The following is a 55,202-nucleotide window of genomic DNA, read 5'->3' as shown; positions in this document are numbered from 1 at the left end:
ACGCGCAGCGCCTGCACGGCGCCCTGGCGGGCCACATGCTCGGCAAGGCGTGCAGCGCGGCGCTCGCCGGCTTCTGTGATGGGAAAGCGCGACTTGCCCTTGGGCGCGGCAGGGGCCTCCTGCTTGACCACCGGCAGCCAGGGCGTGCGCCGCGCCGGGACGGCGATGCTGCGCGTGCCCGCCAGGTACTGGCCGGTGAGCGAATCGGGGTTGGCGCGCACCTCGTCGTAGGTGCCCTGGGCCATCACGCGGCCACCGTGCACGCCGGCGCCGGGGCCCATGTCCACCACCTGGTCGGCGGCGCGCATCATGTCTTCGTCGTGCTCGACGACGATCACGCTGTTGCCGATGTCGCGCAAGTGTTTGAGCGTGGCGATCAGCCGGTCGTTGTCGCGCTGGTGCAGGCCGATGCTGGGCTCGTCGAGCACGTACATCACGCCCGTCAGGCCCGAGCCGATCTGGCTGGCCAGGCGGATGCGCTGCGCTTCGCCGCCCGAGAGCGTCTCGGCACTGCGGTCCAGGCTCAGGTAGTTCAGGCCCACGTCGTTCAGAAACTGCAGGCGGGTGGCGATTTCGCGCACCACTTTGTCGGCAATGTCGGCCTTGGAACCACTGAGCCGCAGAGCGGCAAACCAGGCGTGGGCAGTGGACAGCGTGGCGTGGCTCACCTCCCAGATGGCGCGGGCCTGCTCGCCTTCGCCGATTTTCACGAAGCGTGCCTCGCGGCGCAGGCGTGTGCCGTGGCAGTCGGGACAGGGCTGCGACTGGCGGTAGCGGGCCAGGTCCTCGCGCACCGCGCTGGAATCGGTCTCGCGGTAGCGCCGCGTCATATTGGGCAGGATGCCTTCGAAGGGGTGCTCGCGCAGCACCGGCTTGCCCTTGGATGCGCCACTGTCAACAAGGTAGCGAAACGCAATCTGCTCGTCACCCGAACCGTGCAGCACCACCTGCTGCACCTGGGGCGGCAAGGTCTCGAACGGCGTGTCCACGTCAAAGTGGTAGTGCTCGCCCAGGCTTTGCAGCATGGCGAAGTAGTAGGCGTTGCGCCGGTCCCAGCCCTTGATGGCGCCGCTTGCCAGGCTGAGCGTGGGAAAGGCCACTACGCGCGCCGGGTCGAACACCTCGCTGTGGCCCAGGCCGTCGCAGGTGGGGCAGGCCCCCATGGGCGAGTTGAAGGAAAACAGGCGCGGTTCCAGCTCGGGCAGCGAATAGCTGCACACCGGGCAGGAGAATTTCGCGCTGAACGCGTGCTCGCCTTCACCGTCCGTGTTGCTGTCCATCTCCAGCGCCAGCACGCGGCCGTTGGCCTCGCCTGCGCTGGCGCCCACGCGCAGCGCCGCTTCGATGCTCTCGGCCAGGCGCTGCTGGGCGTCCGGGCGCACCTTGAGGCGGTCGATGACGACGTCGATGTCGTGCTTCTCGGTCTTTTTCAGCTGTGGCAGGTTTTCGGCCTCCAGCACTTGGCCATCGACGCGAAAGCGCACATAGCCCAGCGCCTGCATCTGCGCGAACAGCTCGGTGAATTCCCCCTTCTTCTCGCGCGCCACGGGCGCGAGCAGCATCAAGCGCGTATCAAGCGGCAGCGCCAGCACGGCATCGACCATTTGGCTCACCGTCTGCGATTGCAGTGGCAGGCCATGCTCGGGGCAGTACGGCGTGCCGGCGCGGGCGTACAGCAGGCGCAGGTAATCGTGAATCTCGGTCACCGTGCCCACCGTGGAGCGCGGGTTGTGGCTGGTGGCCTTCTGCTCGATGGCAATGGCGGGGGAGAGGCCCTCGATCAAATCGACATCGGGCTTGTCCAGTCGCCCGAGAAACTGCCGCGCATAGGCCGAGAGGCTCTCCACATAGCGCCGCTGGCCCTCGGCGTACAGCGTGTCGAACGCCAGGCTCGACTTGCCGGAGCCCGACAGCCCGGTGATGACCACCAACTGGTTGCGCGGCAGGTCGAGGTCGATGTTCTTGAGGTTGTGCGTGCGCGCGCCGCGGATGCTGATGCGCTGCTGGGCCCGCAGCACGCTGGCGAGCGGCCGGCCTTCGTCGGCAGGGCCACCGGGCGCGGGCGCAGGGATAGAAAGGGGAAGGGAAAGGTTCACATTGGGCGCGCGGCGTGGGTGCGCGCGAAGGCTGAAAAACCTTTCATGATAAAGAAAGGACTGCGGCATGGGTACCTGGACGCCCGTTTGCGTCTACGGCCAGCCACTGCACCGCTGTCAGGGTTTGCCCCACGCTCGCTGGACGATTGGCGCACAATGCACGTTTTTTCAGCCTTCGCCGGCCCTTTCAGGCTGGCCTGCACCGCGTGTCCGAGTCCATCGCTTCTGCTCGCCCCATCCCCTCTTCGATTCCCGATCCCGCCCACCGCATGACCGCGCTGGAGCGACGCTCCAGCGTCAGCCTGGCGCTGATCTTCGCGCTGCGCATGCTGGGCCTCTTCCTGGTGCTGCCGGTGTTTGCGCTTGAAGCGCGCAAGTACCCCGGTGGCGACGACCCGGCGCTGGTCGGCCTGGCCATGGGTATTTATGGTCTGACGCAGGCCTTTTTGCAGCTCCCGCTGGGCCTGGCGTCTGACCGGCTGGGGCGCAAGCGTGTCATCGTGGCGGGCCTGCTGGTCTTTGCTGCTGGCAGCTTGGTGGCGGCGCTGGCCGGCTCCATCACGGGCCTTTTGGTAGGCCGTGCGCTGCAGGGCGCGGGCGCCGTGTCGGCGGCGGTGACCGCCCTGCTCGCCGACCAGACGCGCGACGGCGTGCGCACCAAGGCCATGGCGCTGGTGGGTGGCAGCATCGGCCTCATGTTTGCCGTGGCGCTGGTGGCGGCGCCGGCGTTGGCGGCCCACATTGGCTTGTCGGGGCTGTTTGGCCTGACCTGTGCGCTGGCACTGGGCGGCGTTGCCGTGGTGCTGTGGTGGGTACCGGCCGAGCCCGCCCAGCATGCCAATGCGCCGCGCGGGCGGCTGCTGGACGTCTGGAAGCATGCCGACTTGCTGCGCCTGAACCTGAGCGTGTTCGTGCTGCACAGCGTGCAATTGGCCATGTGGGTCGCCGTGCCGGCCATGCTGGTGCAGGCGGGCCTGCCCAAGGCGGCGCACTGGCACATTTATTTGCCGGCGGTGGTGCTCTCGTTTGTTGCCATGGGCGGATTGTTTGCACTCGAGCGGCGCGGTCACTTGCGCGCGGCCTTGCTGGCGGCGATTGCCATGGTGCTGGTGGTGCAGGTGGGCCTGGGCCTGCTTGCGGCCACCGAGACCGCGCCGACGCTGTGGGTGCTGGGGGCGGTGCTGTTTGTGTTTTTCTGTGGCTTTAATGCGCTGGAGGCCAGCCAGCCCAGCCTGGTCTCGCGCATGGCGCCGGCGTCGCTGCGCGGTGCGGCGCTGGGCACTTACAACACCCTGCAGTCGCTCGGCCTGTTTGCCGGCGGCGCCTTGGGCGGTGCACTGGTCAAGTGGGCCGGCGTGCCGACGCTGTTTGGTGTGACCAGCGTACTGTGTGTGCTGTGGCTGGCGCTGAGTTGGGGCTTGCGGCCGGTGGGGCGCAGCAGCGGCGGGCACTGAGACGCCCGCTGCGGGTGAAGGACTCAGTGCGGCGGCGCATCGGCAGCCGGCGCAGAGGGGTCTGGCGCTGCCGGTGCCTTCAGCACCGCCACCATGTGGGCCGCCAGCGTTTCGTACAGTGGCTTGGCGATCAGGCGCGAGATCAGGCTGGACAACATGGCGGCGGCCATGAGGCTCAGCACCAGAGCGTGGCCGTCGATCATCTCCATCACGATGATGAAGGCCGTCAGTGGTGCTTGCGTGACCGCCGCGAGGAATGCCGCCATGCCCATGGCAATGAGTGCTGGCGCAATGTCGGCGCCCATCAACAGCGAAACGTTGTGCCCTACGCCGGCACCAATCGACAGCGAAGGCGCAAAAATACCGCCCGGTACGCCGCACCAGGCGGTCAGCCAGGTGGCAATGAACTTGAGCGTGACATAGAACGCCGGAACGTCGGCGTGCCCGGCGAGCATGTGCTGCACTGCCTCGGAGCCGGCGCCAAATGTGGCGCCGCTGGTGGCCAGCCCCATCAACGCGATCATCAGGCCGCCCGCCGCTGCAAACCGCACCGGAAAGCGCGCGCGCAGCACGTTCAGGCGTTCCGGTGCTCCGGTCAGGGAGGTTGCCATCACCTTGGCAAACAGGCCGCCCAGTGCTCCGCAGACGAGCACCACCATCAGGCCGGGGGCCAGCGCGCTCCAATCCAGTGGTGGCACCACGATGACGCCGTAGTAGCTGTGGTTGCCATAGAAAGAGACGCCCATCAGACCGGCCAGCACGATGCCGGTGATGATCAGGCCGCTGCTGCGCGATTCGAGCTTGCGCGAGAGTTCCTCAATGGCGAATAGCACGCCAGCCAGCGGCGCATTGAAGGCTGCGGCGATCCCGGCAGCGCCCCCGGCTACCAGAAGAGCATGGTCGCTGATGCCCGAATGCGGCCCTAGCCAGCGCCTTGCATGGCGCATGACGCCGGCGGCGATTTGCACCGAAGGCCCTTCTTTGCCGACTGACATGCCGGCCAGGAATCCGGCACTTCCCAGCACCAGCTTGGCCAGCGTGAGGCGCAGCGACACGAAAATGGAACGCTCGGCTTCGGCAACTGCCGGGTCTAGTGCAGCGATCACCTGCGGTATGCCCGAACCCGCCGTGGTGGGCGCAAAACGGCGTGTCGCCCAGACAATCGCCGCCGACCAGGTGGGAATCCACACCAGCACGGCCCATCCACCCTGCCAGTGGTACACCCGCTGGAAATACGCGAAGGCCTGGTTGGTCAAAAAGGTAAATGCCACGACGCTCAGGCCAGCGATAACGGCGTAGGCGAGTACCACGGTGCGGTCCAGCCACAGCCGGCCGCTGGAGAACTCGCGGCGCAGGTTTTGCAGAATGTCGGGCTGATGGTGGTGCATGGTAGAGAGTGGCGGCGATCCTGCCAACGGGCTACACGCTGCCTTTGACTTTGATTGTGGCACGCATGCCCTCGCCGGACGGCTTGCGGCACAATGTCGGGCCCTACCAGCGCTGGCCGCAGCGCATGTTTCCACCTCCCCAATTCCTGCAGGTCCCACCATGGCATCCGTGAACAAAGTCATCATCGTCGGCAACCTGGGCCGCGATCCCGAAATGCGCACCTTTCCCAGTGGCGACCAGGTGGCCAATGTCACCGTGGCCACCACCGACAAGTGGAAAGACAAGCAGAGTGGTGAGATGCGCGAAGCCACCGAATGGCACCGCGTGGTGTTCAATGGTCGTCTGGCGGAGATTGCCGGCCAGTACCTGCGCAAAGGCTCGCAGGTCTATGTGGAAGGGAGTCTGCGCACGCGCAAATGGACCGACCAGGCTGGTGTGGAAAAGTACAGCACCGAAATCCGCGCTGACCAGATGCAGATGCTGGGAAGCCGCCAAGGCATGGGCGGACAAGGCGGCGGTGGCCAGCAAGGTGGTGGCTACGACGATGGCGGTTACGGCGGCGAGCCGGGCGGTGGCTTTGACCAGGCCCCCCGCCGCGCCGCGCCTCCGGCCCAGCGTCCTGCAGCGCCTGCACCTCGTCCTGCCCCCCCAGCACCAGCCCCAGCGCCGCGTGCGGCCTCGGGGTTTGACGATATGGATGACGATATTCCGTTTTGAGACCGGGCAAAGCCAATTCTTGTGGATTGAAGCCAGCCTCCCTACTGGGGAAAGCGGGGTTCAGCTAGACCCGATTGCCGATGGCGATGCCCCTGGCGTTTTCAGTTCCCGCAACCGGCGGTAGAGTGAACGCTCGCTGATCCCCAGTTGGGAAGCCAGTTCGGCTCGACTGCCGTGGTGGCGTGCCAGGGCTTGGCGCAGTGCGTTGTCGTGCAGGGGCTGCGTCGGCACCGGCATTCTTGCTGGCGCGCAATCGGCTGGCGCCAGCGCCTTGGGCGAGCGCAGGCCCGTGTCCAGCGCGAGCTGCACATGCTCGATCTCGATGCAGTTGCCATCACACAGCAGCGTGGTGCGCTCCAGGAGGTTGCGCAGTTCGCGCACATTGCCGGGAAAGGGCTGGCGCTCCAACAGCGCAAGGGCGGCCGGGCTGACGGAAAACTGCCGCGGTGCGGCCACCCGCGCGAGCAGTGCCGGAACCAGCAGCGCGATGTCGCCCGTGCGCTCGCGCAGCGGCGGCAGTGCAATGGGGAAGGTGCTGAGCCGGTAGTACAGGTCTTCGCGGAACCGCCGCTCGTCGACCATGGCGCCCAGATCGCGGTGCGTGGCCGAGACCACGCGGATGTCGGCATGCCGCAGCTCGGTACTGCCTACGCGGCGGTAGGTGCCGGTCTCCAGCAGGCGCAGGAGCTTGACCTGCATGGCCAGCGGGATGTCGCCCACTTCATCGATCAACAGCGTGCCGCCGTTGGCTGCTTCGACCAGCCCGTCGCGGGCATGGGTCGCGCCTGTGAAAGCACCACGTTCGTGGCCAAACAATTCGGATTCGAATAGCGTCTCGGGAAGACTTGCGCAGTCCACGGCGACCAGGGCATGTCCGGCGCGGTTGCTCGCCTCATGCACGGCACGCGCCACCAGCTCCTTGCCGGTACCCGATTCGCCCAGCAGCAGTACGTTGGCGCTGGAGGGCGCGACACGCGCCACCAGTGCCAGCATGCGTTGGAACGCCCCGGAGCGGCCTATCAACGCAGCCGCTTCTGGCTGCGCCCCGGCCATTCGCAGCGACTCCATCTTCTCGACGAAGAAGCCCGGCCCGCCTTGCGGCCCGGGCAGAGGCGATAGCTCGATGTTGACATACGCCTCGCCGCGTGGCGTATGGTGCAGGTGCAAGACGCGTTCGCGCTGGCCCGAGTGCAGGGACTGCGCGAGGGGGCACGATTCGCCTGCCTGGTCGCAAGGCACGGCGAAATGGTGGGACACCTCATGGCAGGTCCGGCCCACCACGCTGCCCTGTGCGCTGAACTGCCGACGGTAGGCGGCGTTGGCCGCAAGAATGCGGTACTGTGTGTCCAGCAGGATATGCGGCTCTGGAAGGCCTTCGAGGAACGCGGTGAGTTCGGGCAAGGGGTGCATGGCAGCGGTTCCGGTCGTACTGCCATATGGCAGCGTGTGCAGCTGCCATTTTCTGCCAGTTTGGCAGTTGCGCCTGCGAAGAGGCGGACGCAGATGCTTGCGCAAGGTTTTAGATCTTTGATTTTCAAAGGGTTTTTTGTGCCAGAAGATTGGCACGAATCTTGTTTCCATTGTGTCCTTGCACCCCTACCGCACCATGCAATTTCACGACCGATCCCTGATCCGCAAATTGGCCGTTGTGCTGGTGGTCAAGGTGCTTGTGCTGACCGGCCTGTGGTGGGGGTTCGTGCGCGAACAGCGTTTGCCGGTTGATGCGCAGGATGTCGCCGCGCAGTTGCTGGGGGCGCCGCCCAGCCCAATTTCAAAATCCGTTCAGGAGTAGCCCCGTGATCTCAGAACAACTGGTGGATCTGTCCCGGCTGCAATTTGCCGCCACGGCTCTGTACCACTTCCTTTTCGTGCCGCTGACGATTGGCATGGTGTGGCTGCTGGTCATCATGGAGAGCGTCTATGTCATGACCGGTAACGTGATCTGGAAGGACATGACGCGTTTCTGGGGCAAGTTGTTCGGCATCAACTTTGCGCTGGGGGTGACCACCGGCATCACGCTCGAATTCCAGTTTGGCACCAACTGGGCCTACTACTCGCACTATGTGGGCGACATCTTCGGCGCCCCCTTGGCCATTGAAGGGCTGATGGCCTTCTTCCTCGAATCGACCATGATCGGCCTGTTCTTCTTTGGCTGGGATCGGCTCTCGCGCACGCAGCACCTGATGGTGACCGTGCTGATGGCGGTGGGTACCAATCTGTCGGCGCTGTGGATCCTGATCGCCAATGGCTGGATGCAGAACCCGGTGGGCGCTGAGTTCAGCTACCAGACCATGCGCATGGAGATGACCGACTTCTGGGCCGTGCTGTTCAACCCCGTTGCGCAGGCCAAGTTCGTGCACACCGTCTCGGCGGGCTATGTGACGGGGGCGATGTTCGTGCTGTCCATCTCGTCCTGGTACCTGCTCAGGGGCCGCGACATCGAATTTGCCAAGCGCAGCTTTCGCGTGGCGGCGGCGTTTGGCCTGGCCAGCGTGTGCTCGGTGATTGTGCTGGGCGACGAGTCGGGCTACACGGTGGGCGAGGCCCAGCAGACCAAGATGGCGGCGCTTGAAGCCATGTGGGAAACCAAGCCCGCACCAGCAGGCCTGACGCTGGTGGCCGGTATCGACGAAGCGGCGCAGAAGAACGACTGGGAAATCGAAATCCCCTGGGTGATGGGCCTGATCGGCACGCGTTCGACGACCCAGCAGATTCCAGGTATCCACGACATCAAGGCGAAGAACCGCGAGCGTATCGAGCGTGGCATCCACGCCGTGGCAGCCCTGGAAGCGTTGCGCAAGAACTCGGGCGATGCGGCGGCCAAGGCCCGCTTCGAGCAAGACAAGGCGGATTTGGGCTTTGGTCTGCTGCTGAAAAAGTATGTCGCCGATGTGCGGGAGGCCACGCCCGAGATCATCCAGAAGGCGGTGGACAGCACGGTGCCGCGCGTGACCCCGATGTTCTGGAGCTTTCGCGTCATGGTGGGGCTGGGCTTTCTGATGCTGGCGCTGTTTGGCCTGGCGTTCTGGAGCACGCTCAGGACGGGCTTCGGCCCGCCGCGCTGGCTGCTGCGCGGGGCGCTGATCATGCTGCCCGCGCCCTGGATTTCCTGCGAGCTAGGCTGGTTCGTCGCCGAATATGGCCGCCAGCCCTGGACGATCTACGGCGTATTGCCGACCCATCTGAGTGTTTCGACCCTGAGTCTGAACAGTCTCTACGGCTCGCTGGCCGGCTTCATCGGCTTCTACACCGTGCTGCTGGTCGTCGAGATGTCTCTCATGGTGAAGTTCGCCCGCATGGGCCCGGGCAGCCTGGGTACCGGCCGCTACCAGCAAGAACCCATCCACGCCTGAGGAGGAAACCATGAACCCGCGCTCCCATCTTCGTTCGCAGCCCTCCGAGAGAGTGCAAGCCGCCCTCGGGATGGCTTGGCAGGAGTCTTGACCATGTTTGACTACGGAACCCTCAAAATCATCTGGTGGCTGCTGGTGGGCGTGCTGCTGGTGGGCTTTGCCATCATGGACGGCCACGACATGGGCGTCGGCACGCTGCTGCCTTTTGTGGGCCGCAGCGATATCGAGCGGCGCACCGTGATCAACACCGTCGGTGCCCACTGGGAGGGCAACCAGGTCTGGTTCGTCACAGCGGGCGGGGCCCTCTTTGCGGCTTGGCCGCTGGTCTATGCCACCGCCTTCAGTGGTTTTTATTGGGCCATGATGGCCGCGTTGTGGGCCCTGTTTTTCCGCCCTGTGGGCTTCACCTACCGCAGCAAGATCCAGAACACCACCTGGCGAAGCACCTGGGATTGGGGCTTGTTCGTTGGCGGCTTCGTTCCTCCGGTGATTTTTGGCGTGGCTTTTGGCAACCTGCTCCAGGGGGTGCCGTTCCAGTTCGATTCCCTGCTGGTCTCCACCTACACCGGGAATTTTTGGCAACTGCTCAACCCGTTTGCCCTGCTCGTGGGCGTGGTCAGCAGCGCCATGCTCACCCTGCAAGGCGGGGCCTATCTGGCGCATCGCACCGAAGGTGTAATCCAGGCACGTGCGGTCAAGGCTGCGGGCGGCGCAGCGCTGGTGATGGTGGCCGGCTTTGTGGCCGCCGGTGTCTGGCTGCAATGGATTCCGGGCTTTCGCATCAGCTCGGTGGTCGATCCGTCCGCCCTGCCCAACCCCCTGGGCAAGACGGTGGTGCTTGAGACGGGCGCCTGGATGGCCAACTACGCCATACAGCCGCTGCTGTGGCTGCTGCCGGCCCTGGGCATCGTGGGCGCCCTGGCTGCGGCCGGGCTGTTGCGGGCGCGCCGCACGCTGACCGCCTTTGTCGCATCGTCGCTGGCGATCGTGGGCGTGATCGGTACGGCGGGCGCCTCGATGTTTCCCTTTGTCATGCCCTCGAGCACCATGCCCGCCGCCAGCCTCACCGTGTGGGACAGCGTTTCCAGCCACCTCACGCTGGGCATCATGTTCTGGGCCACCCTGATCCTCATGCCGCTGATCGTGCTCTACACCTCATGGGCCTACAGCGTGATGCGCGGCAAGGTCACTGCGGCCTACATCCGCGAGAACGAACACGGCGCTTATTGATCCCGGTGCATCACCCTGACGCACAACAAGGAGCCTGAACCATGTGGTATTTCGCCTGGATGCTTGGCATCGGCTTTGCGGTCTTGCTGGCCATTCTCAATGCCCTGTGGGGCGAGAACGAAGAGGCGCGCAGGGCCTCGCTCGGGCGGGACGGGTGATATGGCAGCCCCGACCTCCGAGGAGCCGGCGCTGCCGCCACGCGCTGACCGCCCAAGCACCAGCCGCGTGCACCTGCCCAGCCTGCTGGCTGCGCTGGCCATCATGCTGGTGGGCAGCGTGTACCCGCTGCTGCTGGCCGATGCGCAGGGCAAGGCAGACCACGCCCTGGCCTTGGCACTGTTCTGGGCCATGAGCGCAGGCCTGGTGCGCGGCGTCGGCTTTGTTCCGCGGTGGGCGCTCTGGCGCTGGCTGTTCTCGGGCTGGGCCTGCACCTTTGCGCTGCTGCTCGCCGCTTGGCTGCGCTGGGGCGGCTGAGCCGCTGTTGTACCGCTTGCGCTGTGCATGCCCCGCAGCGGCACGGGTGCCGTGTGCGTGGGGTCACGCTTTGCACAGATGGCCAACCACAGTGTCAACACCGATGCCGGCGTGCACGGCTGCAGCTACGCGGCGCAAACCATGTGACCTATTTGCAAACCCAAGAGAACCCATGAAAGCCTTTCAAGACTATTACCCCGAAAACGTCTCGCACTGCTATGGCTGCGGTAGCCAAAACCAGCACGGCCACCGTATTCGCACCTTCTGGGAGGGCGATGAAACGGTGACCCGCTATACCCCGCAGGCCTGGGAAACCTCGGTGCCGGGCTTTGCCTATGGTGGCCTGATTGCCTCGCTGATCGACTGCCACAGCACCGGCACGGCCGCCGCCGCGATGTACCGCAGCGAGGGCCGCGAGATGAGCTCGCAGCCCGCATTCCGCTTCGTGACCGGCTCGCTGCATGTGGATTTCAAGAAACCTACGCCCATCGTGGAGCTGGAGATCCGCGGACGCGTCAAGGAAATCAAGGGCCGCAAGGTGGTGGTGGAGACGACCGTGAGCGCCAACGGCGTAGTCACCGCACGCGGCGAGGTGGTCGCGGTGCAAATGCCTGAGGATTTCGGCACACCGCGCTGAGCGCGAGGTGCTGGTTCAGGGCGTGTGCACTGTCGCGCTCTGAATCACCCCGCCGCCCAGGCAGACCTCACCGTCGTAGATCACGGCGCTTTGCCCCGGCGTCACAGCCCACTGGGCTTCGGGGAAGCGCAGTGCAAAACCGTCGGGCAGCGCCTCCAGGGTGCAGGCTGCGTCCTGCTGGCGGTAGCGCGTCTTGGCCGTGTAGGCTCCCGGCACGGGGGCGTGGCCTGCGCACCAGCTCACGTCCTGCGCGGCCAGTTGGTGCGACAGCAGCCAAGGGTGGTCGTGTCCCTGCACCACGCGCAAGGTGTTCTTGTCCAGCTCCTTGCGCGCCACGAACCAGGGTGCGTGCTCGCCCGCTCCGCGCTGGGCGCCCTTTTCCTTCACGCCACCAATGCCCAGGCCCTGGCGCTGGCCCAGGGTGTAGAACGAGAGGCCCACATGCTTGCCCAGCGTGCGGCCGCGTTCGTCCTGGATGGGGCCAGGCGCGTGTGCGATGTAGCGGTTGAGAAACTCGCGAAACGGCCGCTCGCCAATGAAACAGATGCCGGTCGAGTCTTTCTTTTTGGCGTTCGGCAGGCCGATGTCGGCGGCAATACGGCGCACGACGGTCTTGCGCAGCTCGCCCACCGGGAACAATGTCTTGGCAAGCTGCGCCTGGGTTAGGCGGTGCAAGAAGTAGCTCTGGTCCTTGGTAGCGTCTACGCCTTTAAGCAGTTCGAACAGGCCGGTGTCGCTGCTCTGGCGCACCCGTGCGTAATGGCCCGTGGCGATTTTCTCGGCGCCCAGGCGCATGGCGTGGTCCAGGAAGGCCTTGAACTTGATCTCGGCGTTGCACAGCACATCGGGGTTGGGCGTGCGGCCGGCCTGGTATTCGCGCAGGAACTCGGCGAACACGCGGTCCTTGTATTCGGCGGCAAAGTTGACGTGCTCGATCTCGATGCCGATCACGTCGGCCACAGCGGCGGCATCGACGAAATCGACGTTGGACGAGCAGTATTCGCTGTCGTCGTCGTCTTCCCAATTCTTCATGAAGATGCCGACCACCTCGTGCCCCATGGATTTGAGCAGCCAGGCGGTGACGGCCGAATCCACCCCGCCCGAGAGGCCGACAACGATGCGCTGGCGCCGGCCAGTCGGTTCAGGCAGCGACATGGTTCAGTACGCTGGCGTCGGTGTGTACCAGTTCGAGCGCGTAGCGCCTGCCGGCCAGGTAGTCGGTGATGCACTGCAGCACCAGCGGGCTGCGGTGGCGCTCCTGCGTGGCACGCAGTTCATCGAGCGTGAGCCACACAGTGCGCACGATGCCGTCGTCGAGCGCTCGCCAGGCGTGGTGCGCGCCCAGCGTGCCGGTGAAGGCAAAGCGCAGGTAGGTGATGTCGTCGCCGGAGCGCGTGCGCGTGAAGCGGTTGAGGTAGATGCCGACCAGGGCCGTGGGCGTGAAGTCGTGCGCGGTTTCTTCCAGCGCCTCGCGCGCGCAGGCGTCCACAGGGGATTCGCCGGGGTCGAGGTGGCCGGCAGGGTTGTTCAGCTTCAGTCCGTCGGCGGTTTCTTCTTCGACCAGCATGAAGCGCCCGTCCTGCTCGATGATGGCAGCGACGGTGACGTTGGGTTTCCAGCGATTGGGCATGGCAGGATTATCCTGAACTGGCTGAACCCGCGTTTTTGACCACCCGCAGCAGGGCTTTCTATACTGACAGCACGCGCCCGCTTGCACGGCGTGGCAGGAGGTGATTTGTGGCCTGGCATACCTGGTTGATCTATCTCGTCGCGGCGGTGGGCCTCTCGCTCACGCCCGGACCCAACAGCCTCCTGGCGCTGACCAATGGCGCCCTGCACGGCCACCGCCGCACGCGCTGGAGCGTGGCGGGCGGCGCCGTGGGCTTTGTGGCGGTGATCGCGCTGTCCATGCTGGGCATTGGTGCGCTGCTCCAGGCGTCCGCCAGCGCGCTGCTGGTGCTCAAGTGGGTCGGTGGCGCGTACCTGGTGTGGCTGGGCATCCAGCTCTGGCGCGCGCCGCCGCTACAGCTCAACCCCAGTGCGGACACACCGTTTCCGCGCCGCAGCCAGTTGTTTCGCCAGGGGCTTTTTGCAGCGGTGTCCAACCCCAAGGCGCTGCTGTTCTACGGCGCCTTTCTGCCCCAGTTTCTTGACCCGGCGCGCAGCCTGTGGCTGCAGTTCGTGGTCATGGCAGGCACGTTTGCGGTGATCGAGTGTGGCGTGGAAGTGCTGCTCGCCCGTATGGCGCACCGCATTCGCCCGGTGCTGGAGCGCTATGGCAAGCGCTTCAACCGCGTCTGTGGCGGTGCCTTTGCGGCCATGGGTGTGGCGCTGCCGATGACGCGTTGATCAATTGAGCGTCCGCAACATGTACACAGCGCCTTGGCCATAAGCGGCGAGACGTCGGCGTTGCTCCAGATCTTGCAACGGGCCAATGGCATAGCCGCGCCGCTCCCAGAAGCCTTGCGAGCCCTGTACCGCCACCAGCGCCGAGCGGGTGAGGCCACGCGCCACCGCGCTGCGCCACAACGGCGCCAGCAGTGCCTGCGCCAGGCCCTGCCCGGAAAATTCAGGCAAGACGGCCATGTCGTGCAGGTACAGCGTGTCGGGCGAATCCGCAGCCTCGAAATCGCCATGCAGCGGTGTCACTTTGCCCTGGGCCGAGCCATAGGCGGCAAGGTAGGCGCAGATGCGGCCTGCCTGCTCGATTACCCATGAGCATTGCGCTGGACTGGCGAGGCGGCGTGCATAAACCGAGGCACTTTCGATATAGCCAGCGCCATAGCAGGCGCGCTGCACCGCCAGCAGGCCGGGCAGGTCTTGCAGGGTGAGAGGGCGGGGGACGGCGGTCATTCTCGGTGGGGTGGCAGGGGTTTGGCGGCTGGCGCGGTAAGCGCTTTCGGGTCTGGCATTGGCTGGAGAATGCTATTAGATAGATAGCTTGCAGCGCTTATCAGGCATGCCATGGAGCATGGTTCTATTCAAAATTCAAACCAATTCGGACGAAGCTCTGCATACCCTGGCCATCGCGCCTACGCGTCAGCGGCCATGGGCAGGCACAGCCGCAGGCGGGCACCGCCCAGGGGCGAGGCCAGGGCCTGCACGCTGCCGCCGTAGGTCTCGGCCAGCGCGCGCACGATGTCCAGGCCCAGGCCGGAGCCGGGCCGCTGCTCGTCGAGCTGTACGCCGCGCTCGAACATGTGCTCGCGCTCTTCCTCGGGAATGCCAGGGCCATCGTCATCGACGGTGAAGCACAGCTGCCCCTGCGACGATTGCACATCGACCACCACGCGTTGGCGCGCCGATTTGCCGGCGTTGTCGATCAGGTTGCCCAGCAGTTCGTACAGGTCCTGCTCCTCGCCGCGAAAGGCCCCGTCCTGCGCCTGGGGCGCGAGTTCAAACGCTAGATGCCGCTCCGTATGCAGGCGCTGCATGGTGCGCAGCAGCGCGCGTAGCGGCGGCAGCACCGGGGTGCGCAGGCCGGTGGCGCGTACGGCGGCGGCGGCGCGCGCACGGGCCAGGTGGTAATCGACCTGGCGGCGTGCGCTGGCCACCTGCTCTTGCACCAGCAGCGCCAGCGGGCTGCGTTCTTGCGCGGCGGCATTGGCCAGGATGGACAGCGGCGTGTGCACGGCATGGGCCAGGTTGCCGGCCTGGGTGCGGGCGCGCTGCACCATGTCGGCGTTCTCGCGCAGCACGTGGTTGAATTCGTTGACCAGCGGCTGCAGCTCTTGGGGAAAGCTGCCTTCGAGCTGCCCGGCGGCGCCGCTGCGCACGGCGGCCAGGCGCGCGCGCAGGAGCTGCAGCGGCCGCAGTGCCAATTGCAATTGCACCGCCACGGCAAGCGCCAGGCCCAGCGCCAGCAGGCCCAGGGCGATGAGCAGCATGCGGGTGAAGCGCTGCAGGGGTTCGGCCAGCAGGGCTTTGTCGCCCGCCACCACCAGGCGCAGCAGTGGCGCATCGTCCTCGGGCAGTTGCAGGGTGCGTGCCACGGCCAGCAAGGCGTGGCCCTGGGCGTCCTGCAGTGGCAGAACGCTGTAGCCGCCAGCCGGGTAGGACGCTGGCGCATCGGGCAAGCGCAGCACCTGGTCCCACAGCGAGCGCGAGCGCGCCACGCCCGCCTGGGGTGCCGCGCCCAGCCGGTCAATCTGCCAGTACAGGCCCGACAAGGGCTGTGCCAGGCGTGGGTCTGCTGCCATGGGGCTGATCGTGACGTGGCCGGGTGGGACCCAATCGACGGAAGCGCTCAAATGGTCGAGCTGCATCACCAACTGCGCCTGCAATTGTTGGGTGACGTGGTCCTGAAACAGGCCGCGCAGGCCCCAGCCCACCAGGACAATGGCCAGCAGCATCCAGGCCAGCGTGCCGGCCAGCAGGCGCAGGCGCAGCGAGCCCGTTCTCACACCGCGTGGCCCACGTCAACCAAGCGGTAGCCCAGGCCCCGCACGGTTTCGATGCTGCCGGCGGGCAGCTTCTTGCGCAGGCGGCCGACGAAGACTTCGATGGTGTTGGAATCGCGGTCGGCGTCTTGCGGGTAGAGGTGCTCGGACAGTTCGGTGCGCGAAAGCACTTCGCCCTTGCGCTGCATGAGCAGCGACAGCAGCTTGAATTCATGGCTGGTCAGTTGCAGGGGCAGGCCGTCCACCAGCACGCGGGCCTGGCGTGTGTCGAGCAAGATGGCCCCGCATTGCCATTGCGCGCTGGTGTGCTCACCCAGTCGCCGCAGCAGGGCCCGCAGGCGCGCCAGCAACTCCTCCATGTGAAAAGGTTTGGCCAGGTAGTCGTCCGCGCCGGCATCCATGCCGGCCACTTTTTCATGCCAGGCGCTGCGCGCCGTGAGGATAAGGACCGGCATGGTGCGCCCCGCCGCACGCCAGCGGCGCAGCACCGACAAGCCATCGAGTGCGGGCAGGCCCAGGTCCAGCACCACGGCGTCGAAATCCTCTACGTCGCCCAGGTAATGGGCGTTGACGCCGTCGCTGGCACTTTCCACCGTGTGCCCTGCGGCCGTGATGGCGCGCACCAGTTGGTCGCACAGCGTGGGTTCATCTTCAACGACGAGGATGCGCATCCCTGTCCTTTCCGTGGTCCTTGCGCTGGATCTCCAGCACCTTGCCATCGACGGCATCGACCTTGAGCTTGACGATGCGGCCATCGTTCTGCAGCAATCGGATTTCGTAGAGGAAGCGGCCGCCGTCCTGCTCGAACTCTACCTTGAGCGCCTGGCCCTGGTAATCGCGTTCGATTTTTTCCAACACGGCCCGCAAAGGCAGCACCCGGCCTTGTTCGAGCGCCTGGCGCGCCAGCTCATGGTCACCATGCTCACGCTCATCGGCGTGCAGCACCGGCCCGGCGCCGAGCAGACACAGGGCCAGGCTGTGCAGCATCAGGCGGCGAAAGGGTTGCGTGGTGCAGGAGGCCATGGGCCGGTTTTTACCCTTGGGGCGATGAACGGAGGATGAATGCGTCTTTCAGCATGCGTTCAAGGTGGGTTCTCCAGAATGCGCTGCATCAACAAGCGAACGGCCACAGCCGCCCACAATGAAATGTACCGACCGGCAGGTGCGGCAAGCATGCAGTCTGCCAACCCCAACCCTCTGCACCAGGAGTATTGCCATGCGCGCCCATCCCCGTTTCCGTTGTGGGCTGCTGGCCCTGGCCCTGGGCCTGGTCGCCCTGCCGACCTTGGCCGATGACGACTGCGATGCGCCGGTCAACCGCTGGCAGTCGCGCGAGGCCGTGCGCCAGATGGCGGCCCAGCAGGGCTGGCAGATTCAGCGACTCAAAATCGACGATGGCTGCTACGAAATTCACGGCACGGACGCCCAAGGCCGCAGCTTCAAGGCCAAGATCGACCCGGAAACCCTGAAGGTGTTGAAGATGAAGCAAGGGGATCGCCAGCGTTCCCACGAGCGCAACCGCGATCGCGATCGCGACCATGCAGCGCCGCAATCGGGTGGCGCTGATGCGCCTTCGCCACTGTTCACCCCTGGTACCGCCCCGCGCGGCCAGATCGAGTAACCACCCACTGGAGCATCACGATGTCCAAACCTCTTTTGACCACCTTGGCCGCCGCCTGTGCGCTGGCCGTTCCCGCCCTGGCGCACAGCCGCCAGGTCACGCTGACCGCCCAGCTCAAAAACTACGGCGGCGACGGTGCCTACCTGGCCGCCTACCTGACCGACGCCAAAGGGGCGTATGCCGGCACGCTGTGGGTGGCTGGCGGCAAGGCCAAGTACTACAAGCACCTGTCCGACTGGAACCGGCTCTCCAGCGGTGACGCCAAGCGCCTGAACGGCGTCACCGGTGCCAGCGTGGGCGCGGGGCGCACGCTCAAGGTGACGGCCAACCTGGCCGATGCCCTGATTGACGCGGGCTATGAAATCCACATCGATGCTGCCGTGGAAGACATGCGCGACAGCCCGTCGGAAATCCGCGTACCGCTGACGACCGGCAACGCCGGCAAGCCACAGGCTGGCAAGCAGTACCTCCAGTCGCTGACCTTCCAACTGCAGTAAAGGGCGTGCGCATGGGTTGGAAAGCCATTCACCGCTGGCTGGGTTTGACGGCGGGTACTCTGGCGCTGGTGCTGGGCCTTAGCGGCGCCCTTCTGGCGTTCGACCCGGTGCAGCAATCGTGGCAGGCACCTGCGGCACCGGGCGACCTGTCGGTAGCGACGCTGGTGGAGCGCGTGGCACGCACCGTCCCGGGCGCAGAAGAAATCCGCCACCTGCCCTCGGGCGCCATCGTGGTGTTCGGCTTTGTCGGCGACCAGGCGCAGGCGCACTACGTGGATGCGGCAGATGGCAAGGTGCTGGGCGCCTGGGAGCCTTCGGCGCTGCCGCGCTGGGTGAAGAACCTGCACCGCTCGCTGCTCCTGGGCGACGCCGGGCGCTGGGGCGCGGCGGGCATTGCGCTGGCCATGGCCTTGATCTGCGTCTCGGCCCTGGTGCTGCTGCTGCGCCGCATGGGCGGCTGGCGGCGCCTGGCCGCGCGGGTGCGGGGCTCGCTGGCGCAGCGCATCCACGTGGTGGCGGGCCGGGTGGTGCTGGCGGTGCTGTGCCTGACCTCCCTCACCGCGCTGACGATGAGCGCCTCGACCCTGGGATTGGTGGCGCTGGATGCCGGGACCGAGCCGGATGTGATTTCTGTCACCACCGGACAGACCGCTCTGCAAGCACTGCCTGGGGCGCAGCTTCCTATGCTGCAAAGCCTCGCTGTGCGAGATTTGCGCAAACTGAATTTCCCGGACGCAGCCGACCCGCAAGACACTTGGACGGTCGCCACCCGTCAGGGCGAAGGCTGGATCGATCGCTATTCAGGGCAGACGCTGGCCTGGCAAGACCTTACCCTGGCGCAGCGCCTCTACGACTGGGCGCTGGTGCTGCACACCGGCGAAGGGGCCTGGCCCTGGGCCGTGGTGCTCGCCCTCGTGGGCGCCAGCGTGCTGCTGTTCTGGTGGTCGGGCGTGGTCATGTGGTGGCAGGCGCGCCGCCAGGCGCCGCACATCACCGACAACAGCCCGCTGGCGCGCGCCGACGTGCTCATTTTCGTCGCCAGCGAAGGCGGCAGCACGTGGGGATTTGCCCAGGCGCTGCAGGATGCGCTGGCCCAGAGCGGCCACCGCGTGCACACCAGCGCTTTGGAGCATTTCCAGACCACGCCCGCCACGCGGCAGGTCTTCGTGCTCGCCGCCACCTATGGCGAGGGCCAGGCCCCGGCACACGCCAAAGACGCGCTGGAGCGCATGGCAAAGCTCAGTGCCAGCGCCGTGCCCGTGACGGTGCTGGGCTTTGGCGACCGCCAGTACCCGGCCTTCTGCGCCTTTGCCGAGGCGCTGGAGAAAACGCTGCGTGCACAGGGTTGGCCCGCGCTGCTGCCGCTCGAATGCATCCACCAGCAATCGGCCCAGCAGTTCGCGCGCTGGGGCGACGCCCTGGCGCGCGCACTGGGTGAGCCCCTGGTGCTCGACTATGTGCCGCGCGTGCCGCCCACCACCGCGCTCACGCTCGTGGCGCGCCAGAACTACCGCGAGCACAGCGACGAACCCACGGCGATCCTGCGCTTTGCCTGGCCCGCGCAGGGCGGGGGGGCACTTCGGGGCCATGGCCTGGCGCACTTTGCGGCGGGCGATCTGGTGGGCATCGTGCCGCCGGGTTCGGCCGTGCCGCGCTTTTACTCGCTGGCGTCGGGCTGGAAGGACGGGTTTCTGGAAATCTGCGTGCGCCTGCTGCCGGGGGGGCTGTGCTCCACGCATTTGCTGGGCTTGCAGAGGGGGGACAGCATTGCCGCCTTCATTCGCTCCAACCCCGGCTTTGCGCTGCCGCGCACGCGCCGGCCCGTGCTATTGATCGGGGCGGGCACGGGGGTGGCGCCCCTGGCTGGCTTCATCCGCCGCAACGACCGGCACACCCCCATGCACCTGTACTTTGGGGGGCGCGACCCGGCGCAGGACTTTTACTTTGGCACCGAGATCGGGCAATGGCTGGGTGAAGGGCGGCTGGCGAGTGTGCAGACGGTGTTCTCGCGCGTGCCCGAGGGCGGCGGTTATGTGCAGGACGCCCTGCGCCGCGACGCCGAGCGCCTGCGCGCACTGCTGGCCCAGGGCGCCCTGGTGCGCGTCTGCGGCAGCCGCGCCATGGCCAAGGGCGTGGCCGAGGCGGTGGATGCCATCCTGGCGCCACTGAAGCTGAGCGTGGCGCAGCTCAAGGCCAAAGAGCGCTATGCCGAAGACGTCTTCTGAGACTGCCGCGCCCTGCACGCGGATTGCGCTGCACGGCCCGACCATGGGAACGCGCTGGTCCGCCAGCGTGGACGCCGATGGTGCTGTGAACCAGGAGGCCCTGCGCCAAGACCTGGCCTTTGCGGTGCAGCAGGTGGACACGCAGATGTCGCCCTGGAAGCCGGAGAGCGATCTGGTGCGCCTGAACCGCGCACCCGTGGACACCTGGGTGGACCTGCCGCCTGAAATGCTGGAGGTGCTGGCCTGCGCCATGGACATCCACCGCCAAAGCGCTGGCGCGTTTGACCCCTGCGTCGGCGCGCTGGTCGATGCCTGGGGTTTTGGCGCGGTACGCGACGCGCCTGACGCCGCGGCGATCCAGGCCGCGCGCCAGGCCGTGCCCATCCCGATGCACAAGGGCCTGGAGCTCGACCGCCCCGCAGGCCGCGTCCGCAAGCGCGCCCCCGTGCAGCTCGATCTGTGCGGCATTGCCAAGGGCTATGCGGTGGACCGCATGGCCGCCGTGCTGCAGCAGCATGGCGTGCGCCATGCGCTCGCGGCGCTCGATGGCGAGCTGCGCGCCGTGGGCGGCCAGGCCAGTGGCGTGCCCTGGGCCGTGGCGCTCGAATCTCCTGACGTTGGACGCCGCGCGGCGCGCGGCGTCATCGAGCTCGAAGACCTGGCCGTGGCCACCTCGGGCGACTACCGGCACTACCTGAAAGTCGGCGACGCGCACCTCGCGCACACCATGGACGCACGCCGCGCCGCGCCGGTGAACAACGCCGTCGCCTCGGTCACCGTGCTGGCACGCACCTGCATGGAGGCGGACGCCTGGGCCACCGCCCTGCTGGTGGCCGGCCCGGGCGAAGGCCTTGCCCTGGCGCAGCGCAGGGGGCTGGAAGCCCTGTTTCTGCTGCGCCGCCCCGCAGGCTTGGTGGAGCTGGGGCTGGGGCGGTTCGCCGCCTCCTGATTCCATTTCTAAATCAAACGATTACTTTGTCGGCTTCGCTTGTCGTACGCCTGTACTGTCTGCGCTTCACCTTCGCGTACTCGATTGATTGAGAAACGGAATGAGCGCCGCAGAGATTTGCATGAACGGCAGCACAACAGGCCGTTCAGCAGCGATTCATGGGGGCCGGCGCAGACTGGGTCCACAGTCGCCAAGGACTGGGCACCTACGCAAAGGAGACCACCATGCAACGGACCACACTTCTCGCCTCGATCGCTCTGCTGACCGCCGCCATCAGCCCCCCGCTTCTGGCCGGAGATCACCAACACCACCGGAAACACGACCGCCAGCCGGCCACGGACATGCGCACCACAGACGGGGATGGCCAAGGCATGCAGGCGGTCGTCCACAGCGCCCCCAGCGATGCGCCGGGCTATGGGTGGCGCTATTTCACGGATCCGGCAGCGTCCCGCGCCCTCGCCATCAGTCCGCAAGGGGACTATTACTACAGTTCCGGCACGGGCTTGCGCTGGATCGCCGCGGCACAGCGCTGAGCAGCGCTCAGCGCGCCACGTCGATCACCACGCGCCCGCGCACCTGCCCCGCCAGAATGGCGCCGGCCAATTCGGGCAAGCGGCTCATGGGCTCGACGGTGGTGATGGCGTCCAGATGCTTCAGGTCCAGATCGCGCGCCAAACGCTGCCAGGCCGAGTGGCGCGCTGGCATGGGCGCCATCACCGAATCGACCCCCAGCAGCGCCACGCTGCGCAGGATGTGCGGCAGCACCGTGGCCGGCAGGTCCATGCCGCCAGCCAAGCCGCAGGCGGCAGCCCCCGCGCCGTATTCCATTTGCGCCAGCACATTGGCCAGCGTGGTGCTGCCCACCGAATCCACCGCGCCGGCCCAGGTCTCGCGCTGCAGCGGGCGCACCGGGCCTTGCAGGCTGGCGCGGTCGATGAAGGCGCTGGCACCCAGGCCGCGAAGGTAGTCGTGCGTGTCGGGCCGGCCGGTAGAGGCCGTGACGTGGTAGCCGCGCTTGGCCAGCAGGCTGACCGCCACCGATCCCACGCCGCCGGCGGCGCCCGTCACCAGCACCTGACCCTTGCCAGGTTGGGCGTGGCCCCAGCGCTCGAGCATATCCACGCACAGCGCGGCGGTGTAGCCGGCCGTGCCGATGGCCATGGCCTGCAGCGGCGTAAAGGCGTCCGGCAGGCGCACCAGCCATTCGGCCTTGACGCGTTGGAAGCGCGTGAACCCACCCCAGTGCGTCTCGGACAGGCCAAAGCCGTTGAGCACCACCCGGTCGCCCGCCTTCCACAGAGGCGAACGCGACTCGACCACCGTGCCCGCCAGGTCGATGCCGCCCACCATGGGCAGGCTGCGCGCGACCTTGTTGCGGTTGCCGGACAGCGCCAGACCGTCCTTGTAGTTCAGGGCCGAGTACTGCACCTCGACCAGCACGTCGTCATCGGGCAGGTCGGCCAGGGTGAGTTGCTGGAAAACGCTGCGCGCCTTGCCCTCGTGCTCTTCGATGACCAGGGCGGTAAAAGTGTCGGACATGGGAAGCCTCTGCAAAAGAGACCATGCTAACCCTCGCCACGCCCGCTGCGTGCCGCCTGCACGACAGCCACCGCACGCTCGGTCGGGCCGCAGGGTGTGCCTGGCCGCAGTGTGGGATAGTGCGCGGCTACCGCTCGACCTCTGTGCCATGGAAACCCTCTCTGCCCTGCAATCCCTGGGTCTGGAACTGCCCAGCCCCGCCTACATCGTGGGGGCGATCCTGTTTGGCACCATTGGCATGGCGGCCTACTGGCGTGGCAAGCGCTCGCAGCAGCGCAACCTGCGCTGGCTGAGTTGGGGGCTGATGCTGTATCCCTATGCGGTCTCGCAGACCTGGGTGCTGTATGCGGTGGGCGTGGCGCTGTGCGCCGGCGTGTGGTGGGAGTGGGGCGGATAAACCGCTGGTTCGCCTGTTCGCTGGTCTGTTTTTGTTCAGCCGGCCGCCGCCCGCAGCCCCGCGCCGTGCCCGCGGGTGAACGCTTCCTCGAACACCGAATAGCCCGACCAATCGGCGTGGGCAAACGCCAGGCGTGCGGTGGCAGGCGTCGGCAAGGGGCGCTGGCGCTCTCCATTCGATAGCTGCATGCGCTTGTCCACATTGCCCTGCGTGCCAATTTTGCTTAAAGTTTTGAGCCCGCCAGGGCGCGGGATCGCCATGGCGTGGCCGTAGCGCGTGACTTCGACGCGCTCCACGCGCTCGCGCAAATCCGGGTGTGGGCCGCAGAGCCCGGCTACAGCCGCCTCGGCCCAGTGCTGCCAGGGCGCGCGTGCCAGCTGCGCGCGGGCGCCCGGCACGTCGCCCAGCGCCTCGTAGTAAGTGAGCACGGTGGGCGCGGTGAGCAGCTCGCCCAGGCCGAGCCGCTGGTGGCCGGCGTCCACGTAGCCGAGCCCGCCCGGCGTGGCCTCGGTGTAGAGCACGTTGTCCCAGGCCGGGGCGGCGCCGGGGCGGTCGGTGAGCGGCGCGTTGGTGGCAATGTTGGTCACCACCCAGGGCGCCCAGGCCAATTGCGCGGCGGCGGCGCGCAGGAACTGCGGCGGGTTCTGCACCACGCGCGCCGCGATGAACACCGGCAGCGCCACCACGCACTGGTCGGCCTGCCAGCGCACCACCTGGCCGCTGGCGTGCTCCAGCGCATCGACCTGCACGCCATGGCGCTGCTCGGCGATGCGGAGCACGCTGTGGCCCGTGCGCAGTTGCTGGCCCGGCGCCAGGGGCTCGGCCAGCTTGCGCACCAGGAAGCCATTGCCTTCGGGCCAGGTGAGCAGGCCATCGCTGTCGTCGTCTGCGGCGCCCTCGCCACCCTCGCCCGGCGCCGCAAAGCCGTGCCGGCTGGCGAAGTAGTGGATGCCGGCCCAGGCCGATACGCTGGCGCTGCCGGCGCCGTAGTCGTCGCGGCAGCAGTAGTTGAGGTACCAGCGCAGGTGCGGGTCGTCCAGGCCCTCGCCCCCCAGCCACGTATCAAAAGTAATAGCATCCAGCGCAAGTGCAATGGGCGCTACAGCCTTGTTTTCGCCCCAATCGGAAAAGGTGGGCATGGCAAACGCCGCAGCGCGCGAGAGCGTGCGGATGCGCTGTGCAAACAGCCGGTACTGGGCCAGTGTGCGCGGTGCCACGCCGTCCACCGGCAGCAGGCCGGCGTGCCAGTGGCCCTGCCAGTACAGGCGCTCTTGCGGGCTGTGGCAGAGCGTGAATTCGTCGTAGCGCCAGCGCCCGGCCACGCGCTGGCGCAGGCCGAGTTCTTCGAGCAGGTTTTGCACCTCGGGCGCGCTGTCGCCGGGCACGGGCAGGTAGTGCGCGCCGTGCGGGCAGGCACGCCCGAGCACGCTGCCGGCGCGGCTGTTGCCGCCGGCGCTGTCTTCGAGCTCCAGCAGGGCAAAGTCGTTCACCCCCGCCAGCCGCAGCGCGCGCGCAGCGGCCAGCCCGGCGATGCCGCCGCCGGCAATCAGCACGCGGGTGCGGCGCTGCACAGCCGGCGCCGGCAGGCTGCCGCGCGCCAACAGGTCGCGCAGCGCATGGCCGCGCGCCATGTCAATGCCGGCAAAGCCGCCGACGAGTGGCGCAGGCGCCTGCGAGCAGCCGGGCGACAGCACGGCCGTGGCCGCAGTGGCGGCAGCGGTGAGAAACGTGCGGCGTTGCATGGCGGCTCAATGCGTAGCGACTACGCCCCACTCGCGCTCGTAGGTGTTCACCAGCACCTGGTTCGACAAGCGGTTCACCTCGGCCGGCACGCGCGCCATGTCGAGCGGAAAGTCGAACATCAGCGGCACCGTGGGGATGGACAAAAACCGCATGCCGGGCGGCAGCGTGGTGGGCATGCGCCAGGGCCGGTGGCTGGCCAGCGTAAAGCCCCATTCGCCAAAACTGGGCACATGCACGTGGTACGGCGTGGCGATGAGGCCGACCGATTCCACCGTCTGCACCACCGTCCAGAAACTCTGCCGCGCCACCAGCGGCGAGGTGGTCTGGATGACGGCGTAGCCGCTGGCCGACAGGTGCTTTTCCAGCAGCGCATAAAAGCTGTTGGTGTAGAGCTTGCCGATGGCGAAGTTGGTCGGGTCGGGGAAATCCACCACCATCACGTCGAAGAAACTGTCGGCCCCCACGCTCCCCGCTGCGCGTGGTTCGCTGCCCCCCGAGGGGGTGCGATTCGCCTTGGGGCGGCCCGGCGGCGAATCCACACCCTGCTGCAGCCACTGAAAAGCATCTTCGTTGACGATATGCACGCGCGGGTCCGACAGCGAATGGTGGTTCAACCCGGCCAGCGTGGGGTTGTCGGTGAAGAGCTTCGTCATCGCCGGGTCCAGCTCGACCAGCGTGACCGATTCCACCGACGGGTATTTAAGGATCTCACGCACCGCCATGCCGTCGCCCCCGCCCAGCACCACCACGCGTTTGGGTGCGCCCTGCGCGGACATGGCCGGGTGCACCAGGGCCTCGTGGTAGCGGTACTCGTCGTGCTCGGCGAACTGCAAATTGCCGTTCAGAAACAGCCGGTGGCCCAGCTTGCCGTTGGTCACCACGATGCGCTGGTAGGGTGACTGCACGGCAAAGACAATGCGGTCCTGGTAGAACTTGTCCTCGGCAAAGTGCGTGATCTGCTCGGACCCCCACAGGCCCGCGGCCAGCAGTGCGATCACGCCGGCGCAGGCCAGGGCATGCGTGCGAAAGCGCCGCAGTTCCCAGCGAAACAGCCACAGCGCCCACACCGCCACCAGCGCGTTGAGCAGGCCAAACAGCAGGCCGGTGCGAATCAGCCCCAAATGGGGTACCAGAAAAATAGGGAACGCCAGCGACACCGCCAGCGCGCCCAGGTAGTCGAAGGTCAGCACCTGCGAGACCAGATCCTTGAGCGCCACGTTGCGCTTCAGGATGCGCATGACCAGCGGAATCTCCAGCCCGACGAGCATCCCCACCACCAGCACCAGGCCGTAGAGCAGGAAGTGGAATGACCCCGGTGTGTACGCATTCGCCAGGAACAGCGCCGCTGGCAGCGAGCCGCCCACCAGCGCCACCATCAACTCAATGCGCAGGAAATGCGCCGGCAACTGGCGCTCGAAATAGCGCGACAGCCACGAGCCCACGCCCATGGCGAACATATAGGTGCCGATGATGGTCGAAAACTGCAGCACCGAGTCGCCCAGCAGGTACGACGCGAGCGCCCCCGCTGCCAGCTCGTAGAGCAGCCCGCAGGCCGCGACGATGAAGACGCTGGCGAGAAGGGCGATGTCGATCGGGCGGGGGCTGCGGGCCGTGGGCCTCTGCGCGGCGGATGTGCTGGCCTGTGTCATGGCACAGGGAAGCCGCCGACAGCGTCAGAGAATTGTTGCACTACAGTTTTCATAGCTTTATATCGCCTGTTTATAAGCGCAAACGGTCTATGGGTTGAAAAATATGGCGATGCAGAACGCCGCGCCCTACCTGCGCCACCGGTTGCTGCGGAAGTAACCCAGCCGGCGCAGCAGGCTGTAGGAGATGTGGATTTTTCCGGGCTCCAGCGGCGCGTCCGGGGTGGAGCGCACCCAGAGCGATTTGGAGTAGCCCAGCAGCTGGCCCGAGTACACGCTGCGGTGGCCGACCACGATGTAAGCCGTGACGCAGGCAGTGGCGAAGTACGGCCCGGCGGAGTTGCCGAACAGCTCGAAGCCCATCAGCACGGCGGCGATGGGCGTGTTGGACGCGGCGGCCACCACGGCCACCATGCCCACGGCGGCGCCCAGCGCTGGGTTGACGCCCAGCAGATGGGCAAAGGCGCTGCCCGCCATGGCGCCAATGACGAACTGCGGGGTGACGATGCCGCCGTAAAACCCCGAGCCCAGCGTGATGGCGACCAGCAGCGACTTCCACAGAAAGCCCCAGAAGGCGATGTCCTTGCCCTGCAGCGCATCGTTCATTAGCGGCAGGCTCAGGCCCAGGTAGTCGGTGGGAATCACCAGAATCAGCGCCGCCAGCACCAGCCCGCCGATCAACGGCATAAGGGGCTGCCAGATGTGAAAGCGCCGTTGCAGCGCGATGAACCCGTAGCGGGTGCGGTTCAGCAACTCAATAAACAACCAGGACACCAGCCCGCAGAGGATGCCGATGAGCGTGATGCGGATTGCCAGAAAGGAAGAGAAATCCGACGAGGTGACGACCGGGAAGTAGTCGTACGCCATGCCCCAATACTTCCCCACCTCGAACGCCGTGATGGCGGCGATTACGGCCGGGAAGATGAAGTCGTGGCGCACGCGCCCGATGACCAGCATTTCAATGCCGTAGATGGCGCCGGCCAGCGGTGTGCCGAACACGGCGGCAAAGCCGGCGCTCACGCCGCAGGCGACCAGGCGTTTTTGCATCTCGGGGTCGAGCCGCATCCGCTGGCCAAACCACGAGGCCAGCGTGCCGCCGATGTGCGAGCACGGCCCCTCCTTGCCGGCTGAGCCGCCGAGCGCCAGCGTGATCAGCGCCGCCAGGGGCTTGATGAGGATCGTCTTGTGCGACATGGCGCCCGAGCGCAGGTGGATGGCGCTGATGACCGAATCGCGCGCGTAGCTGCCGGGCTCCCGGTAGCCGTAGTGCAGGAGCAGCCCGTTCAAGATGCCCGCCAGCGGCAGCAGCGCCATCTGTGTCCACAGCGAGACGTGGGCGGTGTGCTCCGAGAGGAAAAAAAGCGCCTGCAGAAAGAAGCTGACCCCGGTTCCCACGATCGCCCCGGTGATGCTGGCCAGGAGAAGCCACCGCAAGATGGTGGCCAGCATGATGGCGGGTTCGATGTAATTGACGCGCATGGAGAAGAGGGCCGATCTGTCGTTTGGCAAGAGGCCGTATTTTCTCCCGCGTGGGCGCGGGCACCGTTCAATCGCCCGGTGTCGGCCCAGGCCAGGCCGCAACGGGCCTGCGGGCGGCGCAGGCGCTCATTCGGTTTCTCAATCAATCGAGTACGCGAAGGCGAAGCCGACAAAGTAATCGTTTGATTGAGAAATGGAATCAGTGGATCGCAGCGGCCACGATGATGCTGATGCCCAGGCACATGGCCGCCACCACCATGCCCAGTGCGCGGTTCTGCTTTTCGACGATTTCGCGCCACAGGTCGTAGGGCGTGATCTTGTCGACGATGACGAAGCACAGCCAGAAGATGACGACGCCAATCAGCGCGTAGAGGATGGAGCCAAGGATGGCTGCGGGCCGAAGCCATTCGATTGCGGGCATGGTGTGATCTCCTTCGCTGGGGTTGTTCGATTTCTAAATCAAACGATTACTTTGTCGGCTTCGCTTCGCCAGTACGCCTGTACTGTCTGCGCTTCGCCTTCGCGTACTCGATTGATTGAGAAACCGAATTATTTGTGTCCGCCGCCGGTGGAAAAGCCGCCGTACGAGCCGCCTGAGCTGCGATAGCCGCCGCCGCTGGGTGAACCCGAGCAGTTCGACATCAGCACGAGCAGGATGATGACCACGATGGCGATGATGAACAGCGTACCGCAGCCTATGCTTTTGGCCGCCACGAACGGGCCGGGGTCGTCTCGCTTGAGCAGATCGGCCTTGTCCTTGAGGCCAAAGGCTTCTGCCACCGTATCGCTTGCCAGTTTGTCGCCGGCCGACCAGGTCACTTCGCTGGGCGTTTTTTCCAGCGACAACAGGCCTTTGCTGCTGGCGAAATCGCGGTTGCTGGTGCGCTGGCCGCGCTCGACTTTCCAATAGAACTCGCCCAGCACGTAGGTGGTTTCGGCCTCGTAGGCCGACTGCAATTGGTAGGTGGTGCCCAGGTAACTGGCGCTACGGCCGTTTTGCACCATCTGCGGGGCGCCGGTGGTCGGGCTGACCAGGCTCCAGCCGTCGCTGCTGTCCACCAGAAAAGAGAAACCGCGCTTCTGGTTGTAGAGCAGGTACTCGCTCCAGCCGAACTGTTCATCATCGCCCGGCTCCTGCCCCATGCGGTGCTGAAAGCCCACCACCTGCCAGTGCACGCCTTGCAACTGGCCCTTGGCGCCCAGCGGGATGATGGGGCGCACGGGCTCGTCCTGCTCGGCAAAGCTGAGCTCGGCGCCGACGCCGCTGTCCAGCGAAATGAGGCTTTTGCACGAGGGGCAGGTGATGCTCTTGCTGGTGCTCAGTTGCACCTGCACCGGCGAGCCGCAATGGGGGCAGTTGAACTGGCGCCCTTTTTCCTCCTTGACCGATTCGTCCTTGAGGCCCTGGAGCTTCAGGTCGTCGAGCAGCACGGCGCGGCCCCGGTCCACCGCGGGCGGCTGGCGGCTGGTGTCGATGGAGAGCACCTCGCCGTCGCTGCTGCGCAGCTCGATCAGGTCGAACAGTTGGCCGAGCGGCGGCAACTTGGGCAGCTCGCCCTCGGCGGCGATGAGCTGCGCCTGGCCGGTGTAGGCGACGCTGTAGGCCTTGCCATCGAGGCTGACGCTGGCGCCCGGGCGCAGCGCGGCCACGTCGGGCAGCGCCTGCTGCACGCTGGCGGAGCGGGTGAAGACATAGGCGCCGTTGTCTTCCGAGAGGGTGGCCAGCTCGCCGTCTTGCAGGAAGGCGGTCCACTCGGTCCAGACGCCGGCGGCGCTCTTGTACTGCAGCCGGCCGATCAGCGTGAAGGGCTGCTCTTTGCCATCGAGCACGATGCGCCCGCTGGCCATGAGCTGCAGCGGGCTGTGGTCGTCGAACAGCTCGGCCATCTTGCCGATGCGGGACAGCACCTCGCCATTGCGCACCACCGTGCTCTGGCAATACGGGCAGACGGCGTAGCTTGACTGCGCGCTCTTGAACTCCACCGGCGCGCCGCAGCCAGGGCAGGGCGCGCGGTAGGCGCGCTGGGTGGGCGGTGTGGGTTCGGTGGCCATCCGCGATAAATTTCAGGTGTTTTTGGCCTCTAGCGCATATGCAGTATGCGCTAGCAGCTATTTAATAAATAGCAATCAGACCAATTTCTTCAACAGCTCGGCCTTCTTGCTGTCGAATTCTTCCTGCGTCAGGATGCCCTTGGACTTGAGTTCGCCGAGCTTTTCCAGCGTCGCCATCACGTCTTCGGGCTTGACGCCCACTGCGGGTGCTTCTGCCGCAGCGGCCGCGTGCGGCTGGGGCGCATTGCCGCTGCCCTGCAGGCCGGCAGCAAGGTTCTGCGCCATCACCTGGCCGAGCGCCACGCCGGCGCCCAGGCCCATGGCGTCGCCGGCAATGCCGCCGCCACCGCTGCCGGCTCCCTCGGCAAACTTGGGGATGGCTTGCGCCGTCTGGTACTGCATGAACTTGCCCATGTCGTTGCCGACCATGCCCATGCCGATTTTCTGGTCCAGGATTTTTTGCAGCTCTTCGGGGAGCGAGAGGTTCTGCACCGTCAGGCTCTCGAGCTTGAGACCGAGCCTTTCAAAGGCGGGCGTCAGCTCCTTGGTCAGTGCGTCGGCAAACATGACCTGGTTGGCGGCCAGGTCCAGGAACGGCACGCCGCTGGCGGCAATGGCGTTGCTGATGTTTTGCAGCACCAGGCCGCGCAACTGCCCTTCGAGGTCGCCCACCGGGTAGACCGCGCGGGTGCCCGAGATTTCGGTATAGAACGCCTTGGGGTCGGCGATGCGGTAGGCGTAGTTGCCAAACGCGCGCAGCCGCACCGCGCCAAAATCCTTGTCGCGGATGGTGATGGGTTGGGGCGTGCCCCATTTCTGGTCGATCTGCTGGCGCGTGCTGAAGAAGTAGACGTCGCTCTTGAAGGGCGACTGGAACAATTTGTCCCAGTTCTTCAGGTTGGTCAGCAGCGGCAGCGTCTGCGTGGTCAGCTTGTGCGTGCCAGCGCCAAACACGTCGGCCACCTGGCCTTCGTTGACGAAAACCGCCATTTGCGATTCGCGCACCACCAGCACGCCGCCGTTCTGGATCTCCATGTCCCGCATCGGAAAGCGCCAGGCCAGCGTGCCGTCGCCGTCCTCGGTCCATTCGATGACATCGATGAACTGTTTCTTGATGAAATCCATAAGGGCCATGTGCTGCTCCCGTGGGTGGGCAAAAAGGGTGGCGGCCATGATAGCAACGGGGGTGGGGTTTTGGCGCTTTTTCGCTGCCCCATCCCAAGAGAGCGTGACGGAAGGCGCAGAAACGCGCCGCCAAGCGCGCAGCCGCTGCGTTGGATCGCTGGTCAATAGCGCGCTTGGCGCCCGCGGGAAGGGCTGGTCAGGCCTGAACGTCGAGGAGTGCGCCCATCACCGCGTCTGCGGTGCGCAGGGTCTGTACGTTGGCCATGAAATCCTGTTTGGCGGCGAGCTGGTCCACGACTTCTTGCTCCAGCGAGACACCTTCCGCATTGGCGCGCTGAACGCTGGCATCGACGCCGCCCTCGGGAGCGGCCTGTTGCACGACACGCTGGGCGCGGTAGCCGGGCGTGTTCATGTTGGCCACGTTGCCGGCCGAGGCGTCCAGCCGCATCCGGGCGGCGGAAAGACCGGAGGAGGCAATGGCGTTGAGGCTGGACATGGGGAAACTCCTTGAACCGTGGCGGGTCTGGCGATTGTCCGCCGCTGCTGCGAAGTCGGCAAGCGCCCCGCCGCTGTGCGCTATGCCTGAGGGCCGTGGGCGTCGCGCAGGCACTGCGCAAACGCTTGTGCGGCGCGCGCGGGCGGGGGCGAGCGGCGCAGCACGCTGACGAACTCGCAGCGGTAGAAAAACAGCTCGGGCCGAATCGCGCGCATGTGCCCACGCCGCTCAAAGGCTTCCGCGTAGTGGTCGGGCAGAAAGCCCAGGTAGCGGCCCGAGAGAATCAGCGTGGCAATCGACTCCTGGTCAAACCCCGTCGCCTTGCGCGGCAGGCGCTCGCGGTGGCCGAGCTCCATGTTGGGCGAGTGGTAGCCCAGGCCGGCAAAGGGCCAGGTGCGCAGGGCGTCCCAATCCAGCGCGGCGTGGTCGGCGGCAAACAGCGGGTGGCTGGCGCCCGCGTAGAGCCGCATGTCTTCGCCAAACAGTGTTTCGTAGACCAGGCTTTGCGAGCTGCGGTGCGTGGGCAGGATGCCCACCTGAAAGCGCCCATCCATCAGCCCGCGTTCGATGGCAGGCATGCCGCCCACATGCAGGTTCAGCGCCACCTCGGGGGCGCGGTCAGCGAACAAGGCAATGGCCGTATCGATATGCGCCTGCGGGTTGCTGGCGGTCTTGTCGAACACCGCCACGTCGAGCTGCCCGCCCATGCGGTGGTGGATGTCGTCGATGCTGCTTCGAAACGCGTCCACGCCAGCGAGCAGGCGCAGCGTTTCGTCGTACACCCGCTGGCCTTCCAGCGTCAGCGCAAAGCCGGCCCGGCCGCGCCGGCACAGCCCCAAACCGAGGCGGGTTTCCAGATCTTTCAGGTGGCGGCTGACCGTGCTGGTGCCGATGTTGAGTTCGAGCTCGGCTGCGGCGAGCCCACCGCACTCGACCACGCTCTTGAACAGCCGCAGCAAGCGCAGGTCCATATCGGCCAATTGCCCCAGCATGGCGCGGGGCCGCGCCGAAGAGGCGGGGGGAATTACTTGCATAAATCTTCAAGTAAACAGTGACATTTGTTGATTTGAGAGATTAACACCCGCGAGAACAATGGCGCATCGTTCCGTCCTTCTGGAGACCGCCATGAGTTTTGTGCCTATCGACCAGGCCCTTGAAGCCGCACCGCGCATGGACGCCGCCTGGCTCGACGCGCACTGGATGCCGTTTACCGCCAACCGCAACTTCAAAGCCGCACCGCGCATGGTGGCCAGTGCCAGCGGGGCCTACTACACCGACACCGACGGCCGCAAGATTTTTGACGGCCTCTCCGGCCTGTGGTGCACCGGCCTGGGCCACGGCCGGCGTGAAATCGCCGAGGCCGTGGGCAAGGCGGCGCTGAACCTGGACTATGCCCCGGCCTTCCAGTTCGGCCACCCGGCCTCGTTCGCGCTGGCCAACAAGATCAAGGAACTCACGCCCGCAGGCCTCGACTACGTCTTCTTCACCGGCTCGGGCTCGGAATCAGCCGACACCTCGCTGAAAATGGCCCGCGCCTACTGGCGCGCCAAGGGCCAGGGCACCAAGACACGTCTCATCGGCCGCGAAAAGGGCTACCACGGCGTGAACTTTGGTGGCATTTCGGTGGGGGGTATCGGTGGCAACCGCAAGACGTTTGGCCAGGGCATCGAGGCGGACCACCTGCCGCACACCCAGCCACCTGCCGGCACCTTCCAGAAAGGCATGGCGGAGGAAGGTGGCCGTGCACTGGCGGACAAACTGCTCGACGTGATTGCCCTGCACGACGCGAGCAATATCGCTGCCGTCATCGTCGAGCCCTTCTCGGGTTCGGCTGGCGTGGTGATACCGCCCAAGGGCTACCTGGAGCGCATCCGCGAGATCTGCACGCAGAACAATATCCTGCTGATCTTTGATGAAGTCATCACCGCCTTTGGCCGCTGCGGCACCTGGACAGGGTCCGAGGCTTTTGGCGTCACGCCCGATATCCTCAACTTCGCCAAACAGGTGACCAACGGTGCCCAGCCTATGGGCGGCGTGGTGGCCAGCAAGGACATCTACGACACCTTCATGGCGCAGGGCGGCGCGGAATACCTGGTCGAGTTCCCCCACGGCTACACCTATTCGGCGCACCCGGTGGCCTGCGCTGCCGGCCTCGCCGCCCTCGAAATCCTGCAAAAGGAAGACATGCCCGGCCGTGTGAAAGCCTTGCTGCCGCACTTCGAGCAGGCAGTCCACAGCCTCAAAGGCGCCAAGCATGTGGCCGACATCCGCAACTACGGCCTGGCGGCGGGCTTCACCATCGCCGCGCTGCCGGGTGAGCCGGCGCGCCGCCCGTACGAGATTGCCATGGCGTGCTGGAAGAAAGGCTTCTACGTGCGCTACGGCGGCGACACCATCCAGCTGGCGCCGCCGTTCATCAGCGAGAAGGCCGAGATCGAGCGCCTGGTGAATGCGCTGGGGGATGCGCTGGCCGAGACGGCCTGAGGCTTGTCTCGCGGGCTATTTGCTATCATATAAATAGCTGATGGCGCTTATTCAATAAGCGCTGAGGGCTAATTTTGTTTGAAACTTTGGCTGTGCTGCCGCAGCCCTTGCGGACGTGGGGACGGAGCTGACGCTGCGCCAGCGCGGATTGCGCGCAAGCGTGCTTCGCTTCACGGCAACGATCGGGGCAGGCGAGTGCGCAAAACGCGCAGCCTACAATTGCTTTGCGCTCATGCGAGCGGCTGCGTCAAGCCAGTGACGGAACCCGGCGCGCGGCTGCTCGCCACCGCCGGAGTTCCTATGTCTGAAGCCCCCAAAGTCCCCCCTGTCGACAAGCGCGCGCTGCTGCGCAAGGCTGCTCTCGAATACCACGAGTTTCCCAAGCCCGGCAAGATTGCCATCGCTTCCACCAAGCAGATGGTCAACCAGCTTGATCTGTCGCTGGCCTATTCGCCCGGCGTGGCTGCGCCCTGCGAAGAGATCGTCAGAGATCCGGCCACGGCCTTCCGGTATACCAGCCGCGGCAACCTGGTCGGTGTGGTCACCAACGGCACAGCCGTCCTTGGCCTGGGCGACATTGGACCGCTGGCCAGCAAACCTGTGATGGAGGGCAAGGCCGTCCTGTTCAAGAAGTTCTCGGGCATCGATGTTTTCGACATCGAGATCAACGAAAAAGACCCGGAAAAACTGGTTGAGATCATCGCTGCGCTGGAGCCGACCTTTGGCGGCATCAACCTCGAAGATATCAAGGCGCCCGACTGCTTCTACGTCGAGCGCAAGCTGCGTGAGCGCATGAACATTCCCGTGTTCCATGACGATCAGCACGGCACGGCGATTGTCGTCGGCGCCGCCATCCTCAATGGCCTCAAGGTGGCGGGCAAGCGCGCCGAGGACGTCAAGCTTGTGACCTCGGGCGCAGGCGCTGCGGCGCTGGCCTGCCTTGGTCTGCTCGTCAAGCTGGGTGTGCGCCGCGAGAACATCTGGGTGACCGATCTGGCCGGGTTGGTCTATGAGGGCCGCACCGAGCTGATGGACGAAGACAAGCGCCAGTACGCCCAGCCCACCGATCTGCGCACGCTCAGCCAGGCGATTGCCGGCGCCGACGTGTTCCTGGGCCTCTCGGCCGGCGGCGTGCTCAAGCAGGACATGGTGCGCGCCATGGCGCCGCGCCCGCTGGTCTTTGCGCTCGCCAATCCCAACCCGGAGATCGCGCCCGAAGATGTCAAGGCGGTACGCGACGACGCGATTATTGCCACCGGCCGTACGGACTACCCCAACCAGGTCAACAACGTCCTGTGCTTCCCCTACATCTTTCGCGGGGCGCTTGATTCGGGTGCCACCACCATCACGATGGAGATGGAAATCGCCGCCGTGCACGCCATCGTCGAGCTGGCGCAGGCCGAGCAGAGTGAAGTGGTGGCAGCGGCCTACGTCGGCGAACCGCTCGCCTTTGGGCCCGAGTACCTGATTCCCAAGCCTTTTGACCCACGGCTGATGATGAAGATCGCGCCGGCCGTAGCGCAAGCCGCCTTTGACTCCGGTGTGGCACTGCGCCCGATTGCCGACATGGACGCCTACCGCGACCATCTGCAGACCTTTGTGTATGCCTCGGGCACGACAATGAAGCCGATCTTCGCGTCTGCCAAGGCGGCCATTGCCAAACGGGTGGCCTATTCTGAAGGTGAGGAGGAGCGCGTGCTGCGCGCGGCACAGATCGTCGTGGACGAGCATATTGCGCGCCCGACCCTCATCGGCCGCCCGAAGGTCATTGCCCAGCGCATCGAAACCTTCGGCCTGCGCCTCTCGGAAGGGCGTGACTATGACGTCGTCAACGTCGAGCAGGACCACCGCTACCACGACTTCTGGCAGACCTACCACCGCATGACCGAGCGCAAGGGCGTGACGGTGCCGATTGCCAAGATCGAACTGCGCCGGCGCCTGACCCTGATCGGCAGCATGCTGCTGCACAAAGGCGAAGTGGACGGCCTGATCTGCGGCACCTGGGGCCACACAGCCCACCACCTGAACTACATTGACCAGGTGATTGGCAAGCGCGCGGGCGTTGCCACCTACGCCTGCATGAACGGCTTGCTGCTGCCCGACCGCCAGATTTTCCTGGTCGATACGCACGTCAACTACGACCCCACGGCGGCCCAGCTGGCCGAAATTTCCGTGATGGCAGCAGAGGAAATGCTGCGTTTTGGCATCAAACCGAAGGCGGCGCTGCTGTCGCACTCGAACTTTGGCAGCAGCAACCAGCCCAGCGCCGTGAAAATGCGCGAGACACTCGACCTCCTGCGTTTGCAAGCGCCTTGGCTCGAAGTGGACGGTGAAATGCATGGCGACGTGGCCTTGAACGGTGCCAGCCGCGCCGCACTCATGCCGCACGGCAGCCTGGTGGGCGACGCCAACTTGCTGATCCTGCCCAATATCGATGCCGCCAATATCTCCTACAACCTGCTCAAGACGGCGGCAGGCGGCAACATCGCCATCGGCCCGGTGCTGCTGGGGGCGGCCCAGCCGGTGCACATTCTCACCGCCAGCGCCACCGTGCGCCGCATCGTCAATATGACCGCACTGACAGTGGTGGATGCCAACGTCCAGCGCTGACCGTCTGCGCACTTAGACTGGCGCGCCATTGCGCCGCAAGCGCTTTTAAAAGCCCAGGCATTTGCCCATATTTTGGGCAAATGCTTGCATTTGTGTGGGGATTCCGTCACACTAGCGCCTTGAAATTTCGGGTTAACCCGTAGTTTCTGAAAGGTGTGGTGTTGATGTTTGCTGCTGCTGCGACCTGGACGCGCAAAACCGGTTTTTCTTTTGTTTTGGGTGCCACGCTCGCATTGACGTCGCTGGGCCTGCAGGCGCGGGAAATCGCCAGTGACGGCACCGCTTCCGTCATTGCGCTGGCCGACCTGCCTGCGCAGGGGCGACAGATGCATGCATTGATTCTGGCGGGCGGGCCGTTTCCCAGCGGCAAGGACGGCATTGTCTTTGGCAATCGGGAGCGTTTGCTGCCAGCGTCCAAGCGCGGGTATTACCGCGAATACACCGTCAGAACTCCTGGCGCGCACAACCGCGGCGCGCGGCGCATCGTCTGTGGCGGGCCGCCGCGAGTTCCCGAGGCTTGCTATTACACAAGCGATCACTATGCCAGTTTTCGCCGAATTGTGGATTGAGCCCTGCAGGTGCGTGAACTTCGCGCATTTGCAGACCCTCCAACGACCGATTTTTTGGACTTGATAGAAAGAGAAGCGAAGATGGACACGCCACTTCGTAAAGACCAGGATGTTCCCTTGCGCGGCATTCGCGCCAACATCGTGCAATCCATCCGCGCATTTCGCGTGCAGGATTTGCAGGATGCGGCCACCGCCCTCGGACACCACTTCCTTTACGCCAACCTCGCCCACGCACAATCCAAGCAGGATGTGCTGGATCTGATTGCCCAGCAATTCACCCTGCCGACGCATTTCGGCAAGAACTTCGATGCGCTGTCCGATTGCCTGACCGATCCGCTGCACAAGTCGGGGCCGCAACCGGGCTTCATTGTGGTGCTTGAGCAAATCCCTGCCACGGCCAAGTTCGACAAAGAAGCGCGCGAGCAGTTGATCGACGTGTTCCGCGACGCCGCCGATTTCTGGGGGGAGCGAAAAATCCCGTTCCGCTGCTTCTATTCTTTTCTGTAGCCCGTTCTGCAACCATCAGCCAGGCAGAACGGGCAAGCGGGGCTAGTGATGCGCCCAGGGCGGTGCAAGGGATTGAGGTGCCTGTCGAGGACGGGGCCGAGAAATTGCCGACCGACAAGTTGGTGGACATCTCGCCATTGGCACTGCGCATGAGCAGCCCTTTCAACTCGGGCTATTGGCTGAACGCTGCCTGAACATGGTTGCCATGGTCCGCCGGCGCTGCAGCGCAGTGCCGGCGGATTTCCATTTTTGCGGTTCACGGGGGCGCGATGTCCAAAGACAAGACGGTGTTCGTGTGCGCGGACTGTGGTGGCACCAGCCCCCGGTGGCTGGGCAAATGCCCGCAATGCGGTGCCTGGAACACGCTTAACGAGACCTTGGCCGAGACACAGGGTGCCCGCAACCGCTATGCCAGCGCGTCGCGTCCGGCCATGAATGCGGCGCAGGCGGTCACGCCGATCGCGTCGATGGAGGCGAGCGACTTCGAGCGCACCCCGACGGGCCTGGACGAACTCGACCGCGTTCTGGGGGGTGGCATGGTCGAGGGGGCGGTGGTCCTGATCGGCGGCGACCCAGGTATCGGCAAATCGACACTGCTGTTGCAGGCGTTGGACGCCTTGCAGCGATCAGGCCTGTCCACGCTGTACGTCACCGGCGAAGAAAGTGGCGCGCAGGTGGCCTTGCGTTCGCGCAGATTGGGCTTGGACCAGAGCATGGTCAATGTGCTGGCCGAGACGCAGCTTGAAAAGACCATCGCCACCATCGAGCAAACGCAGCCGGCCATCGCAGTCATTGATTCGATCCAGACCATGTATTCCGAGGCGCTCAGCTCGGCGCCGGGTTCGGTGGCCCAGGTGCGCGAATGCGCAGCGCACCTGACGCGCCTGGCCAAAGCAACTGGGGTGGCGATTGTCCTGGTCGGCCACGTGACCAAAGAGGGCGCGCTGGCCGGCCCACGGGTGCTGGAGCACATGGTCGATACGGTGCTGTACTTCGAGGGCGACACGCACTCGAGCTTTCGCCTGGTGCGCGCCATCAAGAACCGCTTTGGCGCCGTCAATGAGATTGGCGTTTTCGCCATGACCGAACGCGGCCTCAAAGGCGTGGCCAACCCCAGCGCCATCTTCCTCAGCCAGCACAGCGAGCCCGTGCCGGGCAGTTGCGTACTGGTTACGCTGGAGGGTACGCGCCCGCTGCTGGTGGAAATCCAGGCCCTGGTCGACGGCGGCGGCCCCAGCCCGCGCCGGCTCTCGGTGGGGCTCGATCGCGACCGTCTCGCCATGCTGCTCGCCGTGCTGCATCGCCATGCCGGCGTGGCCTGCGCCGACCAGGACGTATTCGTCAACGCCGTGGGCGGCGTGCGCATCAGCGAGCCTGCGGCGGATCTCGCCGTCATGCTGGCCATCACCTCGAGCCTGCGCGGTCGCGCCATGCCCAAGGGGTTCATGGCGTTCGGCGAAGTCGGCCTGGCCGGAGAGGTGCGCCCGGCGCCGCGCGGCCAGGAGCGCCTGCGCGAGGCGGCCAAGCTCGGGTTCTCGGTGGCCATCGTGCCCAAGGCGAACGCCCCCAAAAAACCTATTGAAGGGCTCACCATCCACGCAGTGGAGCGTGTTGAGCAAGCTATGGATGTCGTGCGCCAATTGCAATAAAGCATGGCGGACGTGCACTTCTTGGCACTGACAGTTACCACGAATGCTGCAAGGCGGTGGGCACGGCGCCGTAAAATCCCCGGATTCGCGAACTTAGCAGATGCAAAGGACACCCATGAGCCCCGTAGTTCCCTCGATAGCCGACCGTGACGGCAAGATCTGGATGGACGGCCAGATGGTCGATTGGCGCGACGCCAAAATCCATGTGCTCACGCACACCTTGCACTATGGCTGCGGGGCGTTCGAGGGCGTTCGCGCCTACAAGACCGCTGCGGGCACCGCGATTTTCCGGCTCGAAGAGCACACCGATCGCCTGTTCAACAGTGCCAAGATCCTGCGCATGAAGATGCCGTTCACCAAGGACGAAGTGAATGAGGCGCAAAAAGCGGTGGTGCGCGAGAACAAGCTGGAATCGTGCTACTTGCGCCCCCTCACTTGGATCGGCTCGCAGAAGCTGGGCGTCTCACCCAAGGGCAACCAGATTCACCTCATGGTCGCCGCCTGGGCTTGGGGCGCTTACTTGGGCGAAGAAGGCATGCAGCGCGGCATCCGCGTCAAGACCAGCAGCTATTCGCGCCACCACGTCAACATCACCATGACGCAGGCCAAGGCGGTGAGCAACTACACCAATTCCATCCTCGCCAACATGGAGGCGCTGGACGATGGCTACGACGAGGCGCTGTTGCTCGACAGCTCTGGCTTCGTCTCCGAGGGCTCGGGGGAAAACATCTTCGTCGTCAAGAATGGCGTTATCTACACGCCTGACCTCTCGGCCGGTGCGCTCAATGGCATCACGCGCAATACCGTGCTGCACATTGCCAAGGACTTGGGGCTCGACGTGGTGCAAAAGCGCATTACGCGCGATGAGGTTTACATCAGCGATGAGGCCTTCTTTACGGGAACTGCCGCCGAGGTGACGCCTATCCGCGAGCTCGACCGCATCGAGCTCGGCGCGGGCTGCCGCGGCCCTGTCACTGAAAAAATCCAGTCGGCCTTTTTCGACATCGTGAACGGTCGCAACCCCCAATACGCCCATTGGCTCAGCAAGGTGTGATGCCATGAAGCAAGACGTTGTGGAACTGCTCGCAAAAGACCTGAATCCGGAAGGGGGCGTGTTCTGCCCGAACCCCAAGGCCGGTATGGCGCTGTGGAACAACCACCCGAGGGTGTACCTGGACGTGGCGCACGCAGGCGCAGCCAAGTGCCCCTACTGTGGTACGGAGTACCGGCTCAAGGAAGGGGAAGTGCTGAAAGCAGGGCATTGACGGCGCCTTGCCGCTTGCCGCGCCTGCGTATCTGCTGTCAGCCGGGGCAAAGCGGGCCATTGCGTCTCTGATTTCAACGAGTCCGATAGATTTGAATCCCTCTTTTGCGGCTGCGCAGCGCGCCTCCTGGCCGGAACAACTCTCAAGCGTGGCGGCATTTGCAGTGCCCGGCCTTGCCTTGTGGTTGCCGTCTGGTTATTCCTATGGCGCGGTCTTGCTGTTGGTCGGCGCGCTGCTTACCTTGCACCGCTGGCCGCGACAGCCACGCGACGCATTCACTTGGTGGTTCGCGGCGAGCATGCTGGCCATGGCAGTTTTGTGGGCCGCTCAGGCCGACCCCGCCGAGCATTTCGGTCGCGCTGATCGTCCGGCGAAATACGTGCTTGGCGCTGTGTGCCTGTTTTTCGTCACCGCTTACCCACCCAAGCCCAGAGCGCTGCTGGCAGGGCTGGTGGTGGGGAGTCTGGGCGCTGGTGCCATTGCTGTCTGGCAAATATACGGCCTGCATGCGGAGCGCGCATGGGGCCACACCAATGCCATCCAATATGGCAACCTGGCGCTGTGCCTGGCGGCCCTCCTGGCGCTCTACGCGGGTGCGGTCTGGGCGCAACTGGGGTGGCGCGCGCGCGTCTTGTGCGTCCTGGGCGTGGCCGCCGGGTTGGACGCTTCGATGCTGTCGCAGTCCCGGGGGGGCTGGCTGGCTTTGCTGCTGGCCATCCCCTTGTTGCTGGGATGGCTGATGGCGCATCGGCGCCAGCTGTTCAAGAGGGTCGCTCTGGGTGTCATCGCCATGGTGTTGCTGCTGTCCATCATCAACAGCAGCGTATTGGTCCAGCGCTGGGACCGCATGGAGCACGAGGTGCAGGTCTACGACCAGCGCGATGACGCCGCCACTTCCGTTGGGCAGCGGCTTGAGCATTGGCGCTTTGCCTGGGACATTGCGCGCGAGCGCCCGTGGCTGGGCTGGGGCTTTGCCGGCTACATGGCGGAAAAGGCGAAACGCGTCGGTGCGGGGCTCTACCAGCCGTCCATCGTGGAATACAAGTTCGTCCACAACGAGCTGCTTGACCAGTGGGTCAAACTGGGCGTCACAGGACCGGCCGTGCTGCTCCTGTTCTACCTCTTGCCTCTCGCCATGTTTCTCCCGCTTGCATCGCGCATGCAGGGCTACCGGCGGGATGCGGCGCTGGGTGCACATGCGCTTGCGCTGCGTCTGTGTGGCACCTGTATCCCCGTTCTCTATATCGGCTTTGGTCTGACGCAGGTTTTCCTGGCGCACAACAGCGGCATCATGTTCTATCTGTTCATGTTGATGCTGCTGTGGGCGGCGCTGCGGTCGGTGGAGCGCCAGCTTGCAAACCTGCCACTTGCGCAGGCCTTGCCGGTGGTGCCTGCACCATGAGCGGCGTGGGTGCGCATCCGCCGCGCGTGCTGCATTTCGTCACGGGGGGCTTTTCCGGCGCCACGCAGGTGGCCCTGGATCTGGTGCGCGCGCACCGTGCCAGTGGGCGGTTTGAGCCCTTGCTGGTGTTGCGGCGCAAGCGCCAGACCGACCCGGCACGCATTGCCGCCTTGCGCGCCGAAGGCCTGGCGGTACAGGTGGTGCCGGGCTGGTCGCACGGAGCCACCATCTGCCAGTTGGTTCGGCAGTGCCGGCGCTTTCGGCCCGATGTGCTGGTCGCGCACGGTTTCAGCGAACATCTGTGGGGCCGCTACGCCGGGCTGCTGGCGCGCGTGCCGATCCTTGTGCAGGTGGAGCACAACTCGCGCGAGCGGTATTCGTGGTGGCGCAATGCGCAGATGCTCTGGCTGGCACGCCACACGCAGGCCATCGTAGGCGTCTCGGAAGGCGTGCGTGGCGCATTGTTGGCGCGCGGCGTGGATCCGGCCAAGACCTTGGCGATTCCCAATGGCGTGCGGCTTGGGCCCTACGCCGCTGCTGCCGATCACCCTTTTGCAGCGCGCAAGCCCGACATCGTCATGGTGGCCAGGTTTGCCAGGCAAAAAGACCACGCCTGCCTGCTGCATGCGCTGGCTTTGCTGCGCGGACGCGGACTGACGCCGCAGCTGTTGCTTGCGGGTGGCGGTAAGGCGTCTGCGCTCCGGCAGGCCGAGCGTCTCTGCGACGAACTCAAGCTGCAGGATCAGGTGCAATTTCTTGGGCGCTGCGACGACGTGCCGGCTTTGCTCATGGCGCGCCAGGTGTGCGTGCTGTCCACGCACTACGAGGGCATGCCGCTGTCGCTCATCGAGGGAATGGCCGCCGCGTGCGCGGTGGTCGGCAGCGCCGTCCCTGGCGTCCGCGAAGTGATCCAGCACGAACGCAACGGCCTGCTGGTTCCTGAAGCCGACCCGTCCGCCATGGCCGACGCGCTTGAATGCCTTCTGACGCAGCCGCAGCATGCTGCCGCTCTGGCCGCACAAGCCAGGGCCGATGCCCTGGAGCACTATGGACTGCCCAGGATGCTCGATCGCTATGAAGCGCTTTTTCTGCGCTTGCTGGAGTCGACAACCCACGCGGAGGCAAGGGCATGAGCGGGGTGGATGCGCCGCGTCCGACGCCTTGGCTCAGCGTATTGGTCCCTGCCTACAATGCGGCGGCCTATTTGGGCGAATGCGTCGATTCGGTGCTGACGCAGGGCGTAGCGGGCGTCGAAGTGGTGGTGGTGGACGATTGTTCCAACGATGGGTCCGCGCAGGTTCTGGTGCAACTGGCGGAACGCTGGCCCGATGCCCTGCATGTGCGCCGCCATGGCCACAACCGGGGCTTGAGCGCGGCGCGCAACACCCTTCTGGAAGCCGCGCGTGGAGAATACCTGTGGTTTCTGGATGCCGACGACAAGCTGCTTGCAGGGTCACTGGCCGAGCTGGACCGAATCGTGCACAGCGCGTCGCCCGACCTCGTGCTGTGCGATTTCGAAGTCCTGCGTGCCTGCCGCAAGCCCAAGCACTGGCTGCGTGGGGAGCACCACCGCAAGTCGTTCCTGGGCCCTTCCGGGCGGCTGCTGAACGACCCGGCTGAGCTGCTCAGCGGTATGTTGCTCGCCGGGCAACTGCATGCCTGGTCGAAGATCTCGCGGCGCAGTCTGTGGCATCCGGGCCTGCGCTTTCCTCCCGGACAGTACTTCGAAGACATGGCCACCATGACGCTGCTGGCCCTGCAGGCACGCACCAGCTACTACGCGCCGCATCCCTGGGTGGCCTACCGTCAGCATGAGCACAGCATCCTGGCCAATGCCAGCTGGCAAAAGGCGCAAGACCAGTCGCGGGCGCTGGTGCCGCTGCGGGAAACCTTGCGTGCGCACGCCTGTGGCGAGTCTGCGCAGGTGCGCCTCGCCCTGGCCCACCAAAGCGCGCGCAATTTCATGGGCGCCATGCGCTTTCTGCATGCGCAGGCACCCAGCGAGCCTTCGGGCAAATCGGTCTCTATGCTGGCTGATGAATTGCGCCAGAACTTCCGCGATTCCTCGCCACTCACGCCCAAAGAGCTTGCGCGCGCTTACCTGCAGCGCGGTTGGTTCTTGCGGCGCCACAAGTTCTTGCGCTGGTACGGAGCGTTTCGCGTATGAACCCCGCCGCCCTGCCTTGGCGCGATGAAGCCGAGTTGTGGCTGGCGCGCTGGCTGATGCGCTACTACCGCTGGTTTGGCCGGGCGGCCGAAAACGCCCCTGTGGCGCCTGCGCAGGGGTACCGCTTTGGCAAAGATACCCCGCGACGCGCGTCCGGCGAGCAGGCTGCCGCTGCGATTCCGCCCATCGTGTGGGCGTACTGGAGCGGCGGGGCACCCCCACCGCTCATCGCGCGCTGTTTTGCCAACTGGCGGCGCTTTAATCCAGGTTTTAGCATCCGCATTCTGGACGACGGCAATGTGCGCGACCATGTGGGTGATTTGCCTGAGGCGCTTGCCCATGCCAGCGCCACGCTGCGTGCCGACTGGATTCGACTGGAACTGCTGCGGCGCCACGGCGGTATCTGGCTCGATGCCAGCACCGTGCTCACCGCATCGCTGGCCTGGGTGCTGCAGGCGCAGCAGGCTGGGGGCGATCTGGTGGGCTACTACCTGGCCCGCTACACCACCGACGCGGCGTTTCCGGTGGTGGAAAACTGGTTCCTGGCGGCGCCGCCCGGCAGTGCGTTGATCGAAGACCTGCAGCAAGAATTCACGGGTGTCGTACTGCCGCTTGGAGGCCCCGGCTACGTCCGGCACCTGCAGCAGCGCGGCGAGTACGACGCGCTGCGCCAGGGCATTGATCTGCCGAATTACCTGAGCATGCACCTGGCCTTGCAGCGCGTGCTGCGCAGTGGCAAAGCGTACCGACTGCTGCTCTGGCGCGCCGAAGACGGGCCTTTCCTTTACCATGCGCTGGGCCAGTGGGGGCGCACGGCGCTGAAAATCCGCCTGCTGTTTCGCCGCGCCGCCACTGCGCCGCCACCCTTGATCAAGCTGCGCAAGCCTGACCGCAAGCGCCTGGACCTGTACCTGGAGCGCAAGCTGTACCTGCCCGAAAGCACCGTTGGGCGCTACCTCTGCGCGTCCCTATCGCCATGAGCCGCCGCCGCAAGACACGTATCGAAAAGTGGTTCTCGTTCAACCGCTACCGCCGGCGCTTTGGCGCACGCGCGCTGGCGGGCGATCTGCTGGGCGACGATCTTGAAGCGCTCAAGCACCATCTGGTGCCCGGCGACGTGGCCGAATACGCCTATGGCTCGCTGCCCGACTTGCAAGCCCACCTGCAGCGCCTGCGGCAGGAATTTGTCGGCCGCCCGCAATTGCTGTACCACCACGCGGCGTTGATCGTGCTGATCCGCCGCGAGTCCGAGGTGGCGCGGAACTTCGCGCGCTTCAAGCACCTGTGGTTGGCCGAGCGGGCCTTTCTCACCGAGCACCTGGACCTGCGCTGGCTGGTGGCTGCCTGCGACACCTTGATCGATCACCATCCGGACCTGGCGCTGCGCGCCGCTCTGATGAACGGCGTGCTGCTGGTCAACACCGTGAAATTGCAGGAAACCGAGCGCTTTCTCCAGGCACAAAGTGGCGCCACCGACGACCCTCAGGCCCTCGCCGCGCTGCAGTCGCGCCGCATCGGCCTGTGCGATGGGCTGTCGGCCTTTGTCGCGGGCACGGACGACACTCTGCGCAACATGCGCTGGCGGCTGGAGAGCATTTGCGCCGTGCACCCGTTGGCTGGCATCGTCATGGTCATCTTTGAACGGCTGCAGCAGCCGGCCAATGACAATGTGTTTTCGCGTTTTCGCCAACGCCACACGCGCGATCGCACGCGGTGGTGGTGACGGGGGCGTTCAAACAGGCCCAGGCGCCCGCTGCGCCAGTGGCAAGCGCAGCACGAAGCAGGCTCCCCCGCCCGCGTGGTCTTCACAGTGGACGCTGCCGTGGTGGCGCCCGACAATTGAGCGCACCAGCGCCAGCCCGAGCCCCACGCCGCCGGCACGCTCGCTCGCACCCGGCAGGCGGTAGAAGGGCTCAAAGATGCGTTCGCGCTGCGCCGGCGGCACGCCCGGCCCGCGGTCGCACACCCGCACTTCGGCCCAGCCCTGGCGGCTCGCAATGCTCAGGGTGATCGGCCCCTGGCTGTAGCGGTGTGCGTTTTCCAGGAGGTTGCGCAGCGCGCGGCGCAGCAGCTTGGCGACGCCGCGCACCTCGATGTCGGCTGCCCCTGCCTCCAGGTCTGCGTCCACGCGGGAGCATTCCTCCGCAGCCAGCCCGACCAGGTCTACCGCTTCGACATCGCCCACGTCGGCCTCGTGCGCGTCCAATCGGCTGGCGAGCAGGATTTCTTCGACCAGCTGGTCCAGTTCAGCGACGTTGCGCTCGATCTCGCGCCGGAACTGCGCCGAGGGCTGGTTGCCGTCCATCAGTTCGAGGCCCATGCGGATGCGGGTCAGCGGCGATCGCAATTCGTGCGAGGCATTGGCCAGCAAGGACTTGTGCGATTGCACCAAGGCCTCGATCCGCTCTGCAGCGGCGTTGAATTGGCGCGAGAGGTCTGCCACCTCGTCGTGGCCCTGCACCGGGACGCGGGCCGCGAGGTCGCCAGCGCCAAAGCGCTGTACGCCGCGCTGCAGGATGTCGAGCCGCAGCAAGAGCCTGCGGATGATGGGGAAGACGCCAAGGGCCACCGCAATGCCCACCACGCCCAGCATCCACAGAAAGCCAAAGGGTGGCCTGGTCCAGAAAGCGGCTTCGCGTCCGCGCGGCCCCCGCTCGTCCCGTGGACGCGGCTGGCGCGGTGCCACCAGCAAGGTGTAGGAAGCGCCGGAATCGAGTTCGACCTTGAATTCAATGCCTTCGCCGGGGACCCGCTGCGCCACGCCGCTGCCCAGAATGTCGCCCTGCCCATTGATGACCCGCACTTCGCGCTGCGTTTGCACCCTTTGCACTTCATTCTGTTCGGCTGCAATGCGCCAGGCCCAGCCAACGGCCAGCGTCAGCACGGCCACGCCGCCCACGACGGCCAGCCAGATGCGCAGGTAAAGGCGGCGGGAAAACAGCGACAGCATGAACCGGTCAGTCTTGCTGTTTTGCGAACACGTAGCCCACGCCGCGCACGGTGAGAATGCGGCGCGGGTTCTTCGCATCGTCCTCGATGGCGGCGCGAATGCGGCCCATGTGCACGTCGATGGAGCGGTCGAAGGCTTCAAGCTCGCGGCCGCGCACGGCCTCCATGATCTGGTCGCGCGTCAGCACCCGGCCGGCGCGTTCGGCCATGGCGACCAGCAGGTCGAACTGGTAGGACGTGAGCTCGCAGGGCTGGCCCGCCACCGTGACGGTGCGGGCATCGCGATCGATCTCAAGCGCGCCAAAGCGCAGGGCCTGCGCCTGCGGTGCGCCGCCTTCGGTGCGGCGGCGCAGCACGGCGCGGATGCGCGCCAGCAGCTCGCGCGGCTCGAAGGGCTTGGGCAGGTAGTCGTCGGCACCCAGTTCCAGGCCGATGATGCGGTCCATGGGGTCGCCCTTGGCCGTCAGCATGAGCACCGGCACGCGCGCGGCGGGGCCCTGCATGCCGCGGATGTTGCGGCAGACGTCGAGCCCATCCATGTCGGGCAGCATCAGGTCCAGGATGACGAGGTCGGGCAACGCCGTGCTGCTGCCCACCTCCTGCAGCCTGGCCAGGCCGCTCTGCCCGTCGCCACAGTGCGCCACCTGCATGCCCGATTGCCCGAGGTACTCCACCACCATCTGCGCGAGGCGGCTGTCGTCTTCAATCATCAGCAACTGGGTGGTCATGGCAATTCCGGGGTTGGGATGAGCATGGTGGTGGCCCCGCATCTCGCGGGCTTGAAGCAGGCGTAAAGCCGAGGTAAATACGTTCTCAGAGAAGTGCTATACATGTTGTAGCTGTATTCTCTTGTCTGTCATGCGGAAACGGCATTTTTCTGCCTTGAAGCGAATGCCACCAGGATGAGCACGGGAAGACCCAGCAGTGCGGTAGCCAGGAAGAAGTTCGTGTAACCGTAGGCGTCAACGAAGCGGCCGGAAAACCCGGCGATCCATTTCGGCAGCAGCAGCATCACGGAGCTCAGCAGCGCGTACTGCGTGGCCGAATACTGCACATTCGTCAGGCCCGAGAGGTAGGCGATGAACGCCGCCGACGCAATGCCGCCCGAGAGGTTGTCCGCCGAAATGACGAGCACCAGGCCCGTCAGGTCGTGTCCACGCGTGCCCAGCCAGGCAAACAGCAGGTTGCTGGCGGCCGAGAGCACAGCGCCCAGCATCAGCACCCGCATCACCCCCATGCGCAGCGCCAACGCGCCGCCCAGGAACGCGCCGGCGAGCGTCATCAGCACGCCGAACACTTTGGTGACGGCGGCGACCTCGTCCTTGGTGTAGCCCATGTCCACGTAAAACGGGTTGGCCATGATGCCCATCACCACATCGCTGATGCGGTAGATGGCGATCAGCGACAGGATCAGCACGGCCTGCCAGCCGTAGCGGCTGAGGAAGTCGGCAAACGGGTCGATGAGCGCGCCGCGCAGCCACTCGCCGAGGTTGCGCGATGGCGGCAGCGGGCGCGGCGCCGGCTCGCGCGAGAGCAGTACCGTGACGGTGCCCACCAGCATCGAGGCGGCCATCACCAGGTAGGCCGTCTTCCAGGCGCCCTGCTGGTAGCCGGCCACGCCCGCCAGCTCGGCGCGCGCGGCCACCCACAGCACACCGGCGCCGGCCCAGATCATGGCCAGGCGGTAGCCCGTCTGGTAGGTGGCGGCCAGCGCCGCCTGGCGCTCGGTGTCGGCCGATTCGATGCGAAAGGCGTCCAGCGCAATGTCCTGCGTGGCCGAGCCAAAGGCCACGGCCAGGGCGCACCACACCATGGGGGTCAGGGCGATGCGTGGGTCGCTCCCCGCCATGCCCGCCAGGCCGGCGATCACCATCGCCTGCGACAGCAGCAGCCAGCTGCGCCGCCGCCCGAGCGCGCGCGTCAGCAGCGGCAGCGGCAGCCGGTCCACCAGCGGCGCCCAGACCCACTTGAATGCGTAAGCCAGCCCCACCCAGCTCAGGTACCCGATCGTGGTGCGGTCCACGCCCGCCTCGCGCAGCCAGAAGCTGAGCGTGCCCAGCACCAGCAGCAGGGGCAGCCCGGCCGAAAACCCCAGCGTGAGCATGCGCAGGCTCGCCGGCTCCAGGTAAATGAGCCAGGCCTCGCGCCAGCTGCGGCGGCTCACGGGGGCGGGGGAAGTCGCTGGGGGCATGTTCGGGAACCCAAAGTGTTCGGAGGATTATCCGCATGCCCGCGCCGCTACCATGCGTCCATGGCCCATGCCCCGGTTCTCGTGCCCCTGCTTTCCGTGCGCCAGTACAGCGGCGAACACGCGGCGCACGCGCACGACCACGCCCAGGTGCTCTACGCGCTGCGCGGGCGCATGGAGCTGGAGGTGAACGGCCGCGCCGCGTTTGTCGACACTGCGTGCGGCCTGGTGGTGCCGGCCGGTACGCGGCACGGTTTTCTGGCGCTGCCGGGTGCGCGCCTGCTGGTCATCGATGCGCCTGCGCAGCCTGGCGTTGAGCGTATCAGGCGCTTTGCCGTGGCACCTGCGCAGCTGGGCTGGAGCGCGAGCGACGATGCGGCCGCGCGGCTCCAGCAGATTTTGCAGGCCCGGCGCGTGCTGGCGCGCCGCCCCATCCGGCCCGAGCAGGTGGCACGGACCGTGGGGGCAGCCCTGCACGAGCCCTGGCCCACCGCCCGCATGGCGGCGCTGTGCGCCTTGAGCACGCAGCGCTTTCACGCCCGCTGGCGCGAGCTGACAGGCCAGACGCCCCAGGCCTGGCTGCGCGCGCTGCGGCTGGACGCGGCGCAGCGCCTGCTGGCGCGCGGCCAGTCACTGGAAGCCACCGCGCTGCAACTGGGCTACGCCAGCGCCAGCGCCCTGGGTTTTGCCCTGCGGCGCGAACGGGGTCTGGGCGCCCGCGGGCTGCGCCGGCCGCCAGATTGCTCCTGATTCGAGAGCTTCTAGCGCTCTACAGGAAAGCGCTGCAGCCGTTTTTTACCAAAATTCATGGGCCATGCACTTCGCGCGTTGCTCGACATTTGCGCGGGCCGGGCGCGGCACCATCGCAGGCATGACGACTTCCCATTCCACCCGTGGCATCGCCATGGTGCTGCTCGCCGCCATGCTCTGGGGCACCACCGGCACGGCGCAAAGCCTGGCCCCCGCGGGGCTGTCCCCTTACTGGGTGGGCGCGCTACGCCTGGCGGTGGCCAGTGGGTTTTTTGCCTTGCTGGCAGCGCCGGCCCTGTGGTGGCGCGCCAGTGCGGCTAGGCTGCCGTGGCGCCCCGTGCTGCTGGCAGGCGCGTGCGTGGCGGCGTACAACCTGAGCTTCTTTGCCGGCGTGAAGGCCAGCGGCGTGGCCCTGGGCACCGCCATTGCCATCGGCAGCGGGCCGATCTGGGCGGGGCTGATGCAGACGCTGGCGCAGCGCCGCTGGCCTGCGCCGGTGTGGTGGGCCGGCACGTTGCTGGGCGTGGCCGGCGGTGCGGCCATGGCGCTCAACGGGCACGCGTCGGTCAGTGCGCCGCTGGCGGGTATCGCGCTGTGTCTGCTGGCGGGGCTGGCGTACGCGGCGTATGCGCTGCTCAACAAACCGCTGGTGGCGCAGTCGGGCGCGGCCAGCGCCAACTTGGCGGTGTTTGGTACGGCGGCCTTGCTGTCGCTGCCGGTGGCAAGCGTACTGGGAGGGCCTTTGAGAGCGCCGGGGGCCACCTGGGCCATCGTGGCCTATCTGGGCCTGGTCGCGACCGGGGTGGCCTACCTGCTGTTCAGCCACGCCCTGCGCCATATCAGCGGCGCCACGGCGGTGACCCTGGCGCTGGCCGAGCCGGTGACGGCGTTTGCGCTGGCCATTGCGGTGGTAGGCGAAGCGCCTTCGGCCATGGCGTTCTGGGGGTTGGCAGGCGTGCTGGCGGGGCTGCTGCTGGTGATCTGGGCCGAACTGCGCACGCAGGCCAGTCGCCGCCGCGCTGCGGAGGGTGGCAAGGGCGCTCTGCCGGCAGACGGAGAAGGAAGCGTCTGATGGGCAGCAAGCCGATCAAGGCTTTCTGCATGCCGGGGGCAAGCTTGCTTTTTGCGCCGGCATCCTCGACCAGCTCCAATGGAGCGACAACCAGGTGGCCGTGGCGGCTGAGGCATGAAAATCTTAAGAAAAAAGATGTTTCACGCTTATTTGGCGGGCGCTATAAGCTATCAATAAGATAGTGAAAATGTCTTAGGTGCCCTGCACGTAAGGGTTGCTGCGCCGCTCGCGCCCGAAGCTGCTCTGCGGCCCGTGGCCGGGGATGAACACCGTCTGGTCGCCCATGGGCCAGAGGCGTTGGGTGATGCTGTCGATCAGCTGCTGGTGGTTGCCCTGGGGGAAATCGGTGCGGCCTATGCTGCCGGCAAACAGCACGTCGCCAACAAAGGCGCGGTCAATTTGCGGCGCATGGAACACCACGTGTCCAGGCGTGTGGCCGGGGCAGTGGCGAACGTTCAATGTCTCGTTGCCGATTTGCACCGTGTCGCCATCGTGCAACCAGCGCGTCGGCGCGAAGGGCCTGGCGGGTGGAAAACCGAACATGGCACTTTGCTGCGGCAGCGCGTCGATCCAGAACTGGTCGGCGGGGTGCGGGCCGATGATGGGCAATTGCAACTGCTCAGCCAGCTCACCGGTAGCGCCCGCATGGTCGATATGGGCGTGCGTGAGCCAGATCGCCTTGAGGCGCACGCCCAGATGCTGCACTTCGGCCAGCAGCGTGTCGATGTCACCGCCCGGATCAATGATGGCGGCGTCCTTGGTGGCGTCGCACCAGACGATGGAGCAGTTCTGCTGGAACGGCGTAACGGGAACGGTGAGGTACTGGAGCATGGGTGGTGGTGAGATGGCCCCCCACAAGGGGCCGCCAGGGGGGCGGCTGGCGGGAGCGTGATTCGCCCGAGAATAGCCGCATCGTTTCGGGGCCGGGCACAAACGGTATTTTGCAAGTGCACTCTGCAGCGCGTGCCTCGCGCGAGCGGATCGCCCTCTCGTCTTGCCTTATATCAATTTAGGTACAAGAGAAACCCCATTGGTTATGAGGTTTGCAGGACAATGGCGACCATTGCCCGCCAGTCTATCTAGGACTTTTCTACGCGGGCCGCAATCGGGACCATCCCTTCGCGCCATCTTTTTCTGACTCTGCCTGCATCCCACCATGAGTGCTTTCCACGAAGAACGCGTGCTCTCGGTTCACCATTGGACCGACCGCCTTTTCAGTTTCACCACCACGCGCGACCCCGCCCTGCGGTTTTCCAACGGCCACTTCACCATGATCGGCCTCATGGTGAACAACAAGCCGCTGCTGCGCGCCTACAGCATTGTCAGCGCCAACTACGAGGAGCACCTCGAATTCCTCAGCATCAAGGTGCAGGACGGCCCGCTGACCTCGCGCCTGCAGCACATCCAGGTGGGCGACAACATCATCGTTGGCAAGAAACCCACCGGCACGCTGCTGATCGACTACCTGCTGCCCGCCAAGCGCCTGTACCTGTTTTCCACCGGCACGGGCCTAGCGCCCTTCATGAGCGTGATCCGCGACCCGGAGACGTACGAGCGCTTCGAGCAGGTCATCCTGATCCACGGCGTGCGCCAGGTGGCCGAGCTGGCCTACCACGACTACCTCACCAAGGAACTGCCGGCGCATGAGATCCTGGGCGAGATGGTGAGCAAGCAGCTTTTGTACTACCCCACGGTGACGCGCGAGCCGTTTCGCAACCAGGGCCGCATTCCCGACCTGATCACCTCGGGCAAGCTCGCCGCCGACCTGGGCCTGCCGCCACTCAATCCGCTGGAAGACCGCGCCATGCTGTGCGGCAGCCCGGAGATGCTGGCCTCCATCAAGGCGCTGCTGGAAAAGCTCGATTTCGAGGAAGGCAACACCACCAAGCCGGGCGACTTCGTGGTGGAACGGGCTTTCGTCGAGAAGTAAACACGGCCTGTTTGCGCAGGCCGTGTGGTTGCTCTTGTATTGGTAGCTTATAGCGCTTTACCCATAAGCGCTAGAGTCACTTTTTTATCAAATTTTCCGTGCGGAACCGCGTACTCCGAAGTGCCCCAGGAGGCAGCCGGTTCACCCACGACCCCGTAGCCTGAAGCGCTGCTGGCGCCCGACCTTCTTTCTCCGCGCGGAGGTTTTCGGGCATGGGCGTCAAACGGCGGTTCGACCTGCAAGGGTACGCTGCATGCCCCGTGCGGCGCCTGCAGCGCGCAGGGCGCGCCCGCATGAAAAGAATGCTGTCAGAAAGGCCCCGGCGAGGCGGGCCCCGCATGGGGTTGAAGCGCTCATTCACACGCCTTGTGGCAGGCACTGACAGTAAGATCCGTTGTTTACTCAGGGGGGGTTATGGACATCACATTTCGCTGCGACCCGGCGCTTTTTGATGTATTGCCTCGGCCAATACCGGGTTCAGCAGCGTTGCCAGAATGGCTGCGAAAAATGGCGCCCCGAATGACGTCAGACGTTCATCAAAGAAGTATTCGGACGGTTAAACAATGCCCGCCATTCGTGGATGCCATGATGCACGGGTTTCTCATTCTGCTGCCATGCGATGTCATCGTTGGTGCTGGCCAATTCACATGGAACTGGGAATTGCCGGCGCTGGGCATGAAGCACCACCCCCGCGCGCCCATCAGTTTTCACGTGCCGGAACAAATCGCGGGAACACCCTTTGCCCATGAGAATGCGTCCATTATTAAATTCAATAGTTTTTGGACGGTTGAACTGGATCCCAACTGGTCGCTGATGGCGGTGCACCCCATTAATCGCGCGGATTTGCCTTTCCGTTTGATAACCGGGGTGGTGGATTCAGATCGCTTCCATGACGTTGGCATTAATTTTCCGGCCGTATGGTCTGACAAAAATTTTAGCGGGGTATTGCCCAAAGGCACTCCGATTGCGCAGTGCTATCCGGTCCCACGGGAAGCCCCCACCCTGGTTTTTGAAGCAATGTCGGATGACAAAATGCGCCGCTACGACGATCTTGCTTCCAAAATCATGGCCGCCCCAGGCGTGTACCGGCAACAGCACCGCAGCAAGCGCGTTACGCCGTAAGCGGGCGCTCACTGTGCAGTAGCGCAGCGCGAAGATCGTCCAAGTCCAGCCACATCCGCCCGGTTTTTTCTGCTGCCAGCGCATGTGCAATGCGGCCAAAGGTGTCGCCTTGCAATCGGTAGGCACGGCCATAAACCAGAAAAGCCTCGTCCATTTGGCCATTGGCCTGTAGCACGATTCCCAAGTTGACAAGCGCATCGGCCCGGGTCGGGCACAGTACCAAGAGGCGGTTCAAGGCTGCGATGGCGCCATTGAGATCCTGCATATCCTGGCACACCAGTGCCAGGTTGAACCATGCATCCAATGATTCAGGGGCAAGGTGAACGCAACGTTCAAGGGCATTCAACGCTGGCAGCAATTGGCCGCTTTGGTAGTGTGCAATTCCCAATGCCAGGCAAATATCCGGCCGATCCGGCTGCAATAGGTAAGCCCGCGTGTAATGTGCAGCGGCTAGGTCCGTGGCGCCCACGCTGCGAGCAGCGTCACCCGCGACCATCAGCGTGGGAACATGGTTGGGCCGAAGCGCCAGACTCTCCTGCGCATAGTCACCCGCTTCTTTCGGGTGCCCCCGCTGCATACTCAGAACGGCAAGCAGCTGGTGAACGGCAGGCTGTGCCGGGTAGGCTGCTTCCACCCGCCTGCACAAATCCCACGCGTGCTCCATGTCCCCCGCATTTGCGCAAGCAATCACCGCGCCCAAGTCGTTTTCAAAAGACATGCCAGCCACTCCAGGAGGTTGCATTGTGCCCATCGCTTCACGCCTTCGCCAGGGCGTGAGCAGGCTCAAAGGATGTCCTGCATCACGCTGCGCGAGCACCGCGCCGAGCGGTACATGGTCGCGCATGGCGCCTGCACGGATCAGTCAGCGGCCAGCACAGGCGGTGCGGGTGGCGTCGGGGTTTGGCCCATGCCGCCACTGCAAAGCACGGAGCATGTCAGGCGCGTCAGACTGGCGCCCTGATGATGCTATTGTCATGATAGCTGTAAGCGCTTAACGGATAAGCACTAGAGCCCTATTT

General features: G+C 65.7%; 54 protein-coding genes (1 of these 54 cut by a window edge). 31 read left to right on the top strand and 23 right to left on the bottom strand.

Annotation, left to right across the window (positions count from 1 at the left end):
• Window positions 1-2,096: the 5' portion of an excinuclease ABC subunit UvrA gene (uvrA, locus tag AC07ZH_RS10815; RefSeq protein WP_495199729.1), read on the bottom strand. Its footprint begins 1,000 nt before the window's first position; 2,096 of the gene's 3,096 nt are visible here — the first part of the coding sequence; it begins with the start codon at window positions 2,094-2,096; the stop codon falls past the left edge of the window.
• 269 nt (window positions 2,097-2,365) lie between these two features.
• Here uvrA and AC07ZH_RS10810 point away from each other — a divergent pair, with 269 nt between their 5' ends.
• Window positions 2,366-3,550, top strand: coding sequence for an MFS transporter (locus AC07ZH_RS10810; RefSeq protein ID WP_119109677.1), 1,185 nt, complete (start codon window positions 2,366-2,368; stop codon window positions 3,548-3,550).
• A 23-nt stretch (window positions 3,551-3,573) separates the two neighbouring features.
• On the opposite strand, the gene AC07ZH_RS10805 is transcribed toward AC07ZH_RS10810, so the two are convergent.
• On the bottom strand, window positions 3,574-4,938 hold the full coding sequence (locus tag AC07ZH_RS10805) for a chloride channel protein (RefSeq protein ID WP_495199728.1): 1,365 nt from the start codon (window positions 4,936-4,938) through the stop codon (window positions 3,574-3,576).
• Between the two features lie 160 nt (window positions 4,939-5,098).
• Between AC07ZH_RS10805 and ssb the strand changes: the two genes are divergently transcribed.
• Window positions 5,099-5,656 carry a single-stranded DNA-binding protein gene (gene ssb / locus AC07ZH_RS10800; RefSeq protein ID WP_119109617.1) on the top strand — a complete coding sequence of 186 codons (558 nt, stop codon included), beginning with the start codon at window positions 5,099-5,101 and terminating at the stop codon, window positions 5,654-5,656.
• 60 nt (window positions 5,657-5,716) lie between these two features.
• Here ssb and AC07ZH_RS10795 read toward each other — a convergent pair whose 3' ends face one another.
• Window positions 5,717-7,066, bottom strand: a complete 1,350-nt coding sequence (locus AC07ZH_RS10795; RefSeq protein ID WP_495199727.1) for a sigma-54 interaction domain-containing protein — start codon at window positions 7,064-7,066, stop codon at window positions 5,717-5,719.
• A 196-nt stretch (window positions 7,067-7,262) separates the two neighbouring features.
• Here AC07ZH_RS10795 and cydP point away from each other — a divergent pair, with 196 nt between their 5' ends.
• From cydP to AC07ZH_RS10765, 6 genes are all read left to right on the top strand, one after another.
• Window positions 7,263-7,448: a cytochrome oxidase putative small subunit CydP gene (gene cydP, locus AC07ZH_RS10790; RefSeq protein ID WP_495199726.1), complete on the top strand. Its 186-nt coding sequence runs from the start codon at window positions 7,263-7,265 to the stop codon at window positions 7,446-7,448.
• A gap of 4 nt (window positions 7,449-7,452) precedes the next feature.
• Window positions 7,453-9,009, top strand: coding sequence for a cytochrome ubiquinol oxidase subunit I (locus AC07ZH_RS10785; protein ID WP_495199725.1), 1,557 nt, complete (start codon window positions 7,453-7,455; stop codon window positions 9,007-9,009).
• Window positions 9,010-9,102: 93 nt separating this feature from the next.
• Window positions 9,103-10,239 carry a cytochrome d ubiquinol oxidase subunit II gene (gene cydB, locus AC07ZH_RS10780; RefSeq protein WP_495199724.1) on the top strand — a complete coding sequence of 379 codons (1,137 nt, stop codon included), beginning with the start codon at window positions 9,103-9,105 and terminating at the stop codon, window positions 10,237-10,239.
• A gap of 41 nt (window positions 10,240-10,280) precedes the next feature.
• Complete coding sequence (gene cydX, locus AC07ZH_RS10775) at window positions 10,281-10,397, top strand: cytochrome bd-I oxidase subunit CydX (RefSeq protein ID WP_119109612.1); 117 nt, start codon at window positions 10,281-10,283, stop codon at window positions 10,395-10,397.
• A gap of 1 nt (window position 10,398) precedes the next feature.
• The gene (locus tag AC07ZH_RS10770; RefSeq protein ID WP_495199723.1) at window positions 10,399-10,713 is read left to right on the top strand and encodes a cyd operon YbgE family protein; all 315 of its coding nucleotides are present in this window, start codon (window positions 10,399-10,401) and stop codon (window positions 10,711-10,713) included.
• 172 nt (window positions 10,714-10,885) lie between these two features.
• A complete protein-coding gene (locus AC07ZH_RS10765; RefSeq protein ID WP_119109610.1) occupies window positions 10,886-11,350 on the top strand; it encodes a PaaI family thioesterase in 465 nt (154 codons plus the stop codon).
• 15 nt (window positions 11,351-11,365) lie between these two features.
• On the opposite strand, the gene mnmA is transcribed toward AC07ZH_RS10765, so the two are convergent.
• The gene (gene mnmA, locus AC07ZH_RS10760) at window positions 11,366-12,505 is read right to left on the bottom strand and encodes a tRNA 2-thiouridine(34) synthase MnmA (RefSeq protein WP_495199722.1); all 1,140 of its coding nucleotides are present in this window, start codon (window positions 12,503-12,505) and stop codon (window positions 11,366-11,368) included.
• On the bottom strand, window positions 12,492-12,980 hold the full coding sequence (locus tag AC07ZH_RS10755; protein WP_119109608.1) for an NUDIX hydrolase: 489 nt from the start codon (window positions 12,978-12,980) through the stop codon (window positions 12,492-12,494). The genes mnmA and AC07ZH_RS10755 overlap by 14 nt, the downstream gene beginning before the upstream one ends.
• A 107-nt stretch (window positions 12,981-13,087) precedes the next feature.
• On the opposite strand from AC07ZH_RS10755, the gene AC07ZH_RS10750 reads away from it, so the two are divergent.
• Complete coding sequence (locus AC07ZH_RS10750) at window positions 13,088-13,699, top strand: LysE family translocator (protein WP_495199721.1); 612 nt, start codon at window positions 13,088-13,090, stop codon at window positions 13,697-13,699.
• On the opposite strand, the gene AC07ZH_RS10745 is transcribed toward AC07ZH_RS10750, so the two are convergent.
• The 4 genes from AC07ZH_RS10745 to AC07ZH_RS10730 form a co-directional block, all read right to left on the bottom strand.
• Window positions 13,700-14,203 (bottom strand): GNAT family N-acetyltransferase, encoded by a 504-nt coding sequence (locus tag AC07ZH_RS10745; RefSeq protein WP_495199720.1) that lies wholly within the window; start codon window positions 14,201-14,203, stop codon window positions 13,700-13,702. It abuts the gene before it with no gap.
• Window positions 14,204-14,382: 179 nt separating this feature from the next.
• Window positions 14,383-15,702, bottom strand: coding sequence for a sensor histidine kinase (locus tag AC07ZH_RS10740; RefSeq protein ID WP_495199733.1), 1,320 nt, complete (start codon window positions 15,700-15,702; stop codon window positions 14,383-14,385).
• Between the two features lie 47 nt (window positions 15,703-15,749).
• Entirely contained in the window at window positions 15,750-16,421 is a 672-nt protein-coding gene (locus AC07ZH_RS10735; RefSeq protein ID WP_495199719.1) for a response regulator transcription factor, read from the bottom strand.
• A complete protein-coding gene (locus AC07ZH_RS10730) occupies window positions 16,402-16,773 on the bottom strand; it encodes a PepSY domain-containing protein (protein ID WP_495199718.1) in 372 nt (123 codons plus the stop codon). The genes AC07ZH_RS10735 and AC07ZH_RS10730 overlap by 20 nt, the downstream gene beginning before the upstream one ends.
• A 193-nt stretch (window positions 16,774-16,966) precedes the next feature.
• On the opposite strand from AC07ZH_RS10730, the gene AC07ZH_RS10725 reads away from it, so the two are divergent.
• The 5 genes from AC07ZH_RS10725 (at window position 16,967) to AC07ZH_RS10705 (ending at window position 21,575) form a co-directional block, all read left to right on the top strand.
• Entirely contained in the window at window positions 16,967-17,371 is a 405-nt protein-coding gene (locus AC07ZH_RS10725; protein ID WP_495199717.1) for a PepSY domain-containing protein, read from the top strand.
• 20 nt (window positions 17,372-17,391) lie between these two features.
• Entirely contained in the window at window positions 17,392-17,868 is a 477-nt protein-coding gene (locus tag AC07ZH_RS10720) for a DUF2271 domain-containing protein (protein WP_495199716.1), read from the top strand.
• An 11-nt stretch (window positions 17,869-17,879) separates the two neighbouring features.
• On the top strand, window positions 17,880-20,093 hold the full coding sequence (locus AC07ZH_RS10715) for a PepSY domain-containing protein (protein ID WP_495199715.1): 2,214 nt from the start codon (window positions 17,880-17,882) through the stop codon (window positions 20,091-20,093).
• Window positions 20,074-21,042, top strand: a complete 969-nt coding sequence (locus AC07ZH_RS10710; protein ID WP_495199714.1) for an FAD:protein FMN transferase — start codon at window positions 20,074-20,076, stop codon at window positions 21,040-21,042. The genes AC07ZH_RS10715 and AC07ZH_RS10710 overlap by 20 nt, the downstream gene beginning before the upstream one ends.
• Before the next feature lie 224 nt (window positions 21,043-21,266).
• Window positions 21,267-21,575, top strand: a complete 309-nt coding sequence (locus tag AC07ZH_RS10705; protein WP_495199713.1) for a hypothetical protein — start codon at window positions 21,267-21,269, stop codon at window positions 21,573-21,575.
• Window positions 21,576-21,582: 7 nt separating this feature from the next.
• On the opposite strand, the gene AC07ZH_RS10700 is transcribed toward AC07ZH_RS10705, so the two are convergent.
• Window positions 21,583-22,581: an MDR family oxidoreductase gene (locus tag AC07ZH_RS10700; RefSeq protein WP_495199712.1), complete on the bottom strand. Its 999-nt coding sequence runs from the start codon at window positions 22,579-22,581 to the stop codon at window positions 21,583-21,585.
• Window positions 22,582-22,729: 148 nt separating this feature from the next.
• Here AC07ZH_RS10700 and AC07ZH_RS10695 point away from each other — a divergent pair, with 148 nt between their 5' ends.
• Entirely contained in the window at window positions 22,730-22,978 is a 249-nt protein-coding gene (locus AC07ZH_RS10695) for a hypothetical protein (protein ID WP_495199711.1), read from the top strand.
• A 35-nt stretch (window positions 22,979-23,013) separates the two neighbouring features.
• Here the strand turns inward: AC07ZH_RS10695 and AC07ZH_RS10690 are convergent, their stop codons facing one another.
• From AC07ZH_RS10690 to AC07ZH_RS10655, 8 genes are all read right to left on the bottom strand, one after another.
• On the bottom strand, window positions 23,014-24,720 hold the full coding sequence (locus AC07ZH_RS10690) for an FAD-dependent oxidoreductase (protein ID WP_495199710.1): 1,707 nt from the start codon (window positions 24,718-24,720) through the stop codon (window positions 23,014-23,016).
• A gap of 6 nt (window positions 24,721-24,726) precedes the next feature.
• Window positions 24,727-26,370 carry a polyamine aminopropyltransferase gene (locus AC07ZH_RS10685; protein ID WP_495199709.1) on the bottom strand — a complete coding sequence of 548 codons (1,644 nt, stop codon included), beginning with the start codon at window positions 26,368-26,370 and terminating at the stop codon, window positions 24,727-24,729.
• A 126-nt stretch (window positions 26,371-26,496) separates the two neighbouring features.
• On the bottom strand, window positions 26,497-27,846 hold the full coding sequence (locus AC07ZH_RS10680) for a chloride channel protein (protein ID WP_495199708.1): 1,350 nt from the start codon (window positions 27,844-27,846) through the stop codon (window positions 26,497-26,499).
• A 199-nt stretch (window positions 27,847-28,045) separates the two neighbouring features.
• Complete coding sequence (locus AC07ZH_RS10675) at window positions 28,046-28,267, bottom strand: DUF350 domain-containing protein (protein ID WP_119109595.1); 222 nt, start codon at window positions 28,265-28,267, stop codon at window positions 28,046-28,048.
• Window positions 28,268-28,395: 128 nt separating this feature from the next.
• Window positions 28,396-29,898, bottom strand: coding sequence for a DUF4178 domain-containing protein (locus AC07ZH_RS10670; protein WP_495199707.1), 1,503 nt, complete (start codon window positions 29,896-29,898; stop codon window positions 28,396-28,398).
• A gap of 75 nt (window positions 29,899-29,973) precedes the next feature.
• Entirely contained in the window at window positions 29,974-31,032 is a 1,059-nt protein-coding gene (locus tag AC07ZH_RS10665) for an SPFH domain-containing protein (RefSeq protein WP_495199732.1), read from the bottom strand.
• Between the two features lie 187 nt (window positions 31,033-31,219).
• Window positions 31,220-31,519 carry a flagellar basal body protein gene (locus AC07ZH_RS10660; protein WP_495199706.1) on the bottom strand — a complete coding sequence of 100 codons (300 nt, stop codon included), beginning with the start codon at window positions 31,517-31,519 and terminating at the stop codon, window positions 31,220-31,222.
• 80 nt (window positions 31,520-31,599) lie between these two features.
• Window positions 31,600-32,553 (bottom strand): LysR family transcriptional regulator, encoded by a 954-nt coding sequence (locus AC07ZH_RS10655; protein ID WP_495199705.1) that lies wholly within the window; start codon window positions 32,551-32,553, stop codon window positions 31,600-31,602.
• A gap of 91 nt (window positions 32,554-32,644) precedes the next feature.
• Between AC07ZH_RS10655 and aptA the strand changes: the two genes are divergently transcribed.
• From aptA to AC07ZH_RS10595, 12 genes are all read left to right on the top strand, one after another.
• A complete protein-coding gene (gene aptA / locus AC07ZH_RS10650; protein WP_495199704.1) occupies window positions 32,645-34,003 on the top strand; it encodes an omega-aminotransferase AptA in 1,359 nt (452 codons plus the stop codon).
• Between the two features lie 300 nt (window positions 34,004-34,303).
• Window positions 34,304-36,613: an NADP-dependent malic enzyme gene (locus tag AC07ZH_RS10645; RefSeq protein WP_495199703.1), complete on the top strand. Its 2,310-nt coding sequence runs from the start codon at window positions 34,304-34,306 to the stop codon at window positions 36,611-36,613.
• A 164-nt stretch (window positions 36,614-36,777) separates the two neighbouring features.
• Window positions 36,778-37,182 carry a guanyl-specific ribonuclease gene (locus AC07ZH_RS10640; protein WP_495199702.1) on the top strand — a complete coding sequence of 135 codons (405 nt, stop codon included), beginning with the start codon at window positions 36,778-36,780 and terminating at the stop codon, window positions 37,180-37,182.
• Between the two features lie 81 nt (window positions 37,183-37,263).
• Complete coding sequence (locus tag AC07ZH_RS10635; RefSeq protein WP_495199701.1) at window positions 37,264-37,689, top strand: barstar family protein; 426 nt, start codon at window positions 37,264-37,266, stop codon at window positions 37,687-37,689.
• Window positions 37,690-37,958: 269 nt separating this feature from the next.
• Complete coding sequence (gene radA, locus AC07ZH_RS10630) at window positions 37,959-39,338, top strand: DNA repair protein RadA (protein WP_495199700.1); 1,380 nt, start codon at window positions 37,959-37,961, stop codon at window positions 39,336-39,338.
• Window positions 39,339-39,453: 115 nt separating this feature from the next.
• Window positions 39,454-40,392 carry a branched-chain amino acid transaminase gene (locus AC07ZH_RS10625; RefSeq protein WP_119109587.1) on the top strand — a complete coding sequence of 313 codons (939 nt, stop codon included), beginning with the start codon at window positions 39,454-39,456 and terminating at the stop codon, window positions 40,390-40,392.
• 4 nt (window positions 40,393-40,396) lie between these two features.
• Window positions 40,397-40,603, top strand: a complete 207-nt coding sequence (locus tag AC07ZH_RS10620) for a zinc-finger domain-containing protein (protein WP_119109586.1) — start codon at window positions 40,397-40,399, stop codon at window positions 40,601-40,603.
• Window positions 40,604-40,694: 91 nt separating this feature from the next.
• Window positions 40,695-42,005 carry an O-antigen ligase family protein gene (locus AC07ZH_RS10615; RefSeq protein ID WP_495199699.1) on the top strand — a complete coding sequence of 437 codons (1,311 nt, stop codon included), beginning with the start codon at window positions 40,695-40,697 and terminating at the stop codon, window positions 42,003-42,005.
• Window positions 42,002-43,138: a glycosyltransferase family 4 protein gene (locus tag AC07ZH_RS10610; RefSeq protein ID WP_495199698.1), complete on the top strand. Its 1,137-nt coding sequence runs from the start codon at window positions 42,002-42,004 to the stop codon at window positions 43,136-43,138. Before AC07ZH_RS10615 ends, AC07ZH_RS10610 begins: the two co-directional genes overlap by 4 nt.
• Window positions 43,135-44,172, top strand: coding sequence for a glycosyltransferase family 2 protein (locus tag AC07ZH_RS10605; protein ID WP_495199697.1), 1,038 nt, complete (start codon window positions 43,135-43,137; stop codon window positions 44,170-44,172). The genes AC07ZH_RS10610 and AC07ZH_RS10605 overlap by 4 nt, the downstream gene beginning before the upstream one ends.
• Window positions 44,169-45,152: a glycosyltransferase family 32 protein gene (locus tag AC07ZH_RS10600; RefSeq protein WP_495199696.1), complete on the top strand. Its 984-nt coding sequence runs from the start codon at window positions 44,169-44,171 to the stop codon at window positions 45,150-45,152. The genes AC07ZH_RS10605 and AC07ZH_RS10600 overlap by 4 nt, the downstream gene beginning before the upstream one ends.
• Window positions 45,149-45,895 (top strand): hypothetical protein, encoded by a 747-nt coding sequence (locus AC07ZH_RS10595; RefSeq protein WP_495199695.1) that lies wholly within the window; start codon window positions 45,149-45,151, stop codon window positions 45,893-45,895. The genes AC07ZH_RS10600 and AC07ZH_RS10595 overlap by 4 nt, the downstream gene beginning before the upstream one ends.
• Before the next feature lie 9 nt (window positions 45,896-45,904).
• Here AC07ZH_RS10595 and AC07ZH_RS10590 read toward each other — a convergent pair whose 3' ends face one another.
• The 3 genes from AC07ZH_RS10590 to AC07ZH_RS10580 form a co-directional block, all read right to left on the bottom strand.
• On the bottom strand, window positions 45,905-47,122 hold the full coding sequence (locus tag AC07ZH_RS10590) for a HAMP domain-containing sensor histidine kinase (protein WP_495199694.1): 1,218 nt from the start codon (window positions 47,120-47,122) through the stop codon (window positions 45,905-45,907).
• 7 nt (window positions 47,123-47,129) lie between these two features.
• Window positions 47,130-47,849 (bottom strand): response regulator, encoded by a 720-nt coding sequence (locus AC07ZH_RS10585; RefSeq protein ID WP_495199693.1) that lies wholly within the window; start codon window positions 47,847-47,849, stop codon window positions 47,130-47,132.
• A 128-nt stretch (window positions 47,850-47,977) separates the two neighbouring features.
• Entirely contained in the window at window positions 47,978-49,312 is a 1,335-nt protein-coding gene (locus tag AC07ZH_RS10580) for an AmpG family muropeptide MFS transporter (RefSeq protein WP_495199692.1), read from the bottom strand.
• Window positions 49,313-49,372: 60 nt separating this feature from the next.
• Between AC07ZH_RS10580 and AC07ZH_RS10575 the strand changes: the two genes are divergently transcribed.
• Window positions 49,373-50,059, top strand: coding sequence for a helix-turn-helix domain-containing protein (locus tag AC07ZH_RS10575; RefSeq protein WP_495199691.1), 687 nt, complete (start codon window positions 49,373-49,375; stop codon window positions 50,057-50,059).
• Window positions 50,060-50,180: 121 nt separating this feature from the next.
• Window positions 50,181-51,131: a DMT family transporter gene (locus tag AC07ZH_RS10570; RefSeq protein ID WP_495199690.1), complete on the top strand. Its 951-nt coding sequence runs from the start codon at window positions 50,181-50,183 to the stop codon at window positions 51,129-51,131.
• A 192-nt stretch (window positions 51,132-51,323) separates the two neighbouring features.
• Here AC07ZH_RS10570 and AC07ZH_RS10565 read toward each other — a convergent pair whose 3' ends face one another.
• Window positions 51,324-51,962 (bottom strand): MBL fold metallo-hydrolase, encoded by a 639-nt coding sequence (locus AC07ZH_RS10565; RefSeq protein ID WP_495199689.1) that lies wholly within the window; start codon window positions 51,960-51,962, stop codon window positions 51,324-51,326.
• A 325-nt stretch (window positions 51,963-52,287) separates the two neighbouring features.
• On the opposite strand from AC07ZH_RS10565, the gene AC07ZH_RS10560 reads away from it, so the two are divergent.
• A complete protein-coding gene (locus tag AC07ZH_RS10560; RefSeq protein ID WP_119109575.1) occupies window positions 52,288-53,061 on the top strand; it encodes a ferredoxin--NADP reductase in 774 nt (257 codons plus the stop codon).
• Between the two features lie 414 nt (window positions 53,062-53,475).
• Complete coding sequence (locus AC07ZH_RS10555; RefSeq protein ID WP_495199688.1) at window positions 53,476-54,183, top strand: hypothetical protein; 708 nt, start codon at window positions 53,476-53,478, stop codon at window positions 54,181-54,183.
• Here the strand turns inward: AC07ZH_RS10555 and AC07ZH_RS10550 are convergent.
• Window positions 54,173-54,901, bottom strand: a complete 729-nt coding sequence (locus tag AC07ZH_RS10550; protein ID WP_495199687.1) for a CDC27 family protein — start codon at window positions 54,899-54,901, stop codon at window positions 54,173-54,175. The two genes, AC07ZH_RS10555 and AC07ZH_RS10550, sit on opposite strands and share 11 nt — an antisense overlap.
• Window positions 54,902-55,202 lie beyond the last annotated feature (301 nt).

This window comes from Simplicispira sp. GW247-4R2A (genome assembly GCF_059424465.1).
Note: the sequence above shows the minus strand (reverse complement) of the source record. Positions and strands in the feature narration are given on the sequence as shown.

Excerpts from the sequence above, each read along its gene's own strand:
- AC07ZH_RS10555 (WP_495199688.1), top strand. The coding sequence starts at position 53,476 with ATGGACATCACATTTCGCTGCGACCCGGCGCTTTTTGATGTATTGCCT.
- AC07ZH_RS10565 (WP_495199689.1), bottom strand. The coding sequence starts at position 51,962 with ATGCTCCAGTACCTCACCGTTCCCGTTACGCCGTTCCAGCAGAACTGC.
- AC07ZH_RS10625 (WP_119109587.1), top strand. The coding sequence starts at position 39,454 with ATGAGCCCCGTAGTTCCCTCGATAGCCGACCGTGACGGCAAGATCTGG.
- AC07ZH_RS10665 (WP_495199732.1), bottom strand. The coding sequence starts at position 31,032 with ATGGCCCTTATGGATTTCATCAAGAAACAGTTCATCGATGTCATCGAA.
- AC07ZH_RS10575 (WP_495199691.1), top strand. The coding sequence starts at position 49,373 with ATGGCCCATGCCCCGGTTCTCGTGCCCCTGCTTTCCGTGCGCCAGTAC.
- AC07ZH_RS10610 (WP_495199698.1), top strand. The coding sequence starts at position 42,002 with ATGAGCGGCGTGGGTGCGCATCCGCCGCGCGTGCTGCATTTCGTCACG.
- AC07ZH_RS10730 (WP_495199718.1), bottom strand. The coding sequence starts at position 16,773 with ATGGCCTCCTGCACCACGCAACCCTTTCGCCGCCTGATGCTGCACAGC.
- AC07ZH_RS10720 (WP_495199716.1), top strand. The coding sequence starts at position 17,392 with ATGTCCAAACCTCTTTTGACCACCTTGGCCGCCGCCTGTGCGCTGGCC.
- AC07ZH_RS10590 (WP_495199694.1), bottom strand. The coding sequence starts at position 47,122 with ATGCTGTCGCTGTTTTCCCGCCGCCTTTACCTGCGCATCTGGCTGGCC.
- AC07ZH_RS10595 (WP_495199695.1), top strand. The coding sequence starts at position 45,149 with ATGAGCCGCCGCCGCAAGACACGTATCGAAAAGTGGTTCTCGTTCAAC.
- AC07ZH_RS10745 (WP_495199720.1), bottom strand. The coding sequence starts at position 14,203 with ATGACCGCCGTCCCCCGCCCTCTCACCCTGCAAGACCTGCCCGGCCTG.
- aptA (WP_495199704.1), top strand. The coding sequence starts at position 32,645 with ATGAGTTTTGTGCCTATCGACCAGGCCCTTGAAGCCGCACCGCGCATG.
- AC07ZH_RS10755 (WP_119109608.1), bottom strand. The coding sequence starts at position 12,980 with ATGCCCAATCGCTGGAAACCCAACGTCACCGTCGCTGCCATCATCGAG.
- AC07ZH_RS10795 (WP_495199727.1), bottom strand. The coding sequence starts at position 7,066 with ATGCACCCCTTGCCCGAACTCACCGCGTTCCTCGAAGGCCTTCCAGAG.
- AC07ZH_RS10770 (WP_495199723.1), top strand. The coding sequence starts at position 10,399 with ATGGCAGCCCCGACCTCCGAGGAGCCGGCGCTGCCGCCACGCGCTGAC.
- AC07ZH_RS10765 (WP_119109610.1), top strand. The coding sequence starts at position 10,886 with ATGAAAGCCTTTCAAGACTATTACCCCGAAAACGTCTCGCACTGCTAT.
- AC07ZH_RS10600 (WP_495199696.1), top strand. The coding sequence starts at position 44,169 with ATGAACCCCGCCGCCCTGCCTTGGCGCGATGAAGCCGAGTTGTGGCTG.
- ssb (WP_119109617.1), top strand. The coding sequence starts at position 5,099 with ATGGCATCCGTGAACAAAGTCATCATCGTCGGCAACCTGGGCCGCGAT.
- AC07ZH_RS10680 (WP_495199708.1), bottom strand. The coding sequence starts at position 27,846 with ATGCGCGTCAATTACATCGAACCCGCCATCATGCTGGCCACCATCTTG.
- AC07ZH_RS10740 (WP_495199733.1), bottom strand. The coding sequence starts at position 15,702 with ATGCTGCTGGCCATTGTCCTGGTGGGCTGGGGCCTGCGCGGCCTGTTT.
- cydB (WP_495199724.1), top strand. The coding sequence starts at position 9,103 with ATGTTTGACTACGGAACCCTCAAAATCATCTGGTGGCTGCTGGTGGGC.
- AC07ZH_RS10655 (WP_495199705.1), bottom strand. The coding sequence starts at position 32,553 with ATGCAAGTAATTCCCCCCGCCTCTTCGGCGCGGCCCCGCGCCATGCTG.
- AC07ZH_RS10580 (WP_495199692.1), bottom strand. The coding sequence starts at position 49,312 with ATGCCCCCAGCGACTTCCCCCGCCCCCGTGAGCCGCCGCAGCTGGCGC.
- cydP (WP_495199726.1), top strand. The coding sequence starts at position 7,263 with ATGCAATTTCACGACCGATCCCTGATCCGCAAATTGGCCGTTGTGCTG.
- AC07ZH_RS10635 (WP_495199701.1), top strand. The coding sequence starts at position 37,264 with ATGGACACGCCACTTCGTAAAGACCAGGATGTTCCCTTGCGCGGCATT.
- AC07ZH_RS10705 (WP_495199713.1), top strand. The coding sequence starts at position 21,267 with ATGCAACGGACCACACTTCTCGCCTCGATCGCTCTGCTGACCGCCGCC.
- AC07ZH_RS10700 (WP_495199712.1), bottom strand. The coding sequence starts at position 22,581 with ATGTCCGACACTTTTACCGCCCTGGTCATCGAAGAGCACGAGGGCAAG.
- AC07ZH_RS10585 (WP_495199693.1), bottom strand. The coding sequence starts at position 47,849 with ATGACCACCCAGTTGCTGATGATTGAAGACGACAGCCGCCTCGCGCAG.
- AC07ZH_RS10810 (WP_119109677.1), top strand. The coding sequence starts at position 2,366 with ATGACCGCGCTGGAGCGACGCTCCAGCGTCAGCCTGGCGCTGATCTTC.
- AC07ZH_RS10735 (WP_495199719.1), bottom strand. The coding sequence starts at position 16,421 with ATGCGCATCCTCGTCGTTGAAGATGAACCCACGCTGTGCGACCAACTG.
- AC07ZH_RS10570 (WP_495199690.1), top strand. The coding sequence starts at position 50,181 with ATGACGACTTCCCATTCCACCCGTGGCATCGCCATGGTGCTGCTCGCC.
- AC07ZH_RS10695 (WP_495199711.1), top strand. The coding sequence starts at position 22,730 with ATGGAAACCCTCTCTGCCCTGCAATCCCTGGGTCTGGAACTGCCCAGC.
- mnmA (WP_495199722.1), bottom strand. The coding sequence starts at position 12,505 with ATGTCGCTGCCTGAACCGACTGGCCGGCGCCAGCGCATCGTTGTCGGC.
- AC07ZH_RS10560 (WP_119109575.1), top strand. The coding sequence starts at position 52,288 with ATGAGTGCTTTCCACGAAGAACGCGTGCTCTCGGTTCACCATTGGACC.
- AC07ZH_RS10660 (WP_495199706.1), bottom strand. The coding sequence starts at position 31,519 with ATGTCCAGCCTCAACGCCATTGCCTCCTCCGGTCTTTCCGCCGCCCGG.
- AC07ZH_RS10550 (WP_495199687.1), bottom strand. The coding sequence starts at position 54,901 with ATGTCTTTTGAAAACGACTTGGGCGCGGTGATTGCTTGCGCAAATGCG.
- AC07ZH_RS10640 (WP_495199702.1), top strand. The coding sequence starts at position 36,778 with ATGTTTGCTGCTGCTGCGACCTGGACGCGCAAAACCGGTTTTTCTTTT.
- AC07ZH_RS10645 (WP_495199703.1), top strand. The coding sequence starts at position 34,304 with ATGTCTGAAGCCCCCAAAGTCCCCCCTGTCGACAAGCGCGCGCTGCTG.
- AC07ZH_RS10725 (WP_495199717.1), top strand. The coding sequence starts at position 16,967 with ATGCGCGCCCATCCCCGTTTCCGTTGTGGGCTGCTGGCCCTGGCCCTG.
- AC07ZH_RS10620 (WP_119109586.1), top strand. The coding sequence starts at position 40,397 with ATGAAGCAAGACGTTGTGGAACTGCTCGCAAAAGACCTGAATCCGGAA.
- AC07ZH_RS10685 (WP_495199709.1), bottom strand. The coding sequence starts at position 26,370 with ATGACACAGGCCAGCACATCCGCCGCGCAGAGGCCCACGGCCCGCAGC.
- AC07ZH_RS10670 (WP_495199707.1), bottom strand. The coding sequence starts at position 29,898 with ATGGCCACCGAACCCACACCGCCCACCCAGCGCGCCTACCGCGCGCCC.
- radA (WP_495199700.1), top strand. The coding sequence starts at position 37,959 with ATGTCCAAAGACAAGACGGTGTTCGTGTGCGCGGACTGTGGTGGCACC.
- AC07ZH_RS10605 (WP_495199697.1), top strand. The coding sequence starts at position 43,135 with ATGAGCGGGGTGGATGCGCCGCGTCCGACGCCTTGGCTCAGCGTATTG.
- AC07ZH_RS10675 (WP_119109595.1), bottom strand. The coding sequence starts at position 28,267 with ATGCCCGCAATCGAATGGCTTCGGCCCGCAGCCATCCTTGGCTCCATC.
- cydX (WP_119109612.1), top strand. The coding sequence starts at position 10,281 with ATGTGGTATTTCGCCTGGATGCTTGGCATCGGCTTTGCGGTCTTGCTG.
- AC07ZH_RS10690 (WP_495199710.1), bottom strand. The coding sequence starts at position 24,720 with ATGCAACGCCGCACGTTTCTCACCGCTGCCGCCACTGCGGCCACGGCC.
- AC07ZH_RS10715 (WP_495199715.1), top strand. The coding sequence starts at position 17,880 with ATGGGTTGGAAAGCCATTCACCGCTGGCTGGGTTTGACGGCGGGTACT.
- AC07ZH_RS10710 (WP_495199714.1), top strand. The coding sequence starts at position 20,074 with ATGCCGAAGACGTCTTCTGAGACTGCCGCGCCCTGCACGCGGATTGCG.
- AC07ZH_RS10805 (WP_495199728.1), bottom strand. The coding sequence starts at position 4,938 with ATGCACCACCATCAGCCCGACATTCTGCAAAACCTGCGCCGCGAGTTC.